Origin of the sequence: Psychrobacter sp. 1Y6, assembly GCF_052258385.2 — a bacterium.
In the GTDB taxonomy this organism is placed as follows: Bacteria; Pseudomonadota; Gammaproteobacteria; order Pseudomonadales; family Moraxellaceae; genus Psychrobacter.
Genome location: NZ_JBQQEW020000001.1, coordinates 1,095,756 through 1,153,426, shown reverse-complemented (window position 1 = coordinate 1,153,426; position 57,671 = coordinate 1,095,756). Strand labels below are relative to the sequence as shown.

Here is a 57,671-nt window from a genome sequence, read left to right as displayed (position 1 = left end):
GAAGTTATCGTCGATATCTTTAAAGATGCAGGCGTGCCTGAAGGCGTTTATAACAATATCTTTGCAACCAATGAGCAATCAGCGACCATTATTAATGACACACGCGTACAAGGTGTCTCGCTAACGGGTTCTGAACGCGCAGGACAAGCCGTTGCAAAAGAAGCTGGCGGCGCACTCAAAAAAGTCGTTTTAGAATTGGGCGGTTCAGATGCCTTTATCGTCGCAGCCGATGCCGATATCGAGCAAGCGATACAAGGCGCTATCTCTGGTCGTTTTGGTAATACTGGACAAGCCTGTAATGCAGCCAAGCGTTTGATCGTCATTGAATCAGTCTACGACAAATTCGTTGAAGGCTTTACCAATGCAGTCAGCAGCATGACTTTGGCCGACCCGCTTAAAGAAGATACGTTTATTGGCCCAATGTCATCAAAAGCCGCTGCGGTCAACTTACAAGCGCAGCTAGACAGCGCTATCCAAGCAGGGGCGACAGTATTGGTAGAAGGCGGCATGGACAAAGACAAGCCTGGCGCTTGGTTTAAGCCTGCAGTACTGACAGATGTGACTGAATCCATGGATGTGTATCGTGAGGAGCTGTTTGGTCCTGTAGCAGTCGTCTATAAAGCAAATGATATCGACCATGCTATCAAGATTGCCAACGATGTACCTTTCGGTTTGGGTGCGTCTATCCAAACGCAAGATGCGGCACTGGCTGCTGAAATTGCAGACAAACTAGAAGTGGGCATGGTCACTATCAATGCGCCTTCTGGTTCTGAGGCCAATACACCATTTGGCGGCGTCAAACGCTCAGGCTTTGGCCGTGAGCTTGGCACCCTTGGCATTACTGAGTTCTTAAACTATAAGCTGATTCGTGATAAGTCTTAATAGATTAAAACCTTAGTTAAATAAAAAAAGCCTAACGTTTGACGTTAGGCTTTTTTATGAAAGCTAATTAAAGTAATTCTACTTTTTATATGGGTTTTCTTTTAGCCATTGCTGGTTAGCCGTTTTTAGCTCACGCAGCTCATGATCCATAATGTCTTTACTCTTACCAGGATTCTTCATCGTAGCATAACCGTACAATACGCCACCAAGTACGATCCAGCCAAGGAAAATCCACCACTCAATAGCGACAAGTGCTGATGGCATACCTGGTAGATATAGCGCCAACATACCAAGACTCAAGATAATAGTGATAATACCAACCAATTTACCTGCTGGTACTCTAAACGGACGTACCATATCAGGCTCACGGTAGCGCAGCACTAAGAATGAAAGAGCCACACAAGTATAAGCAATAACAATACCGAACCCGCCAGCATCTACAATCCATACCAGCATTTTGCGACCAAATAATGGCGCAAGTGTCGCGAGACCACCGATTAATAAAATCGCATTGACGGGCGTATTATATTTCGGATGCAGCTTGCATAAAAACTGTGGCAACATATGCGTTTTGCCCATAGCATATAGCAGACGACTACCACCGATAAGAAACGCATTCCAGCTCGATAAAATACCTAGCACACCGCCAATAACCAGTAACGTACCAGCCCATTTACCATTCCAAGCATTGGTCATCGCATCAGCCGTTGCCAATGTTGAGTCTTGCGCCTGTAATAGCGGTAAAGTCTTGCCCACACTCCAAGCGACTGCTACGTACCACAGCACGGCAATAATAATAGAGACAATCAAAAACTTACCGATGTTCGGACGAGATAGATTGATTTCTTCTGCAGCTTGGGGAATGACATCGAAGCCAACGAATAAGAACGGTACCATCACCATCACCGTCATGATGCCACCCATACCACCAATAAAGTTAGGCGCTTGTACGGTATTAGAAGTTTCAGGACTAAATAGTAATGCACCTACGAACAGTAATATACCAACTAGAAAAATACCAACAACTGCTGTTTTTTGGAACCACGCGCTGACTTCCATACCGCGTATGTTCAGCCAAGTAACAATCACTGAACCGAGCATCCCGACGCCTACCCAAGTGGCGTAAACATCCCAGCCAGCAACATTCCAAAGATACCCTTGGCTATAATTGGGAATAATGTATTCGACGACGGTGGGCAGCGCCACGGCCTCAAACGCGACGACTGAGAAGTAACCGAACAAAATACTCCATGAACAAATAAAGGAGACATTAACCCCTAGTGCTCGGTGGGTATAAGTATGCTCACCACCAGTAATTGGCATAGAGGCCGCAAGTTCAGCATACGTCACACCAATCAATACAACTACCAGACCGCCTATCAAAAAGGCGCTAATTGCGCCCCATATACCTGCCGAGATGATCCAACTACCTGCCAGTACAACCCAGCCCCAACCGACCATTGCACCGAATGCCAGTGCAATGATATCGAACACCCCTAGCGACTTTTTTAATTCAGACATAACCTACTCCTTGTCTGTGTTTCATCCGTGTGAACCTGTTACAGTTACACTATTTTGTTTCATGGGATCATACCCATCATGTTTGTTGTGTCTGTCGCGTCGCCGAAAAACTTGTATTTGCCGTCGGTATAGTATTCAAACAGCAAATACAAAAACGGCGTCTTGACTTGCAAGGCGCCGTTAAAAAACTCACTCAAAGCGAGTGTCATAAGGGCAACCTTGCCGTTATCTTTCATACAATCTTTTAACCAATATCGGTACTTGAACTAGATGTACTTGGTTAAAAACGATCCATCGCTAAAGTAAATGACACTCAGTATTGCTTATGCCGTTAGAATACCTTTGATGATATCAAGGCCTTCTTGTAGCACTTCATCTTCAACCGTCAATGGCACCATCACACGAATGGCATTGCCATACATACCACAAGACGCTAATAGCAAGCCTTGCTCAAAAGATTTTGCTTTTAGATTGGCTGCTGCTGCTGCATCAGGTTTGCCTTCGCTATCAATCAATTCAAACGCTAGCATCGCGCCTTTATAACGGATATGACCGATACTGCTTAGGTTTAAGCCTTTTAAGAACGCGGCCATGGTGTCACCAATCACCACACTACGCTCAAGTAAGTTCTCTTCTTCGATCACTTCCATAACAGCAAGCGCCGCCACACAAGCAAGTGGGTTGCCAGAATAAGTGCCACCTAAGCCGCCTACTTGCGGCGCATCCATGATATCAGCGCGACCAACCACTGCTGATATAGGATAGCCGCCAGCCAAGCTCTTGGCAGTTGTCATCAAATCAGGCTCAACACCTAGCTGCTCACCTGCAAACAAGGTACCGGTTCTGGCGAAACCACACTGTACTTCGTCAAAAATAAGCACGATGCCATGCTCATCACAAATCTCGCGCAACGCTTTGGCAAATGATGGCGTTACCTGATGGAAACCACCCTCGCCTTGGACTGGCTCGATTATCATTGCTGCTACTTCACTAGGATCGATGTCTGCTTGGAAGATCATATCAAGGCTATGTAATGCTTGCGCTTCTGTTACGTTCAACTCTTCTGCAGGGAATAACGCATGGAATACTGGTCCTGGCATCGGGCCAAAGTTCTTTTTGTATGGCAATACTTTACCTGTCAGGCTCATACACATCATGGTACGACCATGCCAGCCACCAACAAAAGAAATCACGCCTGGACGACGGGTTTTAGCACGAGCAATCTTGATACAGTTTTCAACCGCTTCTGCGCCAGTGGTCAAAAAGAACGCTTTAGTATCGCCGCTGATTGGCGCTTTTTCGCACAGCTTTTCAGCCAGATCTACATAGCATTCGTAGTTAATCATTTGCGCCGCAGTGTGCGTAAATTTGTCTAGCTGCTCATGGACACGTTGGGTGATTTTTGGATGGCTATGACCCGTGTTCAATACTGAGATACCACCGACAAAGTCGATATAACGCTTGCCTTCGATGTCCCAGATTTCTGAGTTCTTTGCTTTTTCTGCAAAGATAGGAAAGGCAACCCCAAGTCCTGTTGGTAAAACAGCTTTGCGGCGCTCAAGTAATGATTGATTGGTAGTCATGGGAATGTCCTTTTCTTTGTTCGTAACATAAGTGCCATCTAGTGAACGGCGGTTTATTTGATGTCTGTTTTTTTACTCAGTAGATATCACATGGTGCTTGGTTGACCCAAAACACCATAGATATCTAAAAACTTTTGCTAGTTGATGCTTTGTTGATTGTTACTTTGCTAGTTATTAAGCCAACTCATTAGGTTATGGCTATTAGGTGATATCAGAGCACCAGTATTTGGTCGTGATATAGTCTTCGATACCATATTTTGAACCTTCACGGCCAAAGCCAGACTGCTTCACACCGCCAAACGGGGCAACTTCTGTAGAAATCAAACCAGTATTATGACCGATGATGCCGTACTCAAGACCTTCGGTAACGCGCCATGAACGTGCATAGTCGCTACTATAGAAGTAAGCGGCCAAGCCATAAATCGTATCGTTAGCAGCACGGATCACTTCTGCTTCGTCTTTAAAGGTAAAGATGGTCGCAATTGGTCCAAAGATCTCTTCAGAAGCGATGTCCATATCACTGCTAATATCTGTGATAACCGTTGGGTTATAAGTCAGTTCTGAGGCGTCATTGACACTACCACCAGTGACCAGTTTTGCACCTTTATCTAGCGCGTCTTTTAGCAAGGCTTGAACTTTATCTAACGCTTTTTTGTTGATAAGAGGACCGATATCTACGCCTTCTTCTAAGCCGTTACCTACTTTTAATTCAGCGACTTTTTTGACAAAGACATCTAAGAATTTATCTTTAATGCTGTCTTGAACGTATACGCGGTTGGCGCAGACACAGGTCTGGCCAGCATTACGATATTTAGAAGCGATTAAACCAGCAGCGGCTTTCTCTAGATCGGCATCATCAAAGACAATAAATGGCGCATTGCCACCCAACTCTAACGATAGCTTCTTAATAGTTGGCGCGCATTGTGCCATCAGCGTACGGCCTACTTCTGTAGAACCTGTAAATGACAGTTTATGAATGCGTGCATCGCCCGTTAGAATGTCGCCGATGACAGAAGACTTACCGGTTACAACCTGAATAACGCCAGCTGGAATACCCGCTTGTTCTGCCAATACACCCAGTGCCAATGCCGAATACGGTGTCTCGGTGGCTGGTTTGACAATAATCGTACAGCCTGCTGCTAGTGCAGGAGCAACTTTGCGCGTGATCATCGCAGCTGGAAAGTTCCAAGGCGTAATAGCGGCACAAACACCAACCGGCTGCTTAAGAACGACATGACGTAGCTGTGTGCTATTAGCAGGAATCACATCACCATAGACGCGTTTGCCTTCTTCAGCAAACCAGCGGATAAAGCTGTTGGCATAACCTACTTCACCACGTGATTCAGTCAGCGGCTTGCCTTGCTCAGCGGTCATAATGATGGCCAAATCTTCTTTATTGGCATCGATTAGATCAGCCCATTTTTGCAATAACTCTGCACGCTCTTTGGCTGTTTTTGCTGCCCAGTCTGCTTGGACATCATGAGCATAAGCAACGGCTTCGTTGACATCTTCTGTGGTGAGACTTGGTACAGTACCAATGAGCTCGCCATTAAAAGGGTTGTTGACATCAAGTACAGCTTCATCACTAGCAGCATGCCAGCCGTCTTTGATGAAGCAAGATTGTTTGAGTAAATCTGGATTTGATAACTGCAGCGCGTGTGACATGTTGACGCTCCTTGTCATATAGGGTGTATTTATAAGAATGGATACAATGGTAAGTCGTAAATAATTATTGATAATTCATTATTTGTTCAATATACTGAACACGTATTCTATATACGAGACGTCATTATAAGAACGATATGACGCGATTTGCAACCCTTAATCTCATTATTTTAAAAATTATCTTGTATCCCTTTCTTTTATTTCACTTTATAGGTTATTTATGAGCTCGACTGCCGTGCCTGCGCTAGACAAAACGTTTCAGATTTTGGACTTGATTACCGATAGCTCACAGCCTCTGACAGCAGCTCATATCGCAAAAGAGCTTGGGCTACCGCGTAGCTCCACTCACAACATTTTGCAGAGTCTATTGTCCAAACATGTCATTTATAAAGACCCTGAAAGCCGTTTCTATTTGGGTTCATATTTGATGTATTGGGCAGGCAAGTATGAGCAGCAGCAAGGCGTGGTGCAGTTGTTTAAAGATTTGATTGTGCAGTATCCGGTACTTCTTCAGCACACAGTTACCTTGTCAAAACTTGATTTGGGCGAAGTGGTATTTTTGGCTTGTCATGAGTCCCCTGCGCCGCTTGGATTTACTTTTCGAGCAGGCGTTCGCGTACCTGCCGTATTTTCTGCGACAGGCAAAGCCATGCTATCCACGTTGTCGATGGACAGTATCAAATCATTATATAAAGATACTTTTCCGATGCCGATGACCCAGCATGGGGTCGAGAATTTTACCGATTTGGCAACTGAGCTTGCGGCGATACAAGAAAGCCGAGTATCGCTCGATGACGGTCAACTACGAGATGGGATGTACTGCTTGGGCACTTATATCCGTAATGCGTCAGGCAATGCGGTCGCTGGTATGGCGGTGAGTTTTTTGCAAGGAGAGTATGAATCTAAACGGGCTGAGGTCAGTGCGGTATTGATTGAATTGGCGGAGCAAATTGAACAGCATTTAGGCTTTAATCCTAACGCTGAAAGGTAGTGTTAGGATTAAATACCAGTGCAGGTCTAAAACATATAATCTAAACAATTCCATCGGCTTTTAGCTTTGCGATCATCTCGCTGTCATAGCCCAGTTTAGCAAGTGTACTATCAGTATGCTCGCTTAACTGCGGTGGCGGCGTGCGATAGCTGACTGGTGATGCGGATAACTTGATAGGGTTACCAAGTGCGCGTACTGGACTGCCTTGCTCGGTGAAATTAACAACCATATTCCTTGCTTGCGCTTGCGGCATGGCCAGGGCTTCAGCCACGTTATGAATCGCGCCGCATGGAATACCTGCTTGATCTAAAACATCTAGCCAATAAGTACGTGGCTGCTTGGCAAATTGCTTAGTCAGGTCACCACACAGCAGTTCGCGGTTGGCAACGCGTTGTGGATTGGTCGCAAAGCGCTCATCGGTATGCCAATCGACTGCGAGCACGGTGCAAAGTTTGGCAAACTGGCTGTCATTGCCGCAAGCTAAAATAAAGTGCTGCTCGCCCTCGCCAGCAAACACTTGATACGGCACGATATTAGGATGCTGATTGCCCAACCTTGGCGGTATCTTATCGGATGCCAAATGATTCATGCCGACATTGGCCAGCATAGCGAGCGCACTATCAAGCAATGCCACATCGACATGTTGTCCAACACCCGTATTTTGACGTGCCAATAGTGCCGCTTGGATACCAATCGTTAGCTGCAAACCTGCAAACAAATCGACCACTGCCACACCAACTTTGTGCGGCTCGCCATCACTAGGACCCGTGATACTCATCAGACCTGACAACCCTTGGATAATATAATCATAACCGGGACGCTTGGCATCTGGTCCTGTCTGACCAAACCCTGTCAATGACGCATAAATCAGCCGCGGATTGGACTGTTTTAGACTGTTATAATCCAAGCCGTATTTTTTCAGACCACCGACTTTGAAGTTTTCGACCAAAATATCACTCTCAGCGATTAGCTGCTTAATGATTGTCTGCCCTGTCGGTGTAGTGATATCAACCGTCAGCGATTTTTTATTGCGGTTAATAGTAGCGTAATAAGCGGAGGTGTCATCGCTGAATGTTGGCGGTGCCCAATGACGCGTTTCATCACCAATATGCGGACGCTCGACCTTGATGACTTCGGCACCAAGATCAGCCAGTACTTGTGTACAGGAAGGGCCAGCCAGCACTCTCGATAAATCGAGCACCTTGATGCCATGCAATGCGCCCTTTGGCATATTAGCCATATCAATCATATCTGTCATGAGATTCCCTTACTCTGTCGCATATTTTTTAATCATAAAATTGTTCTTCATGATTTAGCGTTTAAATAGCTAAATCATGAAGAACAACTGAAAAACGTACGCTACTGTTAATGCTCTTTTGATAAAAAGCCAAGCAGTAACGTACGTCATAAAATACAGTTTTACTAAAAATTATTAGCTAAAAACGCTTAGAAGAACGCTTGAATGCCTGTCTGTGCACGGCCTAGGATAAGCGCATGAATATCATGTGTACCCTCGTAAGTATTGACGGCTTCCAAGTTCATCACGTGACGGATGATATGGAACTCATCAGAGATACCGTTGCCGCCATGCATATCACGAGCGATACGAGCGATATCAAGCGCCTTGCCACAGTTGTTACGCTTAATAAGTGATATCATTTCAGGCGCTGCGTTGTCTTCATCCATCAAACGACCAACCCGTAGCGCGGCTTGCAATCCTAATGTGATTTCTGTCTGCATATTGGCCAGCTTCAACTGCACGAGCTGTGTCGCGGCCAATGGACGACCAAACTGCTTACGATCAAGCGTGTATTGACGGGCGGCTTTCCAGCAGAATTCAGCCGCTCCCATCGAACCCCAAGCGATACCATAACGAGCCTTATTTAAGCAACCAAATGGCCCTTTTAGACCACGGATATCTGGGAAAGCATTGGCTTCAGGGACGAATACTTTGTCCATGACAATCTCACCAGTGACTGATGCACGTAGTGAAAACTTGCCTTCGATTTTCGGTGCAGATAACCCTTTCATACCTTTTTCTAAAACAAAACCGCGAATCTCGCCAGCGTCATCTTTTGCCCAGACGACAAATACGTCTGCGATAGGACTGTTGGTGATCCACATTTTATTACCCGTCAGCTCATAACCGCCATCTACAGCACGCGCACGAGTAGACATCGACGAAGGATCAGATCCTGAGTCTGGTTCAGTCAAACCAAAGCAGCCAACATACTCACCCGAAGCAAGCTTAGGCAAATAACGCTCTCTTTGCTCTTCAGTACCGTACGCCCAAATAGGATGCATAACCAAGCTTGATTGTACGCTCATCGCTGAACGGTAGCCCGAATCAACGGCTTCCACTTCCTTGGCAATCAGACCATAGGCGACACTTGATAGACCTGCACAACCATAGCCCTCAATCGTGACACCAAGCAGACCCATTTCACCCATTTGACGCATGATATTACGATCAAAATTCTCGTTGCGATTGGCCTCGATAATGCCAGGCATCAGCTCTTTTTGAAAAAACTGACGCGCGCTGTCGGTGACCATGCGCTCTTCTTCAGTGAGCTGATCACGTAGTAAAAAAGGATCTTCCCAATCAAAGCGTGGGCTAGTAGATGTTGCCATATGGATCTCCTTAGTATCAGTCATCCTGACTGAAGAATAGTGATTGATACATCATTTGGTCTAACAAGTCATTGACTTCGTTATTCCGCTGTGCGAAACTTAGTTTCATAATTTAAAACCATTTAACCAAACTTTCGCTGCGCTGTAAACCTTTATCAAAAAAATATGAGTATAAAATGACAAAACCCTTATCAACAGCTACTCCGCTACTCGAACGCATGCATGCAACAATGAGTCAAAACAAGGAAGAGAATGACCGACAGTTTGTGACGGCATTGGGACGGGGACTGATCATACTGGCGGCTTTTGAGCATAATGAGCGGCTCACCCATCAACAGCTATGTCAAATGACCGAACTACCGAAAGCAACCATTACTCGCCTGATTCATACTTTGACCATGCTCGGTTTTTTACGTGTCACTGAGCATGGACAGTATCAATTGGGCAGTAGTGCTGTACGTCTCAGTGCGACCGCATGGAGTCGCCACGATATGGTAGCAGCGGCTGAGCCTTTACTGCGACAGTTTGCTAGCGAAAATGAAGTATCGGTGAATCTAGCGACCGAAGTCGAAGGAGAAATGCGTTATCACGCATGCTGTCGTAGTCCTGCTCGTCTATCGGTCAACTTACAGGTTGGCTCCGCTGTACCTGTCGCACGCACTGCTATCGGACGTGCTTTTTATACGGTAAGTACGCAAGCGAGACAGGCTGTCATCATTAGCAATCTAAAAGAGAATTTATCTGTTGAGGAATTCAACCATGCACAAGATGCCATAGCTAGCGCAGCAGAGCATTATGAAAAATACGGCTATACCGTGTCTGATGGAGAGTTTTCTACTGACATATTGGCAGTCGCGGTTGGGGTATATGATGTCGCCACGGGGCAATACGCGTATTCGCTGAATGCCAGTGTGCCAAGTGCCAACTGGGAAGCGGATGAGTATGCTGCGATGATAGTGCCGAAATTGCAGGCGTTGGCGGAGCGGATTGGTGGTGGTACATAGAGCATATTAAAACGAATAAAATCAAGGTTTAGGCTGGATTAATTAAGATACCGTCTGCAACCCTGTTACCCATTGATACCGACGTAATGACATCATGCGTGTATGATGTACGCGACAAATGTAAGCATCTTATCTATATCAATCATTACTATTGAGCCTCGCTATGCCTGAATCTCGTACCAATCTAAACCCTGAACCAAAAACCAGCTCGCCGTATTTTATCGGATTATTACTTCGCTATAGTACGTTTGGCGCGGCGATTTTAATTCTATTGGCGGGTTTATTATTGGTAAGTTGGTGGCTGATTGTAATCGGTGGTTTGGCTGTGGCGCTTGGTATTTATGATTTAATTCAGTCCAAGCACGCGATATTGAGCAACTACCCTGTCGCTGGACATATTCGCTATGTGTTGGAAGATTTCCGTCCTGAGATTCGCCAGTACTTGCTCGAGGACGATAAAGAACAAGTACCGTTCTCACGTCAGCAGCGTGCGCTAGTCTATCAACGTGCTAAGAACGTCAGTGACACCAACGCCTTTGGTACGCTAGATAATTTATATACTCATGGTAAAGAGTGGTTTTTGCAATCCACCATCAGTGCACCACTAGAGAACAAAGACTTCCGTATCATGGTCGGCGGTGAGCGTTGTCAGCAGCCACACGATATGTCAGTATTTAATATCTCTGCGATGAGCTTTGGCAGTCTGTCAGCGAACGCTATCATGGCACTTAATCAAGGCGCAAAACTCGGCGGTTTTACCCATGACACGGGCGAAGGCGCGATCAGCCCTTATCATCGTAAGTTCGGTGGTGATTTGATTTGGGAATTGGGTACAGGCTACTTTGGTTGCCGTGATAATGATGGTAACTTTGATCCACAGTCTTTTGCTGAAAAAGCCGTCGATCCTCAAGTTAAAATGATTGAAATCAAGCTTTCACAGGGTGCCAAGCCTGGTAAAGGTGGCGTCCTTCCCTCTAGCAAAATCACCCAAGAGATTGCAGATACTCGTCAAGTGCCGACGGGTCAAGATTGTATCTCGCCCTCTTCGCATACCGCATTTAGCACACCACGCGAGCTGGTTGCCTTTTGGCAGCAGCTACGTGATTTATCAGGCGGCAAGCCAGTTGGCTTTAAGCTATGTATTGGTCAGCCATGGCAGTTTATGGCGATTGTTAAAGCGATGATAGAGACGGATAACTATCCTGATTTTATCGTTATCGATGGTGCAGAAGGCGGCACAGGTGCAGCGCCCGTCGAGTTTATGGACAACGTTGGCATGCCAATGGTAGAAGGGTTTTTGCTGGTACATAATACCTTAGTTGGTGCAGGTATTCGTGACAAAATTAAGCTTGGCGTCAGCGGCAAAATTGTATCAGGCTTTGATATTGCGCGCATGATTGCGCTAGGTGCAGATTGGTGCAACTCGGCACGTGGCTTTATGTTTGCGGTCGGCTGCATTCAGTCGCGCTCTTGTCATACCAACACTTGCCCGACGGGTGTGGCAACTCAAGATCCATATCGTCAAAAGGCGCTCGACGTCCCTAGTAAAGCTGAGCGTGTTGCAAGTTTCCACAAAAACACGCTAAAATCGCTTGCCAGTATCGTAGGCGCGGTCGGTTTACAGCATCCTAGCCAATTACAGCCGTATCATATCGCACGCCGTCTAGATGATGGGCAGATTAAGCTGTTATCCAAGTTTTTCTATTTTGCTGATAAAGGCGCACTGCTAGATCATAGCGCCCGTGCCGACGTATTTAACCAGATGTGGGTCATGGCAAGCCCTGATAGCTTCTTAGCCAATAATGACGCACTCATTGCTTATAACAAAGACTCACGCGATAAGGGCAAAGAAACTGGCGCGCCAACAGAACACAGCGCTGGGTATAATTCTGAGCCTTTGACCAACCTCACCGATGGTGGACGATTAATTGGGAATGTGAACAATACAATCCGTGACTTCCCGCCTACTAGCGATTGAATAAGCGCCTGAATTGTTGTACTTAAACTATAGTAATGAAGGTGTAATTAAGCAGTAGATAGCCACCAAACTTAAATAATTTGTACATTAAAAGACGCGTGATTGATGCCAAGTTCTATTTTTACCCTATCCCTATCAACGATAGTGCTCGCGCTAGGCCTTAGTGCCTGCCAGCAGACAAATACCAATGCGGCTAGCATCGACACCGATAGCTGGTCGTGCCAGACTGAAGACACGCCTTTTACTTATAGCGTTTGCCGTGTAGATGCTACCGCGTTAACGAGCGAGCGTTATTCATTACAACTGTTTTGGCAATCCTCTGATAACAATGAGCCTCTGCTAACCTTTGATGCGTTATTGGCCACATTACCGAACAATGAGAGTCTCAACTTTGCGATGAATGCAGGCATGTACAATGAAAACTATGCGCCGATTGGCTATACAGTCATCAAAGGCAAAGAACTCAAATCGCTAAATACAAAAGAAGGTGGCGGTAATTTTCATCTATTACCTAATGGCGTTATGTGGTGGGACAAAGCTGGCAACGTGCAAATCACCGAAAGTAATGCGTTAAATGAGCAGCTAAAAAATGGTGATGTGCAGCCTTGGTATGCGACGCAATCGGGTCCTATGCTGGTCATCAATAACGAGATACACCCACAGTTCAACCCTGATAGCAGCTCAATCAAACTGCGTAATGGTACAGGTGTTTGCCGTGACGGCAGTATACAGCTCGTTAATAGCGATGAGCCTGTGACCTTTTATCAGTTTGCAGAACTATTTAAGGATGAGCTGGGTTGTTCAAACGCGCTGTTTTTAGACGGTGGTATTGCCTCAGCATTGTATGCGCCTAGTATCGATAAGCAGGATAAAAAAGAGATGGGCGTGATGATTGGGTTGGTTGAAAATAAAGAGTAATGTACCCTGATACTCTTTATTTTCAACTAAGATTAAAAAAGCACTTAGCGTGATTATCTCATGCTAAGTGCTTTTTCATTACTGGCGACAGTCGGCTAGCAATAACAGTTAGTTGGCTAGCTAACTATTAACGAAACTAAGCTAAAAACTTAACCACCCAAGCTCATCTTAGGGCCAAACGGTTCGTAGTGGACACTATCGACACCATGATCTAATGCTACTAACCCATCAATCATGCTCTCCATAAACGGCATCGAGCCGCACACATAGATATCAGCAGGCTTAGGCAAGGTAGCAAGCCATGTCTCATCTAATATCTGCCCAGACTCAAAGTAAAATATATGCTTTTCTACAGTCTCAGCCTTAGCAAGTAATGCCTCTACCTGATCAGAAAAAGCATGATGAGCGATATTTTGACATGCGTAAACCCAGATAATAGGTCGTTTAGGATTGGCTAGTACTTGCGCCTCTAGCATAGCCAGTATAGGCGTCACCCCGACTCCTGCACTCATCAATACCAATGGAATTTCATTCTGCTGTACCAAATCTTGATTAAGCGCGAAGTCACCAGCTGGAGCCGATAATAAAACCGTATCACCGACTTCTAGTTGGTCATGCATATAGTTAGAGACCAGCCCATGATGCGCATTACGGTTGTCACGTCGAACCGCAAACTGAATGCCCGTATCGGTACTAGCAGAGTACACAGAATAATGGCGCAAGGCTATATGGTCGCTGTCTTTTGGGTCTGTTTTTACTGTGATATATTGACCAGCAGTTAAGGTTAACTTGCTTAAATCAATATCTTGAGCGTTTGCTAAATCATCACCTGTTTTGTTCTCACTCTTATCGACTGGTACCACGGTAAAGGCTGCGATATCTATAGCGACTGCTTCTTTTTTAGTGACCTTAAACGGTGCAAATCCCTGCCACATTGCTTCTTCATACATACTATGTTCAATTTGGATAAACACTGAGGCAATTTCATCATAAGCTTCTGTCCAAGCATCAATAATGTCATCGGTAGCCGCCTCACCCAATACTTCTTTTATCGCCCCAATTAGATGTTTGCCGACGATAGGATAATGCTCAGGCAATATCTGTAAGGCTCTATGCTTATGGCTAATCTGGGTCACTTGTGGCAACAACGTAGCCAACTTGTCCAAGTGCTTGGCAGCAGCCAATACCGTCATTGCTAGTGCCGTCTGCTGTCTTCCCAATTTTTGATTGGTCTCATTAAAAATATCTAACAGCTCAGGATGCTCATTAAACATATTTTTGTAAAACACAGTGGTAATCGCAACGCCATGCTCTTCGAGTACAGGAACAGTTGCGGTGACGGTTTCTAACGTTTTTGGTGAGGCCATGTTGTTTCTCTTAGTCATTAACTTCATTGATAAATTGAGATGTTAAAAATAATCCGTCTAAACTGGCAATAATGAGCAGACCTTTTTACAGTGGTCATCAAAATTTTTAGCCGCCCAATTCGGAAGATTTATAACATTCATTTTAAATGAATGTTAACACACTTTACTAGGCATACCAATATACAATCAATATCGATCTTATTTGCATCAACAAAAAAACAGCCGCCAAGTTGTCATAACGGCTGTTGTTATAAGAATTCACTCTGTGTTAACAGGCTTTATTTATTCATCAATCAGGCTAAATATCAAAATTACCGCGCCATATATTGAGTCATCTCTTCAACACCATGTAGCGTCATCGGATACATCTTATTCTCGAACAGCTTTTTAATTTCAACGATGGTTTGCGTATATTGCCAATACGACGGGTTTTCAGGATTGAGCCAAGTTACTTTGTCAAAATGCTCCAGTACGCGCTTCAGCCATACGATGCCCGCTTCATTATTCATATACTCTACGCTACCACCGACTGTCATCAACTCATAAGGTGACATAGACGCATCACCGACGAAGATAACGCGATACTCTCGGCCATATTTATTGAGTAGCTCAAAAGTTGGCATCGGCGCACTATGACGACGATTATTGTCCTTCCACACATAGTCATACAAACAGTTATGAAAATAAAAGAACTCTAAGGTTTTGAATTCATTTTTTGCCGCAGAAAATAGTTTTTCGAGCGCTTCGACATGGATATCCATACTGCCGCCCACATCAAACAACATCAGCACTTTGACTCGGTTTCGGCGCTCTGCTTGCATATGAATATCGAGCACACCCTTTTTTGCCGTACGCTTAATCGTCTCATGAATATCAAGCTCATCAGCACTGCCAGTCCGCGCAAACTGACGCAGATTGCGTAGCGCCATCTGAATTTGACGTGTACCCAGCTGATTGTCATCATCAAGATTGCGATATTTACGCTGCTCCCAGACTTTTGCCGCGCTACGTTTGCGAGACTCACCGCCGACACGCACGCCTTCTGGATGATCACCATAGGCACCAAATGGCGAAGTGCCGCCCGTCCCTACCCATTTACTACCACCTTGATGACGCTCTTTTTGCTCTTTTAACCGTTCCTCTAACGCCTTCATAAGTTCTTCAAGCGAGCCGTACTTTTTCAGTAATCGTCTTTGCTCTTCGGTCAGATTCTTTGGATCGAGCTTTAAATCTAGCCACTCTTTGGGCACATCTGTTAGCTTGGCCAACAGCTCATCCATATCGAGACTATCGACACCTTCAAAATAATCCGCCATGGCCCGATCGAACTTATCAAAATGGCGCTCGTCTTTGACCATGCACAGTCGAATCAGCCGATACATATCTTCGCGGCTAGCAAAAGTAGTCAGTGCTGGATCTTCAGGATGCGACTGCATCATCAGCCCTTTATCTAACGCGGCATTGAGATCGAGCAGCTCGCGCGTACTGACTGGCACGCCGTAAGTACGCAAGGTATAGAATAGTTTGATAAACATAAGAGTCGTATCACTTATTGGCTGATATTATTATCTGGTGATATTGCTGATATCATTAATTGGTACAGTTACAGATTGAGCGTTTGCATTGACCTTCATAGTAGACATCCGATGTCGGACATAAAATATTAAAGCCAACGCAAGCGGCAAACATTAGCGACGCATCATATTGGCAAAACGCTGTAATAAGCTCACATCTGCCTCGTTTTTGAGCAATGCGCCATATAGAGGTGGAATAGACTTTTCGCCGCGCAGATTTTCTTCTAGCTCGTCCTGAGCCATATCATCAGCAAGTAACAAGGTTAACCAATCGACCAACTCAGACGTTGAGGGCGGCTTTTTAAGACCTTGAATACCACGCAGCTTATAGAAAATATCCAATGCATCATTGACCAGTTTTTCCTGAATGTCTGGAAAATGCACTTCGATGATTTGGCGCATGGTTTCTTCTTCTGGGAAATCAATATAGTGGAAGAAGCAACGACGTAAAAACGCATCTGGCAGCTCTTTTTCATTGTTTGAAGTAATAATAACCACTGGACGCTGCGCTGCCGTGATGGTCTCGCCCGTCTCATAAACATAAAAAGACATTTTATCAAGCTCATGTAGCAAGTCATTTGGGAACTCGATATCGGCTTTATCAATCTCATCAATCAGCAGTACGCTACGCTCTGTACTGGTAAAAGCGTCCCACAGCTTGCCCGGCTTGATATAGTTGGCAATGTCATAGACCTTATCATCACCCAACTGTGAATCCCGCAGGCGTGATACTGCATCGTATTCGTACAGTCCTTGCTCAGCCTTAGTCGTCGATTTGACGTGCCAAGTAATCAATGGCATGCCCAAACTTTCAGCGACTTCTTCGGCAAGCAACGTCTTACCTGTGCCAGGCTCACCTTTGATCAGCAATGGCTTTTGTAAGGTCATAGCGGCATTTACGGCCAGTTGCAAATCATCGGTAGCAATATAACTACTGGTACCAGTAAAGTTTTTCTTAGTATTGTCAGCTGTGGTCATAATCAGATCTCGATTGTTGTTATAGATAAGTTGTTATAAATGGATAGCTCTAAAACATAAATGACTAATAAAGGATAAATTAGTAAAGAATAAATTAGATTAGCACAGCCTGATGCATTGCCAAAATACTCATGCGTTCGCATTTATTAACAATTGTTATGTACAATGCATAATGATCAATTATTTATTTGCCTAATAAACAGTCGGGCATAAAAAAAGACACGCAATGGTGTCTTTTTATTCGGGTATCAAATAACTTTTAAGACAATAATGTTGTCTCAACGCTTAGCCTATTTTTATCACTTATCAGACGTATCGCTATCTGTTTTTTTAGCCAATGTACTGTCTTTTTTTAAGTTTACATTAGTATCAGGCTGTTCGGTTACGGTAGCGCCTTCTGGCAAATAACTACCTGTGGTCATTTGCAATGTGGCCTGTGTATCTTCTGCGCTGCGGCTACGGGCTTTGTCCAAACTTGAAGCAAATGCGCTGCGTATCAGCTGCCATACAAAACCAACAAACAGCCCTGCGACCAGTATCACCAATATCGGCAACATATTGGCAACCGCGCCTGCGTAATCTTTCATCATCACAGCATAGACGACGCTAATACTGGCTGGTGCAAGCTCGCTCGGATCACCAAGCGCTGTGCCTGGTGCTAATAATACTGCAAACAGAACCATCCAGCTCATACCGCCCAATGGTTTTGGCAGTACACGAGCAACGAGTATCCATAGTACTAGTACCAAAACAGCACCGCCCAGATAAGCATACATCGGCAAATCAGCGGGCGGGACATCCTTTACCATTTGGCCCCACCAAATAGCAATCTCACCGAGAATGTCACTGATAGACTCTAGCGGTAAGCTATGTAAGATATTTTTTAACCAGTCCATGCGTGTTTATTTACCTGCGTTTATCGCCGGTGACACAATCTGTGTCTAGCGGTATATGTGCGTTCTGTAGAACCAGAATGAGGCCAACTACATAATGAACTTGTGCATTATGTAGGCTTATATATGCATTGCGTAGGGTGTCAGTTTATCACGACTTTCTACTCAAATGCATGTGAGCAAATGTGTCGTAGGTTTTTATCGACGCTATTTTCAAGGTAGCGTACTGATATGTCCTACCACACTTACTTGCTGACAAATCCATTAATTATAGATGCTGTCCTGCGATTCACGAGCACGCAGTTCTGCTTGGCGACGCATCACGTCTTGCGGCGGCAACTGCACAAAGTAGCCTTGAGACTGCAGTTTTGCCAGTACCTCTTCTTTGTCGGCGCGAGCGAGCTTATCTTTAGTTGATAAGTCCAAATGCATGACGAACTTACTACGGCCTAAACCTGCACGGAAATCTTTTGGTAATACACCAAGCCAGTCTTTGATTTCATCAGTATCATCAGGATAATCAGGACGCGCAATGTAGATATACATGTCGTCATGTTTGGGAAATTTATAAATATCGCAATGCATAAAAACCACCTATCAGAAACTATGGGCGTAGGTTAGCATATTTCAGGCAAATACCAGTAGTCGCTTTGCGTTTTGCTAACGTAATTTTTGTCAAAACACACAGATAAAACGCTGATATGAGCGATAAAAATATCGTTGTAAAACATAACCTATTTAACAGACTACCCTATCAAAACATCATTTTTGCCAAATTTATTTATTTTAATGGCTTTGATGACTTGTAAAAGCGCTTTGAACCTTTCATAATAAAAGCGTTTTTCAGGAGAGAGTTTATTAGCATCGTTTTTGTATTGAACCCTATTGGTTATACAACTATTGCAATTGCTAGATAACCACCGAAGGCGCATCCACCCTGCCAATCGCTCAGGTAAAAGGACTGAAAAACGCATGTCACTGTTGTTTGATAGTGTTTAGTAATATGACGCTAATAGCGCACTACTTTTTATCAAACATAAGGCATAACAAATCTGGAGAGTGGTAAGCACGGACGACGTCTTACCCACCGAAGGGGAGAAAATACGCTATCATCGACGATAGGGCTCATACAACTGCCCAAAAATGATGATTCGTGTTGAAAATCTCAGGTCACAGGACAGATAGGGCTTTAGCTTAAACTGACGTATAGCGTCTGTTTGGCTTACGTCTTCATCTTTGCTTTCTGTGTCACCCTTTGATGTGATATTTGCACCTTGCAATATTGCTTCTCGCTACTTTTACGTTGCGCATCACTCCCTACTCTGCCGAGTACGACTGATGTACACATAAGGATTTGTTATGACTGATACCCATTCTCAAGACTCTAGCAGCAACCAAGCTCCTCAGCGTACCCCTTTTTACCAGTCTCATATTGATAGTGAGGGCAAACTGGTCGATTTTTCTGGTTGGGAATTACCCATTCATTACGGTTCACAAATCGAAGAGCACGAAGCGGTACGTACAGATGCAGGTATGTTTGATGTCTCACATATGGTTGTGACTGATATCAAAGGCGCTGATACCAAAGCATGGCTGCAAAAGCTGCTCGCAAACGATGTCAACAAACTCACTACCGCTGGTAAAGCGTTGTACTCTGGCATGCTCAATGAGCAAGGCGGCGTCATCGATGATTTGATCGTCTACCTGATGAATGCAGAAGAAACTGAGTACCGCATCGTCTCTAACGCAGCCACTCGTGACAAAGACTTAGCACAGTTTAATAAAGTCGCTGAAGGCTTTGATATTACGATTACCGAGCGTCCTGAGCTTGCTATGCTCGCCGTGCAAGGTCCAAATGCTATTGCAAAACTGGCTCAAGCCAAACCAAATTGGGCAGATACCTTAGCAGGACTAAAACCTTTCGTTGGTGCTAACTTGACCGATATCGAAGGCACTGATTGGTTTGTGGCTCGTACTGGCTATACTGGTGAAGATGGCGTCGAAGTCATTATGCATGCCGATGATGCCCCTGCTTTTTTTGAACAACTAAAAGCAAATGGCATCAAACCTGCGGGTCTTGGCGCACGTGATACCTTGCGTATGGAAGCAGGCATGAACCTTTATGGCCATGACATGGACGAAACTATCAGTCCTTACGAGTGCAACATGGGCTGGACGCTAGCGCTAAAAGACGACCGCGCCTTTGTTGGCCGCGAAGCGTTGGTCAGCAAACGTAAGCAGTCAAAAGAAGACAACACCGCTATGAAGCAAGTGGGTCTACTATTGACTACGCGTGGCGTATTGCGTGAAGGCATGACGGTGACTATCAATCAAGGCACTGACAATGAGCAAACTGGCATTATCACCAGTGGTACATTCTCCCCTAGCCTAAAAAATTCAATCGCGATTGCCCGTGTGCCTGCCAGCTTATCAGAAGATGACAGTGTACAAGTCGATCTACGCGGTAAAGGTAAGTTCGTCGATGTACGCGTATTAAAGCTACCTTTTGTCCGTAACGGCAAGCAACAGTTTGACTCTTAGGTCTTATAAATTCTATCATTAGAGCGCGTTGTCATTTTACACACGATTATAAAAATGACGACACGCCTAGCCTCCATTATTTTTGTTAATTAACCTCTATCACTTAGGAGAGAGACCATGAGCAACATCCCAGCAGAGCTAAAATATATTGCTAGTCACGAATGGCTACGCTTAGAAGACGACGGTACGATCACTGTTGGTATCACTGACCATGCTCAAGATCTATTGGGTGATGTGGTATTCGTTGAGCTACCAGATGTGGGCGATATCATCGCTGTTGATGACGAAATCTCAGTTGTTGAATCAGTAAAAGCGGCTTCTGACGTTTATGCACCTATTTCAGGTGAAGTCATCGCTATCAACGAAGCACTAGAAGATGATCCTGAAATCATCAACTCTGACCCATACGGCGAAGGTTGGTTCTTCAGAATGAAGCCTGACAACATCGCTGACTACGAAGCACTAATGACTGCTGACGAGTACGAAAGCGACTTATAAGCTAAGCACGTAAGCTAAGCATGCTCTCACAAGACATTAGCATTTGTAAGACGTTAGCTTATACAAAGCATTAGCCCCGACTGAACATTATAGATACTGGCAGCAGCTGGTATCTATACTCTCTATTTAAACGATTTAAAAACCTTTCTCATGAAAAGTGTTCGCTCATTGACCATGCTTATTATTTGAAAGTAGCTTTATATGTAGATCTCCAACAATCATTATCGTCCGATGTTATTGCTACCAAGCGTTATCTCATTGACTCGTATTGATCACCTATTCGAATCCCAATGAATACGTGCTATCAATAACGACGCAAACTGATAACCCAATTCTCAGCATGGATCCTAATATGAATGCCAACACCGATAATAAAGACCCCATTGCCACGCCAAACCATACGCCGCAGCTACAAGCATTTCGCGATATCGTAGAGTCACGCCGTTCCGTGCGCCGTTTTACTGACACACCTATCCCTGACGATGTATTGGCAGACTGTCTGCGTTTGGCCATGCTAGCACCAAACTCTAGCAACCTACAGCCGTGGGAATTTTATGTTATCGATGATGCTGACAATCGCAAGCGCGCCGTCAAAAACTGCATGAATCAAAACGCCGCAAAAACATCAGCCCGTTTGATTGCCATCGTTGCTCGTACTGATGTTTGGCACGATCACGCTAAGCAAGTATTGCGCGAATACCCTGATCAGCCAGTGCCAAAGAAAGTGAAAGACTACTACAACAAAGTCGTCACGATGGACTTCTTGCGCGGCCCAGCCAACGTGGTTTCGGCTGCGAAATGGGGCGCTACACAAGTGGTCAGACGTGTAAAAGGCCCAATCAAGTCGCCTTATTATACGTTTGAAGATACCAAAAACTGGGCAACCAATAACACCGCACTTGCCGCCGAAAACCTCATGCTAGCATTACGCGCTCATGGGTTTGATAGCTGTGCTATGGGCGGCTTCGATGAGCCTGCTATGAAGCGATTACTAGGCCTAAGCGACGATCAGCATATCATTATGATGATTGGTGCTGGCGAACGCGCTGATAACGGTGTTTACAACAGCCAGTTCCGCTTTGATCAAACACAGTTTGTACATTACGTATAACGCACTCTATTATTTTATAGTCGGTTCAATATGATTTAGATACAAGGAAGCTGAGTGCAAGTACTACAAATAGTAGACTAAACGAGACTGACACCGTATCTAATTCATAGAGGATTGGCTATAGCTATTTTCTTTATTACTCCCCTAACCAAGGATTGTCATGACTATCTCTCAAAACCCATCGTTTGGTACCTTTCAAGGCTTATTCAACGAAGCTGAATTTGTCTATCGCCATTTAGGCTCGAACGAGACCAAGCAAGCTGACCTACTCAGTGCTGTTGGTTATAAAGACATGCAAAGCTTTATCAATGACACGGTACCTGAGCCAGTACGTTTGCACAAAGAATTGGATTTGCCATTGGCAATGAGTGAGCATGCAGCACTTGCCAAACTGCGTACGATGGCAGACGACATCACTGTTAATAAAAGCTATATCGGTCAAGGCTACTCGCCTGTGCGTATGCCTGCTGTCATTCAGCGCAACGTCCTTGAAAATCCAGGTTGGTATACTGCTTATACGCCTTATCAAGCTGAAATCGCGCAAGGTCGTCTAGAAGCCTTGCTTAACTTCCAACAAGTCTGTATCGACCTGACTGGTCTTGAGCTAGCGGGTGCGTCACTACTTGACGAAGCCACGGCAGCGGCAGAAGCCATGGCGATGTCAAAGCGTGTGAGCAAAAGCAAATCCGTACAGTATTTCGTTGATGAGCGTGTCTATCCGCAGACGCTAGATGTTATCAATACTCGTGCCAAGTACTTTGGTTGGGAGGTCATCGTTGGTGATTTTGAAATGGCTAAATCTGGCGACTATTTTGGTGCGCTATTCCAGTACGTTGGTGCTGAAGGTGACGTTAAAGACTTAACAGACGTCATCAGTGCAGTAAAAGAAAACAAAACTTACGTCAGTGTCGTCAGTGACATCATGAGCTTGGTGTTATTAAAATCACCAGCCGATATGGGTGCCGACGTAGCGCTAGGTAGTACTCAGCGTTTTGGTATTCCAATGGGCTTTGGTGGTCCACATGCCGCTTATTTTGCGTTCTCTGATAAAGCCAAGCGTTCAGCGCCTGGTCGTATCATTGGCGTATCAAAAGACGCACAAGGCAATACTGCGTTACGTATGGCTCTACAAACACGTGAGCAGCATATCCGCCGTGAAAAAGCCAACTCAAATATCTGTACGTCGCAAGTATTACTAGCCAACCTCGCTGGTATGTACGCGGTATATCATGGTCCAGGCGGCGTGAAGCGTATTGCTACTCGTATTCATGCATTTGCCACTGCGTTTGCTGACGCTATCACAGAATCTAACGACAGCAGCTTGAGTGTGGTACATGATCAATTCTTCGATACAGTCGTGGTTGATTGTGGTTCAGAGAAATTGGCTACTCAAATCTTTAAAAATGCAGACAACGTTGGCTACAACTTATGGCGTCTAAGCGACACCAAATTGAGCGTTGCCTTTAGTGAAACCAGCGATCAGCAAGATTTCAACACATTGACTCAGCTATTCGTCAATAAGTCACACGATCTACCTGAAACCGCTCGCGTCTCACTTGATAGCGCACACCTGCGTACGGATGACATCTTGACTCATCCAGTATTCAACTCGCATCACACCGAGCATGAAATGCTGCGCTATCTAAAGTCGCTTGAAGACAAAGATCTAGCGATGAACCGCAGCATGATTTCACTGGGTAGCTGTACCATGAAGCTAAACGCCACCAGTGAGATGCTACCGATTACTTGGCCTGAGTTTGCCAACGTGCATCCTTTTGCACCGCGTGACCAAGTCACTGGCTATATCGCAATGATCGATAGTCTGCAAGATCAATTAAAAGCCATTACTGGTTTTGATGATGTCTCTATGCAGCCAAACTCTGGCGCCTCTGGTGAATATGCTGGTCTGTTAGCGATTCGCCGTTATCATGAGTCATTGGGCGAAACCAATCGCGATGTTTGCTTGATTCCTATGTCAGCGCACGGTACCAACCCTGCTACTGCCATGATGATGGGTATGCAAGTAGTCGTGGTCAAAACTGATGAAAACGGCAACGTTGATATCGATGATCTAACTGCCAAATGTGAAGAATATAGCGATCGCCTAGGTGCGCTAATGATCACTTATCCATCGACGCATGGTGTGTTTGAAGAAGGCATCCGTCATATCTGTGATTTGACTCACAAACATGGCGGTCAGGTCTATATGGATGGCGCGAACATGAATGCTCAGGTAGGCATGATGCAGCCTGCAGACGTTGGTGCTGATGTACTACATATGAACCTGCACAAAACCTTCTGTATCCCGCATGGCGGCGGCGGTCCAGGCATGGGCCCTATCGGCATGAAGGCGCATTTGGCAACGTTTATGGCCAACCATACCTTGAGCCCTGTACACAATGCACAAAAAGACTGCTCAGCAGTATCAGCAGCACCTTATGGTTCAGCGAGCATCTTACCGATCTCATGGATGTATATTGCTATGATGGGTCGTGATGGTCTATTAAAAGCAACGGAGCTGGCATTACTGAACGCCAATTACGTAGCAGCTGAGCTAAAAGGTCACTACCCTGTCTTGTATGCTGGCAAAAACGGCCGCGTGGCTCACGAATGTATCATCGATATTCGTCCGTTAAAAGAAGAGACTGGCATCACAGAAAGCGATATCGCTAAGCGCTTGATGGATTATGGTTTCCATTCACCAACGATGAGCTTCCCAGTCGCTGGTACGCTTATGATTGAGCCAACAGAGTCTGAGTCAAAAGAAGAGTTGGATCGCTTTATCAGTGCGCTAAAATCTATCAAAGCTGAAGCCATGAAAGCAAAAGCTGGTGAAGATAACTGGACGCTAGAAGACAACCCATTAGTCAATGCACCGCATACGGCTGCTATGATTACTAGCGAAGAGTGGACGCATCCATACAGCCGTGAGACTGCTGCATTCCCACTGCCATACATCCGTGCAAACAAGTTCTGGCCAAGTGTCGCGCGTGTCGATGATGCTTATGGTGATAAGAACTTAATGTGCTCTTGCCCAAGTATCGAAAACTATATGTAATTATCATTTTTGTTAATAGCTCGTTTATTGTCAAAAAACCTCCAAGTCAGCTACTGACTTGGAGGTTTTTATTTGTCTGACTTTTTATCTATTACGTTAGCAGGTAATATTATAAATAAACGATAAGAACTCAATGCAATAAAAGCTTATATTTATAATAAGCTATTTATCTTGAATTTCTGAAGCAATCATTTGGACAATACTATGCAACATAAAGCGCCTAAACAAAAAACTCGCGTCATTCTAATCCATGGGTTGCATCAAACCCCATGGATTATGCGACCATTAGCCAAGCGCCTGCAAGCAGCAGGATTTGATACCCATCAGTATGGCTACCGTAGTATGCGTGATGGTATCAAAACCAATAGCGCCCGCCTAAATAGCTGGCTAGAAACAAATCATCACCCAGATCAACCTATAGACTTGGTTGGGCATAGCTTGGGTGGTTTAATCATTCGTGATTTTGTTGCTCAGTATCCAAAATGGAAAATTGGACGTTGCGTGACGCTAGGAACACCCCATATAGGCAGTGTTTGTGCAGATTATATTTGGCGATTGACTCCTGCTGTCGTAGGTCGCTCATATGTCGACGCACTCGACGGCACAGTCGCACCATTACCCAAACATGTGACGCTAGGCGTCATCGCTGGCAACCGACCTTATGGTCTAGGTCAGTTATTTTTGCAATATCACAATCACAAACTGCGCAAATCTGACAAGCCACCTCTTAACGAGCAGCTTGCACATGACGGGACAGTATATATAGAAGAAACGAAAATAGAGGCTGCAGCTGATCATATCGTCATGCCAGTCTCGCACACCGGCATGCTAGTGAATCCAGAGGTCGCCGAGCAGACTCGATACTTTTTAGAGCATGGACGATTTAAACGCTAAGAGCTGTATGAATACTTGAGTGTCAGTTTTCAGTCTTATCGAACGCTTCCTTATTAAACGGCGCATTATCGAACGATTCCTTATTGAACGCGAATACCCATGCCCTGCTGCAGTTCCGTTTTATGCTTTTTGATGACTGGAATTAAGGTTTTAACAACCCAATCGTTACGCCAACCTTTTAGCCCTTGCGGCAGTTCGCTGACATCTTTATCAAGAGCAACCACTTCATATAATTGTCCTAGCCATTTTTTACGCATCAATACACTGGCAGGTATACCGATCTCGCGCGCATGCTCATCAATCGCTTGCTGCACTGCTTTTGAGAGTACTTTATTTTTTGAGCGATATGGTGGCACTAGACAGTCTGGATGCTCTGTAGGCGGTAGACTCTTGGCATCTCTGATTACTTTCAGCAGTTCTTCGCCATATAGTCGCAGCATACTACGGTGCATGGTCGTTTTATGTGCCAGCTCGCGCATACTGTTTGGCTTTTCAGTGACTATCTCACGCACTGCTTGTTTTTTTATGACAAAGGTACGCGGTTGATTGGTCGCACGTGCCAGCTCTTCTCGCCATGTAGCCACCCCTTTGAGTATCGCCATTTGCTGCGAATTATAGCGATAATCTGCCATCGTTAGATACATCGCTTCATCTTCGACGTGCTGCGTGTCATACAAATCACTGGCATAAAGCTGACAGTCAGCCCAAACATAATCGTATAAATCTTGAGCCTTAAGCGCATGCTCGATACTGAGATACAGTGCTGGCAAATAACGCACATCATCGATGGCATACTGCTCTTGTTCATCTGTCAACGGGCGCTGGAGCCAATCAGACTGACTGTGTTCTTTATCGATATGCATATCTAGCTGATCAGCCAGTGCCTGCTGATACCCCATTTGCAATTGACCTGTTAGATAAGACAACGCTATTTGCGTATCAAAAATATTGGTCAACGGTGGGCAACCAGACAATAAATAAAAAATGCCCAAATCTTCGCCGCAGGCATGCCAGATAGCCACATCTACTTTGCGTAGCGCTTCCCAAAGATCAGCCAGTTGTAACTGGGGTGCATCCAGTAGATAAACATGATCGCCAGTATTCAACTGCACCAGTGCCAAGCGCGGATAATAAGTGTCACGCTTGATAAACTCAGTATCTAAGGCCACGCGTCCGCAAGTCGCTAAGGCATCAATAACCTCATCCAAACCGCTTTGCTTACGTACCCATGTAATAGCAACATCATCAGCAATATCCAATAGTGCATCAATATCTAGCACCTCAGCATCTGGAGTATTAGACACTGACTCAGATGAAGTGGCTGCTGACATTGGCTCAGTATTAGCGGCTTCTTGCAATGAGCCATCATTGATATCAGAAGCATTTGATTGAGCTAAGGCGTTTGAAACGTTATTGGACACGGGCAGATACCTGCATTAATAGGAGAAAGTAAAACGCTAAACCGCGCCTTAATAAAATTAAAAGATAAACAATAATAAAGTGATTATAGCAATTCCAAGAAATGAATTGGGTAAGACTTTGAAGCAATCAAAACATTATAAAAAAGAACGATTTTGCATGGCTTGACCAAGCGTCATACTATCTAAATATTCAAGCTCGCCGCCCATCGGGACGCCTTGTGCTAAACGCGTCACTTTGTTGACATGACGACTGACAGCCTCACTGATAAAGTGCGCAGTAGTCTGCCCTTCGACAGTCGTACCTGTTGCAAGTATTAGCTCTTCGACAGGTTCTTGCTTCACTCGCCATACTAGCTGATCAATATTTAAATCATCAGCGCTGACACCATCAATAGGCGATAGATGCCCGCCCAACACAAAATAACGACCACGGTAACCAGCTGTCTGCTCAATAGCCATCACATCTGCTGCTGTCTCGACCACGCATAGCAGACTGTCATCACGTCTAACATCTTGGCAAAGCGGACATACAGACTCATCACTAAAACTATGGCAACGCTGACATTCAACAATATCACGCATGGCTTCATCTAGTGCTTGGGCGAGTGCCATGCCTTGTGGGCGTTTTTTACTGAGTAGATGTAACGCCATTCGTTGGGCACTTTTTTGACCGACGCCTGGCAATATACGCAGCTGTTTGACCAGCTGATCAAATTTGGCTGTAAGCAAAGTAGCTTCCTTTAGTTGACTTTATCTAACTGAATTTATAAATCGTAGCTATAAAAATGGGGTCGTATCGTGTCGATAACAACCCCATTTTTGTCTTCAGTATGAAGTATTTAATGCTTAAAACATGCCTTGCATACCTGGTGGTAGACCCATGCCTGAAGTCGCGCCAGCCATCGTTTCTTCGTAGAGTGCATCTGCTTGACGAACCGCATCATTGATAGCAGCAGCGATAAGATCTTCAATCATATCTGGCTCATCTTCTAGCAGACTTGGATCAATAGTCAAACGCTTAACCACATGACGACCAGTCATCGTTACTTTAACTAGGCCACTGCCTGCTTCTGCTTGTACTTCTTTGTTAGCAAGCTCTTTTTTAGCGTTTTCAACGTTTGCTTCTACTTTCTTTTGCATCGTTTGTGCTTGTTGCATCAATGCTTGAATGTTCATAGTTGCCTCTTTTGTTATTTATGGTTTGTATTTTATGCTAGCGCGTATAGTAATTAATAACGTAAAGTTAATGCAATGCGTTAGTGCAGATTATACCGTTATCTTTACAAACTGTCTAAACCACGTGCCAAGTCTTTGATAATATCTTCCACATCTTCCAGACCTACCGATAGACGAATCAGACCGTCTTTAACGCCAGCTTCGGCACGAGCCTCAGCAGTTAGACGGAAATGCGTGGTGGTTGCAGGATGAGTAATCGTGGTTTTGGCATCGCCCAAGTTATTGGTGATAGAGACCATTTGGGTTGAATCAATCACATGCCACGCCGCTTCTTTGGTATCGCGGCTATCAGATGCCTTGACTTCGAAGCCCATGATAGCACCGTAGCCATCTTTCATATGATGCTGACGTGTGGCAAGCTCGTGTGCAGGATGATCAGTTAAGCCTGAGAAATGTACGGTACTAACATTAGGATGATTGACCAAAAATTCTGCCACTTGATTGGCATTTTGGCAATGCGCTTGCATGCGTAATTTGAGCGTCTCAAGCCCTTTGGTAAATACCCAAGCATTGAACGGACTCATGCTGATACCGCCTGAGCGCACTACGGTAAACGCTTCTTGCATCAGTTTATCACTACCGACCAACGCACCGCCTAATACACGACCCTGACCATCCAAATATTTGGTCGCAGAGTGAATCACCACATCCGCACCCAAATCTAACGGGCGCTGCAATGCTGGCGTTGCAAAGCAGTTATCAACGACAAGTAATATGTCATTGGCTTTACATAGCTGACTTAAATAACCGATATCGCAAATCTGCGCCAATGGATTACTTGGGCTTTCGCAATAGATCACCTTGGTATTTGATTGAACCGCATTGGCCCATGCCTCATTGTCGAAGCAATCCACGTAGCTGACTTCAACGCCAAACTTGGCCATATAGTTGTTAAACAGACCGATAGATGAGCCAAATAACTGGTTGGCCGCTAGCAGATGGTCACCCGCTTTTAGGTATGCCAAGCACATGGTCAAGATAGCGCCCATACCAGAGGCCGTCGCAACCGCGCGTTCACCGTTTTCTAATGCGGCTAAACGACGCTCAAAAGTACGTACGCTTGGATTGGTATGACGAGAGTAGACATTGCCTGTTTTTGTACCATCAAAATGAGCAGCGGCATCAGCGGCTGAACGATAAACGTAAGAGCTAGTGGTAAAAATAGGCTCTGAATGCTCGCCTTCGTCTGTACGATGTTGACCTGCCCGCACTGCGATGGTCTGCATGCCATAATCAAGCCCTAAATCTAAGGCATCGTTGCGCCAGTTTGGATCTAACTTGTTCAAACTGCTCTCATCATGGTTTTGCGACTGACTCATAAACGTTCCGTTACTTTGGTTAATATGTTATTGGTTGGTCTTTTAATTGAAATAAAATGACTGCTTATTCTTCTGATTATCGATCGAATTCATCAGCGTTATCATATCATGTCGACTTATTCCGCACAGCTGGTTTCAAATGGCCACTAAATATTATTTTCGAATACCAAAGACGTATCAATTTCAATGCTTAAAATCTGCCACATATATAGTTAAACACTACTTAAAAAACAATGATTTCGTGCGCTAAATCTAACAAAAATAACGTATTTATAATAGGCAGATATCACAACAGCTGCTAAGCTTAGCGACGATTTAGATTTTGCCACGCATAATACAACAACAGTTTGGTAATTCATCTAAAAAGAGTGACTTAAGCACTCTGAATCATTATTTATCAGTACATTTAGGCTCATTAAGGTAAATTTGTTATGTCGATGTTCAGTATAGAACCAAGCAGCTTATCGTTGAGTCTAACCCTAGGACTGACTTTAGGTCTTAGTGCTTGCCAGAGTTTGCCCAAGCAGCCACATTTACCAGAAAGCCAAGCACTATCAGCACGCGTAGAAGCTCTATATTCAGACGAACAAACGACGCAAGGTGAGACGATTAAGACCAGCAGCACTGATTTGGTATCTGCTATTAGTGCGCAGAACGATATTCATCCTGATTTGTCTGGCTATCACCCAATCGTGACCGGAGCAAATGCTTTTGCGGCACGCAGCATCTTGACAGATATGGCCACGCGCAATATTGATGCGCAGTATTATATTTGGCATAACGATCAGGCTGGGCAGCTTCTGTTAAAAGATTTATGGGACGCGGCTGAGCGCGGCGTGATCGTGCGCTTATTGTTAGATGATTTTAATAATAGTGCCAAGTTCGACCAGCATTTATTACGCTTTGCTAGCCATCCTAACATTGCGGTGCGCATCATCAATCCTTTGATGCATCGTAAGTTTCCAACACTGAACTATGTGACTGGTTTGCCACGTATCAATCGCCGTATGCATAATAAAAGCATGACCTTTGATAAGCAGATTACTATCATCGGTGGGCGTAATATCGGCAACGAATACCTTAGTAATGATCAAAGCAGCCAATTTGCAGATTTGGATGTCTTACTCATCGGTAAAGTCGTCGCAGATATTGATAACAGTTTTTATGACTATTGGTCATCGCCTTTATCATTTGATATCGAGACCTTAGCGAAATTTGATGATGACGTTACGCCTGATTTTTTAAAGGCCTTAGATAAGCTCGGTCTGGATGAAGAAAACAACGAAGGCAGCAGCTTGACGGTTTATAAAGCTGCGATCAAAGACTCTACGATCGATAGTGACTTGATTAATAAGCGTGTGCCTTTCCGTTGGACCGACATGCAGTTCTTAAGTGATGATGTTGGCAAACTAAGCAAAACGGTTCCTGCCGATACTAACTTGGTTCATCAGTTGCGTAACTTGCTTGGTAGCCCAACTAAGAAATTGACGATTATCTCTTCTTATTTTGTACCGACCAAAGATGGCGTTGATACATTGGTTAAGTTGGCTGAAGCTGGTGTCGATATCAAAATATTAACCAACTCATTTGATGCGACCGATGTGACTGCCGTTCATTCTGGTTATAGCCAGTGGCGACCTCGTCTGCTTCGTTCAGGCGTCAAAATATATGAGCTTAAATCAACCGCTGCTGAAGAAAAACGTGATAACAAACTGTGGCGAGCACGTAGCCAATCATCGACCAGTTTGCACGCAAAAACGTTTGCTGTAGATGACTATCAAGTCTTTATCGGTTCATACAACGTTGACCCACGCTCTGCCAATATCAATACCGAAATGGGCGTAATCATTAATGATGATGAACTCGCAAGGCAGCTACATGGCGCTTTGAGCGACGATCTATTAAATCAAGCGTATGAGGTTAAGCTACTAGAAAATGGCAACCTGCAATGGCACACCATGGAAAAAGGCGAAAAAGTAGTCTATGACTCCGAGCCACGAGTGGACATGGGTGACCATGTTTGGCTAACCATTATGTCTTGGTTACCCATTGACTGGCTATTGTAGATACATAACTTATTAATTTCGACAGTTCTAGAACATTTAGTTTTGCGATTCAGTTGTATTAAGTAAACAAAATACCATTCAAACACTTTTATTTTAAACACCCAACTTATTGTTTCGGCAAGTCATCTTTTATATATCTTGATTTGCCGTTTTTACCATGGCCGGTTATCCAAACGATGATCGTCTTAATGACCACTTTACTCTGTGGATATGTGATCTATTATGCCGTCTCGTTCTCAATACGCCCTAATGTCTACTAAAGACAAAAACATAGTGATGTTCATTAGCTTCATCAGCGCTGTGATATTTTTTGATTTTTTGATTTACTTGTATATCTCAGATATTGTTTCAGCGGCGATTTTTCCTGCTAATGCTGACCCTAGAGTTGCTAAACTGCAAGGAATGGGGCTTTTTGTTATCGGTTATTTAGCACGTCCAATCGGAGGTGTTCTCATCGGTCGTTATGGTGATATAAAAGGTAGAAAGCCCGTTTTATTGCTAAGTATCATAGTCACCGCATGTAGTCTCCTAGCAATGGCATTTTTGCCTACTTATGCACAATGGGGCATCTTTGCGCCTGCTTTATTCATTTTGTTAAGAATCGTACAGGGTATGGCATACGGACTTTATGTTCCCTTATCTTGGGTATTTGTGGCAGAGCATGTGCCCAGACAGTATTTGTCAGTAGCCTGTAGCTACGTGACTGCCAGCTTCTTTGTGGGTGTGTTATTCTCAAATGCATTTTTTATGTGGCTTTCTAGCTTTATGACTACCGCTGAATTAACTGAATATGGATGGCGCTTGCCGTTTTTAGTTGCCGCTGTACTAAGTGCTTTGCCGTTATTGGTGTGGCGAATGGTTGGAGAGACGCCTTTCTTCTTGGCACTCGTAAAGCCGAAGACAGGTAAAAATGTAGGCAAGCCGCTTACGTTACTTTTTAAACACTGCAAACATTCTATTTTTATCGGTATGGTGCTGACGTTAGTAATCTCTAGCATTTCTACTGTTATCGTTTTGCTCTTACCAGACTTGATAGAGATAAATTTTTCGTTGGACAGTGATTTGTTCGGGTTCTCCCATAGCCTGGGCATCATATTTATCATTTTTGGCTGTATATTCTATGGGATGATTTCTAATCATGAGAATTTTGGTAAAGTATTGGTAATCGGTTCAATTTTACTGATTGCCCAAATGCTGGCGTTCTTTTACCATTTGCAGGCGGGCGGTGATTATATACTGATCATGTATGCGATTTTGGGCTTCTGTGCTGGTGTGATTGGTATGGTCCCTGCTATCCTTGTAGAGCTGTTTCCGACCAATGTACGTCTGACTGGCGTTGCTTTTTGCAACAATGTCACACAGGGTATCGTGGGTGTACTGATACCTTTTGGTCTTGGATACGCCACGACTCTAGTCAGCTTTTCACCAGCACTGTACATTGCCTTTATTGGCTTTATCGGTATTATCATGGGGCTTTATTTTTATAATTTGCCCGAATTGAAAAAGATTGACCACGTTATTGTATAAGTAAACAGTCAATCGCCGCTTCGCATAACACTTGAAGCTCTATAAAATCTTGAAAATAAGGTGCAATGGGTTGTCTCATCCATTGCACCTTCTCCATTTATCTAAGACACAAATATTAAGGCTTGATGACCATGGTTGATATGACCAACAAACGCCTCTCAGTTGCGCCAATGATCGACTGGACTACGACAGATTATCGTTATTTTGCACGACTGTTTAATCCGCATACCTATCTGTATACCGAGATGATCAGTACTGGTGCATTGATACATGGCAATAGAGCACGGCATTTGCGCTTTGATACGCTTGAGCACCCTCTTGTATTGCAGCTCGGCGGTGCAGACATCGGTGAAATGACGCAATGCGCAGAGTTTGCTCAGCAATATGGCTATGACGAGGTCAATATCAATGTTGGCTGCCCCTCAGATCGCGTACAGCACAATAAGATAGGTGCCTGTTTGATGGCAGAACCTCAGACCGTTGCTGATTTGGTCAAGCATATGCAAGCCGCAGTCGATATTCCTGTGACGGTCAAACATCGTATTGGCATCGATGATTTTGATAGTTATGAGTTTATGGTGGACTTTGTGCAGACAGTGGCAGCGGCAGGTTGTACCCGCTTTATCGTACATGCGCGTACGGCATGGTTGCAGGGGCTCAGCCCTAAGCAAAACCGCGAGATACCACCGCTGCGTTACGATGATGTGTACCGTCTAAAGCAGGATTTTCCTGAGCTAGATATCGAAATCAATGGCGGTATCGATACAATTGAAGACATCCGAACGCATCTACAGCATATCGATGGCGTGATGATTGGTCGGGCGTTTTATCATAACCCGTATCTATTAGCAGAGGCCAATAGCTTATGGAACGAGGCAACTTCTGAGACAATACCTAAGCGCTCGGAGATTTTAGAGCAGCTTTATCCCTATCTCGAAGAACAACTTGCGAAAGGTGAAGCGCTGCCAACGATGACACGGCATTATTTGGGACTCTTCCAAGGTCTGATGGGCGCGCGTAAATGGCGCCAAGCATTGAGCGGCAAACCTCAGCTGACGATTGATGATATCAAGCGAGCTGCCGATGAAGTGCTACTATTAAATCCTGATGCATAATCCTAACGCGTAGCCAAATTTAAATATTTGACTGGCTCGATATAATTTACATGCTAGCCATCGTTGTGGTCAGCTTTTTATCTATGCCGCTTGCACAATATACTGCCACATCGCTGCACCATTATTGACAATGTGTAGTACGATTGGCAGTAATAGTGAGCCTGACTTAATCCGTGCATAGCAAAATATCAATGCCAACACTACGATGGTACTAATCTCATAGATGCCATACTGCACATGGATCACAGCAAATATAAAACTTGTCACAATGCTGGCGACAATCGCCCCATGATTCGCTGAATATGAAGGTGCTGTGAACTGTTCTGCGATGGCTGACCACAATATACCACGAAAGATAACCTCTTCATAAATTGGTGCGACGACCACCATAGCAAAGACCAACAGCCAAATCGAAATGACAGACTGATAGAGCGGATCAACAAACACCAACGGCATCATATCGAGTACATACGTCAGTGTCTGACTGGCAATCATAAATATCAGTAGTAGCCCAAGCATGCCTATACCCACCGACAGTGAGAACGGTTTTAAGGCTAAATATTGACGCAGACTGCCACCTTTTAAACGAATGATAAGCACGCTAATTGCCACTAGCAATACACAGCCGATAAGTATAGACAGGCTCACGACCGTTCCATCATTACTACCAAAATAGAATATACGCCCTATCGATGTCCTTTCATCAGCAGGTAATACCAGCTTGCCAGCGACATAAACACCTACCAACTGACTGACAAAAAACGCAAGCACCATTCCTACTGTTAGCACGAATGTACCCACGCGCGAAAATAGCGGCAGAGACTTAGCTGAGGCAGTCGTACTAGATGGCGCAGTTAGGTTCTTTGGCATAAAGGTATCACTTAAAAATACTCTGGCAGCTCATATCTATTATAAGCATGACTGATGATATGTTGCGTTTATTTTGACAGTTGCTGCTTGATCAATCCTAGCACTAGCTTTGAGACAGACTCTGGATGCTCAAGTGGGAACATGTGCCCTCCTTCGTGAGTCTCATAAGGAATACCCAAGCGCGATTTTATCTGCTGCGGAAAGCGACGTTTCAAAAAAATACTGTCTTGACCAATGATTAAAGTCACAGGTACTTTGGGGCCACGATTCGGTGCCAGCCAATACCAAGATGGATTGGTACGGAACACAGCGACTTCGCTGGCTTTAGGGATAGCCAATGTCACTTTGCCATCCGCGCGCTCATGCAAGCCGTGATCGATATATCCTTGAAAGCTACGCTCATCAAAATTCTTAAAAAACCCTTTATGCCGCATTTTCTCATATGCTTCATCCCGGCTATCCCACACATCACGGCGATGCTTGGACACGCCAGCTGGTGACAGTTTGTCCATCAGACGGTTATTCATGAGCGGTAATCTGTCAGCTGTCTTTGCCAAATGCCATAACAAGCTGACTTTGCCATAAATCCAAGGCGGATCCATAAGCACTGCTTGTGCAAACAATTCAGGCTGACGATACGTGGCCTGTAACGTACACATGGCCCCAAGCGAATGCCCTACTCCTACCACCTGTGCGACGCCATGCTTTTTACAGGCACTGTTTACGCTATCGATGATTTGCTGCGTCAGACTACGCCAATGATCATCCACTGGATAATCGGGCGTATCACCCAACATCGCAATATACTCAATCGTAAAAAATTCTGATAAACCTTTAAAAAATGGCTCATATACCGCGCTTGGCATTCCATTAGCATGAGCAAAATGCAGCACAGGTTTATTAGTTATTTTAGAGACAGGTAGTTTAGCAAAGGACTGCAAATTTATTTCATCACTCATGACAGACTCTCGTGGGATCGTTTATGTTATATATTATTGTTAATGATTGAACCTTGTACCCTTATTAAAACCAACAGCATTAAAAATAACTTCTTCAAAACCAACCATGTTTATATGGCAAGTTTGACAACTGTGTTTGATGGTTATAGCTAGTTCAATCAGGCTATCACTCAGACCAAGGTTTTTTATTTGATATTGCATACAATTAAGGCTGAGCACAATTATATGCTCAGCCTTAACAATCATACACATTATATCTAAAACATAAAACGCTTAACGCATCTGCCCAGTGTTGCTTTCTTGTGGCAATACGTCGAGACTAACGCTAGAGCCAATACCTGCACCTAACTTCACTGCAAAACGGTCCATAAACATTTGGAACGGATCGGTTGGGCTATAGCTAATGATCGTATCAAGGTCTAGTTGCTTACTTAGACTTGTGATACTACCTGTTTTGTCTGCCAAACCTAGCTCAATAGACTGCTCACCTGTCCAGAATAACCCTGAGAACAGTTTGTTTTGCTCAGGATTTTTCAGACGGTCGCCGCGACCTTCTTTGACAGCGTTGATGAAATGCTTATGCGTGTTTGCTAGTACTTTTTCGACATGATTTTCTTCATAATCAGTCAACGGACGAGATAAGCTTAAGATATCTTTATACTCACCAGCCGTAATCGTACGATCTTCTACACCAACTTTATCCATCAAACCTTTGACGTTATAGCTTGGCATAATGACACCGATAGAGCCGACCAAACTTGACGGATTGACATAAATCTCATCGGCGGCAGACGCAATATAATAAGCACCTGAAGCACCGATATCACCAATCACCGCATATAGCTTTTTGTCTGGGTACTCTTGGCGTAAGTCCATCATGGTCTGCCAAATCTCGTCAGACTGTACCGGTGAACCGCCAGGTGAATTGATATCCAATGCTACTGCTTTTGAGTTACTGTTTGCAAAAGCATCTCTCAAGGCTTCATTGACATCATACGCATTGGCCACATCGTCATTACTGATGACACCTTGCAGCTCAACCACTGCCAAATGTGGATCGCTAGTATCGACTGCGTCCATACCTGTTGGCGCACTGCTGCAACCACGACCAAGGGTCAAAAATATCAATAAGATATAACCAAAGGTCAGTAGTTTAAAAAAGATACTCCAACGACGAGCGCGGCGCTGCTCAACCACACTCGCTAATAACGTGTTTTCCAGCACCTTCCATTCTTGTCCACTTGGCGGGCTTGGTTGCTGCGGTTGCGTTGGCTGATTTGCCGAGTTATCAGGACGTTTGTTAGGGTCTGGTGGCCAGTTGGGCATATAACTTCCTAAGTTAGAAACAATCTAAAACAATAAAATGAGGTTGTTGAGAAATACAGCTAGAACGGTGGTATATACCTGATACTGTCTCACCATATCTGTGACCTATGTTAATAGTCAGTGACCTGTATTAATAGGCTGCTAAGTATGGTGGTATTTCGATAATGGTTCAATAGTATAACTGTGAAATATCACTATATTGTAACGCTGATAATATAAGCCTTATTTTTAAGGATTAGTAGTCTCGGCATTGGGAATACTATCAATGTTATTTAGCGATTTAGTTGTTTAGCGATAATGCCGCGTCTAACGGCTTGTTATCATAGGTTATAACTTCATCGATTCCCTGACGATTTATGACATCGCCTGTAATTTGCGAAGCACTATGACCAAGCCAACGTGTATTTTCGAATAGTATGTCATCATTATTCGATTCAACTGAACACAGTAATGACCACAGTTGCCAAACGCGTTGATGAGTATCAGCATTCAAAATCAGACGTGACTGGGACTCTGACTGTTTGCCAGTTAACTGGTTAGATGCTACTTGTGCTTGACGATTGACAGGTGAATTGACAGGTAACGAATTGAGTGGGTCTGCCGCATTGTATTTTAGAACGCGTATTGGCAATTTAGTATCAAGAGCAATCGTACAATCCCAAACGCTGGCATCACCTATCTTGGTCCAACCAGTAATGGCCTGTACTGACAATTCATCGTTGGCCGACTGCCATGTTTTGCCTTGCTCACAACGCTGAGTGCTGATAGTAGGCGTATCTTCAGACTGCCTAATTGTTTTATAGGCTTGCTGAAATGTATACCAACGATCAGAGCGCCCTGCTTGCCAATATTGGCTAATAGCTAAACGATTATTTAATTGAGCAACGGTCATTGGTAGTAATTCAGAAATTTTGGTACTAGCAATATTCTTATCGTCAGGAATTAACGTATCAGTCAGGCCGACACTGCTACTCTGTACGACAATACTCTCTAAATTGTTGACAGATAAACTGCCCAGTTGCTGCTCTAAATTTTTAGATAATTTTTCTGCTGTCAGGCTGCTTGGCATCGTTCGTGTAGAGGTTGGTCTATGATCAGCTAAGAACAACCAATTGGTACTGTCTTCATTGGCGGTAGGATATTGCAGCAATGCCGCCGTTATATACGAATCACCCGTTGGCAAAATATATAGGGTCGGCATCGTGACAAATGACTGCTGATTGGCATACACCGTCATCATCAGTAACGTTAATGGTGGTAACATCAACCAACGACTGAGTAAACCTCGTGGTAACAGCCAAGGCAATGCACTTAGCAAAGCCATCGATAGTATCGCGATATTAACTGGTGTATATAGCCATGCATCCGATAGCGCTGGCAATGACGTCAGCCAACTCATCAAATCGTGAAGGTTACCAACTATCGTACTAATAATTACCCAAAGAATATCAGCAATATTTGGCACCAGAAGGTAACATAGTCCTGCTAATAGATTGAGCGGTACAATTACCCAACCAAATAGCCCAATGGCAAATAAATTAATAAAAAGTCCCCATAACGACGCCTTACCAAATAAAAGCAACGTAACGGGTAATAAAGTAAGAAACAGCCAAAACTGTAATTTAAACACTCGCTTGAACGTTTGCCAAACACGGTTAGATAGCGCGTTATTGATATGAGTACGTGGCTTATCATCGTATAAATTCGTTACAGCAGTAGTCTGATGCTGATACGACTTATCGTCATACTTGAGTAATAACGCCACTGCAATAAAAGATAGCCAGTATCCCGCCTGCCATAATACGTAAGGGTCACGCCAAGCCATCAATATAGCCAATGCCAATAGCACGCGCATCGTACTGATAGGAAGCAATATCAATCTGACGAATCCAATCGCTAATAACATCCAAGCCGTACGAGCAGCAGGCACGTCAAAACCAGTAAATAGCGCGTAAATAAAAGCGGCACCAATCATTACCCACCAGCGCACTTGCCAACGCGGGATACGACGATAAATAGCCGAATAATTACGATCAAACAGCAGTACAACTATGCCTGCCAATACAATAGCTAAAAACAGTACATGCGTGCCTGAAATAGCGAGCAGATGTGAGATACCCGCCAGTTGATATAAGTCCTTAGTATCACGATTAATCAAGCTACGATCACCCGTGAGCAGACTTAATGTAACGGCTTTTGCTTGTTGCTCTGCTGTCGTTTGTGCTGACCAGTCTTGATAGAAATGCTGTCGTAATTGCCAACGCCCCTGATCGATACGGGTACGAAAGCGCTGAAGATATGAGTCAGAATCTAGCGACTGCTTCGAATATTTTTCATCGCTGATTTTATTGCTAATTTCGTTACTGTTTACCAATATAGGACTAACGGCCAAAATGTTTGCAACGCCATCAATATGCCGACCTCGCAACCAGCGATAACTGTCAAAACCAGTAGGGTTATTGACTGCTTGCTCAGAAGTAGCTAACGGCGCCAGTGCTAGGCTCATGAATATCTCATCACCGGGCTGCAAATCGTTTAAGAATGCAAACTGGCTATCATTTGCAGATTTTCTTGGATAGGCGTTAAGTAGGACTCGGTGTTCGCTAACTTTGAGACTAATTTCATTGGAATTAATATCGTGATTAGTGCTTAGGCTATTTTTATTTGCATCTAAGTAGTCGGATGTTTTAGTTGCTAATTCTATCGGCGTCAGCTCAGCGACCAATGGAGTGATGTTCGTTATCACTGCTACTTGGCGATACCCGCTGTCTGTAGTAGCATCATAAACACTGTCGCTCAACCCTTCGATACGCACGAGTGCTTGTACTCGTATCGGTGCAGTTATTTCAGTGGTTTCTGCTTGTTGATGAGTAACCAAAGCTTGCAGTGCGCTACCTATCACTAACGCAGTCGCTAACAAAGCCCAGAACAAGTGTCTAATAATTCGGAAAGGAAGTTTAGTATGGCGAGATACGTTGTTAGAGGTATTGTTATCAGCGCTGTGGCTGTCTATTGAGGGTATGTTGAATTGAGCATAAGCCAACAGAAACGTAGCAAATACAATCAGTGCCAAAGGCAGATTAGATGTACCAACTGTCTCTAGCAAGGATAAGTCAGTTGGCAATATCACATTATCTGCGACTGCCAATACGCCCATCATAACTATAATTATGAGGCTACCAATCAACCAGTACACCAGCACTCCTTGCTTGATGACTTAAATATTATTCGGCCAAATATGGTGACTTACTATAGCAAATGACACGTGATGCAATAGCATTTATATTTATATTACCCTATACTGAGGCAACGTATTAGGTGGTAACTATCTGACACCACCATTCTGTGTGTTCTAACCTTTATCCTACTCACCATATATTACTTTATACCAGCTTCTCAATACCATTGAGTAGACTGTAGTTAATGATTAAAGGCGATCCTGTGCCCCAAAAACGTCTAAAAGACCTACTTCCTACACCAGAGAAAATCTTAGAAAGTCGCACTTTAAAGCTGTTTGCACCGCACTTAGCTGATCCAAGGTTATGGCATTTCAATCGACACAGCCTAAATAAGGCCGTCTATATCGGTGTACTAAGTGCATTTTTTCCGCTGCCAGGACAGATGTTACTGGCACTTATTGGCTCGCTTATTTTTCGTGCCAATGTCCCTATGGCGCTTGGTTTAACATGGATTACCAACCCCGTCACTAGCTTGCCAATATTTTATGCTGGATATTATATCGGTGCAAAGATCATTGATGCACCTGTGATCAGCTTGCGATTCATCGGTAGAATGATTGCTGATTTTAGCTTATGGGCATTATCAAACGGCGCCAATCCGTTCATTACTTATCGCGGTACAGTATCGCTTGCTGCATTTTGTATCGGGCTAACGATTCTAGCCGTGGTCACCAGTCTTATTTGCGGATTGGCATTTAAGGCCATTTGGCGTTATAAGACCGTGGCGAGCTGGCAGAAACGTCAGCAAAAACCTTCTGACGAATCTGACAAGTTATAAGGTTCTCTATCGTTATTACACTGCTATAACGCTTATGCCCTAGCTAAGCAAGCAGAGCTCATTCTTCTTTACTGTTCTCTATAGCGTTCAAAACTTTATCAGTGAAATTGCTATCCATCGGTACGATCTCAATGACTTCATCATTTTTGCAGAGCGTATAACGCTTACCTGTCGCGCTATCTTGGACTTTTAGGTCGTAATCAACCCCGGCCAAAGTGATGGCGTCAAACACAGGAGTCAGTAGCTCGGTTTGCGTCTGTCTATCGAGCGTTTCAAACAAAGTTGGATCGATGTAAGGCTTTAACGGCTCATCACCCTCTTCCGCACTGCCAAAAGCCGCAATTGGATTATCATCTACACGCATTCTACGCATCCTTATAAAATAGATAAGGCGGCTGGCTCACAACCGCTTAATCGCTAGTTTCTATGATATATTTTCTTAATAATACAACAATAACTTTTCAATATGATAGCTATAACAAACGCCAATAGATGGCGTTTCGGTCAGTTTTTCGACCTAATATAAAAAATTATTAATACTGTTCCCAATGCCCATTGCGTAGCAACAACTGACGGTCAGCAAGCGCCGCCAAATTGCGATCATGCGTCACCATAAGTAGCGCGGTTTGCATGGTGCTTTGTAGCTCTGACAACAGGCCAAAGACGCTTTGTGCATTGTCGTAGTCCAAGTTACCTGTTGGCTCATCTGCCAAAATAAGCGATGGCTTAGTCACTAGCGCGCGTGCAATTGCTACACGTTGACGTTCGCCACCTGATAGCTCACCTGGTCTATGCATCAGACGATGCTCAAGACCGACATTTTCCAAAATCTCAACCGCTTGCTTACGAGCATCAGTCGTTGATACTTCTGGACGCATCAGCAATGGCATAGCTACATTTTCGATTGCTGTAAACTCTGCCAACAGGTGGTGAAACTGGTAAATAAAGCCCAAATGCTTGTTACGCATTGCTCCGCGCTCAGTTTCATTCATGCTATTTAATAGCTGACCATGCAACCAAACCTCACCACTGGTTGGCGTATCTAGACCACCAAGCAAATGTAGCAGTGTACTTTTACCTGAACCACTGGTTCCAACGATAGCGATGCGCTCACCCGCATGAACAGTCAGATCAAGACCAGTCAATACTTGTGTACTGACCGCGCCTTCATCATATATCTTATTGATATTGGTCGCCTCTAAAATGGCAGACATAGCGCTTCCTTTATTTTATTTATTTCGGTATTTATTACGATACTTCGGCGTTTGCGATTACTCATAGCGTAGCGTTTGAGCAGGCTGAATCTTGGCCGCTCGGCGTGCTGGATAAATCGTTGCCAAAAAGCTAAGTACAAACGATGCACCTGTGATTAATACCACATCTAACAAACGCAACTGCGATGGCAAATAATTGACAAAATACGCATCAAATAGGTTCAGACCAAAAGCTTGGTTAATAAAGCCTAAAATATCGCTGACTGTAAGCGCAAATATCACACCCAGTATCGTACCAGCGATAGTACCAATGACCCCGATAACTACGCCTTGGACCATAAAGACTTGCGTAATCAAGCGAGGAGACGCACCAAAGGTTTTTAAGATTGCGATATCTGCTTTTTTATCGGTCACTAGCATGACCAGACTTGAGACAATATTAAAAGCAGCAACTAAGATAATCAAAAATAGTAATAGGCCGACCATGGCTTTTTCCATTTGAATTGCCCCAAACAGATTGCCATGAGTTTGTGTCCAGTCATTTGGGTATAGCTTTTCAGGTGCGATAGCAGCCGCTTTTTCCGCAGCTATCGGCGCAGTAAAGATATCGTTAAGCTTCATGCGTACGCCCTGCGCACCTTCTGGCAGACGCAGTAATTTTGCCGCATCACCCATCGGGATAAACGCCATAAGACTGTCTACTTCTGGGCTAATCGTAAAAATGCCTGTCAGAGTAAATCGCTTAAACCGCGGTATCACGCCTGCTGGTGATGGTGACGCTTCTGGCAATACTAGCGTCACTTTATCCCCTATTTGCAGACCCAAAGACTGCACCATCTCCTCGCCCAACACAATACTGAAGTCACCACTTTTCAGGGTATCAATACTACCTTCAATCATGTGCTCATTGATAATGGAGACGTTTTTTTCGTATTCAGGCTCGACGCCTGTCACCATGATACCTGCGACCTGACCATTTGATGTCAGCATCCCTTGCAGTTGAATGAATGGTGCCACAGCTGCCACTTCTGGGTCTTCTTTGATCTGATCGGCTAGCTGTTCCCAGTCGCCAATAATTTCTGATGAGACCACAGTAGCCTGCGGTACCATTCCCAAAATACGGGTTTTCAGTTCACGGTCAAAGCCGTTCATCACTGATAGCACCGTAATCAATACGGCAACCCCAAGCGTCAGACCAATCATCGAGATGAGTGATATAAAGGAGATAAAGCCATTACTACGTTCTGCTCGGGTATATCGTAAGCCGATAAATAACGCTAAAGGACGAAACATATTCAAACTCTTTATCTTATCTACGTGCGACTTTATATAGGTTGCATAACGAGCAGTAGTAAATGCATCATACAGTTGCTACTACTCACATATAAATCAAACACAAAAACAGGGTGTCAGACGAGCCAATAACAGCTGTCAAAAGGGAGCTAGTTTGACACAAACTAGCTGATATGTGCCAGTCATTAGCAACAACTGAGAGTATTTTTTACCAAAAAACTGGGTTTTGTTATTATTTTTTATAGGGGGCTTGCTATTAGCTGTACCAATACCTATATATTATATGCTAAAGACAATTGTCATTAACCCCTCATTGAGGTTTACTCGCTATTTACTGATAATATCGCTGACCATCATAAACCAATCATTTAAAATGTTGGATGGTACACAAGCAAATATAGTATTAGATATAAACCTCACGCTGACTTAATTTTGAGTATTTTCATGACCATAAATTATCAATACAAAAACATTCAATCTCCTACCAAGATCACGTTGACCGATGAGCAGTCTGCAGGTCACGCCGATCACTGGCGTATTCTGACCGATGATATGAGTCATGATGTGCCTGAATGGCTACAAAAAATGATCGAAGTCGCCGCGATGCCTAAAGGCCTGAACAACAACGTCAGTGCAAAAGACAGCTGCCTGCTCTTATCAGAAGATCAGCCATGTCATATTAATCAAGTGCTCGCGATGAAAGACGGTAAGCCAGAATGCTTTATTAATGCTTATCCTTGTGTTGATAGTCCTTACGGATTGAACTGCAAAATTGAGCGTGTCATCGCCAATGACAACTCACATGATGCAGTGTTACGTTTACGTACTGCTGATGGCAGCATTATTTATGCGTTTGATCAACTCTATACGACCAACCGCCATCTCTATCAACGCGACACATCTTACTATGTCAATTTTAGTGCTTGGGCGCATGAAATTAAGCTAAGCGAGCAAAGCGAAGTCATCATGGTCGAAGACCAAGAGTCTATCCGTTATCACCGTGCCTTTAACGACATCGTGGCAGCAAATGACGGAAAAATCCCTGATGACCTGCAAGAGCAAATCAGTGAATGGAAGCCTGAAACCAAAGAGCAAATGGCACCTGTCGAGATTAACTTGGGCCATATGTGCGCTTACTTGTTTGGCGATACGCTAGGACAAGAAGATGAAGCCTGGTGTCAGGGTCAAGTACTTGGCAAGCAAGAAACCGTCTTCAATGGTAAATCTATCATATTGTTTGATGTAGTGACGCTACGTGAGCAGGATGCAGATCCGTTTGTAGTGCGTATTGGTGCGCTCAACACTGCTGAAACCAATAGCATTAAGGTGCATGACTACGTCCAAGCAAACGTATGGCTACAAGCAGCAATATACAAAGAAAACCAATCAAATGCGACGCAGCAATCAAAAGCTAGCTAGACTGTTTGAAAGACTTTTTATGCCTATTTGATTGCGCAATAAAAAGCCCCTAATATGAATTAGGGGCTTTTTTATGTCTTACTGACTTACAACGCAAAAACGTAACGTAAAAATCGTGTAAATATGCGATTAAGCCATCGTCGTCATTGATTTGATGCGAGTGTATAACTCTTTTTGCTCTGCGCTTGGACGTGCAGTCTGTACGGCCATTAGCTGTGACATATCGCCTTCAACACGGATTTTGCCACTCATAAATGCACCCATGATTTGATTGGTATCAAAATCAGTGATGATAGACTGTAGGATATCGCGATCTAATAGCAGCGTCGTCGTTGCATTATCGTTTAAGCCGCGATGCAGCAAACCATTTGCAAAATTGGCTTCGATAGTTTTATCAGCTTCAGCCACTTTTAAGTTGACGACCATATTGGCAAGTACTGGTGGTAAATTTAACTCACCTGCTTCGTTGCCCATTTTTTCTACTTGCTCAAACCATTCATCTGTCAAAAAAACTGCCATATTATATTATCCTTAATTGATATTTTGTCAGACCAATACCCTTGAGGCAATATTGGCCTAACTATTAGAATTATTAAAATGATTGCTATCAATAGACCTATGCAATACATAGCCATTAATGACGTTCAGCCTCATTATAAAGGGCGACTTGATAAGAAGTAAAACCTATTTATCGGCTCAGCAATGTTATTGTTACAAAACTTCTTTCCAAGCCTACGCTTATATCTAGCGAGCGCTTCCCCTATTCAATTAAAACGAGCATCTAGAATAGTGACAAAATTGTGTATAAAATAGAGGAGTAGCACAGCAATAATAAGTTGCTCGCTAACATTTATACCAAAGAGTTTGTATTTTGGCGCATAGTTCTGATGATATTTAATTAGGATTGCGTTACAATACCCTTAAACAGAGTCGGGAGTTTTAACCAAACATTACATAATCGTGTTTTTTGTCAGCCGCCGCTAGCATACATCTATGGTCAATGCGTTTTAATAGCCCTATAGATATGGGTATCTATCTTCATTAGTACAGATTTTTTCGTAATAATTAAGATACATATTTAGCCTTATGAGATGTTTGATGCTCAAAAACGGCGCGTCTTCTTATTTACCTTGATGATCTATTAACAATCCTACTATCGAGCGACCTTGAGCAAGGTACATAACGTGCCTATTTTTATTTATTAGTATCAACTGATATAAAACAAGGACCTAAATCGATAGTTAATGACATCATTGCGCTAAGTAAGTCAAAAAACAATAGGTGCCGTCACTATGATAAGTATAGATTTATAAGTACTTATGATACAGATAGCACGGATTGTTGGTTAATTCTGTTGATAATTCGGGCTGTAAAGGAATCATCCAATGAGTTTACAAAACACAGCAGTCGCCCCAGTTGACCGTGAGTACGAAATTACTGTCGTAAGATTTTTTACGATCATGGCTGTCGTTTGGGGCATCGTCGGCATGAGTCTTGGTGTGTTCATTGCTTCACAGTTAGCATGGCCAGCACTCAACTTTGACATTCCATGGCTGACCTTTAGTCGTTTAAGACCGCTACATACCAATGCGGTCATTTTTGCGTTCGGTGGCTCTGCCCTGTTCGCAACGTCGTATTACATCGTTCAGCGTACCTGTAAAACGCGCTTATTTGCGCCATACTTGGCTTGGTTTACCTTTTGGGGTTGGCAAGCGGTTATCGTATCCGCCGTTATTACCCTTCCTCTAGGTTTGACCTCGACTAAAGAATACGCTGAGCTTGAGTGGCCTATCGATATCTTAATTGCCTTGGTATGGATTTCTTATGCCATCGTATTTTTCGGTACACTCATCAAACGTAAAACCTCACATATTTATGTGGCTAACTGGTTCTTTGCCGCCTTCATCATTACGATTGCACTACTACACATCGTAAACAGCATGGCGATTCCTGTTAGTGCGTTCAAATCTTACTCGCTATTTGGCGGTGCAACTGATGCGATGGTGCAGTGGTGGTACGGGCATAACGCGGTAGGTTTTTACTTAACGGCAGCCTTCCTTGGAATGATGTATTATTTCGTTCCTGTACAGATTGGCCGTCCTATCTATTCTTATCGTTTGTCTATCGTTCACTTTTGGGCATTGATTGCTTCATATATGTGGGCTGGTGGTCACCATTTGCATTATTCAGCGCTTCCTGATTGGACGCAGTCTCTTGCTATGGTCTTCTCAATCATCCTATTCGCACCATCTTGGGGTGGTATGATTAACGGTGTACTAACGCTATCAGGTAGTTGGGATAAGCTGCGTACCGATCCGATCATTCGCTTTATGATTGTTGCATTGTCGTTCTACGCGATGTCGACGTTCGAAGGCCCAATGATGTCTATCAAAACAGTGAATGCGCTATCGCATAACACTGACTGGACAGTTGGTCACGTACACTCAGGCGCACTTGGCTGGGTTGGTATGATTACAATTGGTTCGCTATACGTACTGCTACCACGTATTTATAACAAACCGAAGATGTACTCTATCAGCTTAATCACCACGCATTTCTGGCTAGCGACTGCAGGAACGATCTTCTATATCGTGTCTATGTGGATCTCAGGTATTGGCCAAGGCATGATGTGGCTTGCTACTAACCCAGACGGTACTTTGGTATATAGCTTCGTTGATACTGTTGAATTCTCGCATTTCCCATATATTGGCCGTGCATTTGGTGGCTTCTTATATGTATCGGGTATGTTTGTAATGGCTTATAACTGCTATAAAACACTCAAAATGCCAGAAGGTAAGCCTGTAGATGTCGCTGATCCAACGGATCATGAACCTAGTGTCGAAAAACCTTCGACAGCTAACGTATAAGGAGCGATCATGGCTGGTACACCGCATGAAATTATTGAAAAAAATACAGGCTTGTTAGTCATTGGTATCGTGATTGCTATTAGTTTTGCAACGCTAGTTGAAATCGTGCCATTGATCTATGACAACAAGGGTCCTGAAGAAGGTGGGGTGAACGCTCCCCTTCCCGCTATGGAGCCTTGGACAGCGCTTGAATTTGAAGGTCGTGATATTTATATCCGTGAAGGATGTCACGTTTGTCATACTCAAATGGTTCGCCCATTACGTGCAGAAGTTGAACGTTATGGACCATATTCACGTGCCGCTGAGTCGACGTGGGATCATCCATTCTTATGGGGATCGAAACGTACTGGACCAGATTTAGCACGTGTTGGTGGCCGTTATTCTGAAGATTGGCAAAAGCAACATTTGATCAATCCACGTTCGCTAGTGCCTGAGTCAGTTATGCCAGGTTTCCCTTGGTTGGCGACTAACGAAGTAGATGGCGAAAACATTCAAGCTAAAATGCGTCTATTCCGCGATCGCTTCGGTGTTCCTTATACTGAAGAAGACATTGAAGGCGCTCCAGATGCAGTGCTTGGCGCTACTGAGCTTGACGCTTTGGTCGCCTATCTACAGCAGTTAGGTACCGCAATGGAAGGACAGCGCTAATGGGTATTGGTGAATTACAAACAATTGCGACCGTTTCTGCCTTTATTGCCTTCGTAGGCGTTGCATGGTGGGCGTATTCGCCAAAAAACAAAAAACGCTTCGAAGAAGATGCACAACTTGCGCTTGATGACGAGGATATAAAATCTCTGTCTGAAGAGCAGCGCAATAAGGATAAATGATGACATTTTTTTGGAGTTCTTGGATCACGCTAATCAGTTTCGGTTGCTGGCTTTTTATTCTTGGCGTTCTGCTGTTTGTACTAAAATACAAACCAGATGTTGAGGAAGACGGTACTACTGGTCATGAATACGATGGTATCCGAGAATACGACAAAGCACTTCCTAAATGGTGGTTGGTGATATTTTTTGGTTCAATCGTTTGGGGTGTGGCGTACTGGGTATTCTTTCCAGCTATGTTCCCAGCACATTGGAAAGGTATCGCCACCGTAGAAGTTGACGGTGAGACTGTACCGTGGACCTCTAAAAACGAGTTGTTCAGTGAGCTTGAAAGTAACAACAAAGTATTTACTGATAACTTTGAAAAAAGCATTTTGGTAAAAGCAGATGCTGCAGGCGCGACTGCGACATTAGGGTCGTTGAATGAGTTACAAGCGACCATGCGTCGTAGCGAAAACCCACCAGCAGATCTACAGACTAAAATTGACGAAAAAGTTGCAGAACTTGCTCCTTATGTCGAAAAACTGTCTGAAAATCCAAATGCTTTAAAAGTTGGTAGCCGCTTGTTCTTACAGAACTGTTCTGTATGTCATGGCTCTAACGCTAAAGGTGCGACAGGCTACCCTAACCTAACCGATAATGATTGGTTATACGGCGGCGAAGCTAGCAACATTCTGACCACGCTACACAATGGTCGTATCGGCGGTATGCCTGCTTGGCGCGATCAGATCGGCGAAGACGGTGTACGTGCAGCTTCTGAGTATGTATTGTCACTATCTCCAAACAACGGTAGTAAGAGTAACGGTGAACTTGACCAAACTTTGGTTAATCAAGGCGAAGCTATCTTTAAGCAACAGTGTGCACTATGTCACTCTGAAAGCGGTAAAGGTATGATTTCAGCAGGTGCACCGAACTTGACTGACAATATCTGGTTATATGGCGGTGAGCGTGAGACTGTACGTAATACATTACGTTATGGCCGTGCTGGCGTTATGCCTCAGTGGGAAACTAAGCTAGGTAATGAGCGTATCATGCTACTTGCTGCTTATATCTACTCACTATCAGATAAAACAGGCAAATCACCTGAAGCAGCACCTGTGACTGCAGCTACTCAGCCTGTAGCAACTGAAGAAGCAACTGCTAACTAAGACGTTGTTACTGTACTGAATATGGACGAGATTTAATGAAGGGAGAACTGTTATTGCAGTTCTCCCTTTTGCGTATAGCGGTATTGATTTTCATTTAGAAATGACAATGATGAGCGGCTATAAATACTAGAAATCGTTCTCATATACTCATTGCTTTTTACGATTATTACCCCATTATTAGTAGGGAGAATGTTAGAATAGCTATTTTTTAAAATAGTCTATTGGTCACGGCTTTATATCGCTCTGACTCAATCACATAACACGATAATCAATTTCGCATAAATCAGATACAGGCTTGTTTAGCCTACTACTTGTAGTACCTTTGCTTGTATCAAGATTATGTTGAACCAATTATATTTACAATCGATCATTTGGTAAGCAGATTAGAAAGTTTTTTATCGAATTTTTTATCCGCTATTTACTGACATTGATAACATCATACACTCATATACCTCGACGCTAGAGGTGTTTGTTCATCATGCCAGCAGACTGATTCTTTTTTTAAAGAGGCACGTTTATGTCAGCACAACAACCCAATAAAATTCCTGTACAACAAGTCGATCTTGATGCAACCAAGCATCGTGTGCATCCGAGGTTTGTCACAGGTTTTTATCAAAATATTCGTGTCATCACGATGTATGCTCTTTTGGCGGCTTTTTTACTTTTGCCATGGCTGCGCTATAATGATAGACAAGCGATATGGTTTGATGTGCCATCTCAGCATTATTATATTTTTGGCATGACGTTTTTGACGCAAGATTTTTATTTTATTGCTGCATTTGCCATTATCGCCGCGTTTACGCTGTTTATGGTGACGGTATATGCAGGGCGCGTTTGGTGTGGTTATGCTTGTCCTCAAACGATATGGACGCATCTATACCAATATGTTGAAAAATGGGTGATTGGCGATCGTAATAAACGCATCAAGTTTGATAAAGCACCGTTAAGTGCGAGCAAAGTGTTCAAGCGCACGGTGGTATATTCAATTTGGTTTTTGCTTTCTGTGATTACAGCAGCGACCTTTGTTAGTTATGTGGCGGGAACAGACTCTCTATATCATAGCTGGCAGTCAATAGGAGTAATTCCATTCCCTGACTGGCCAACGTGGGTATGGGTCTCAATGTTTATTTTCACCTTTGCTACTTATGCCAACGCAGGCTACATGCGTGAGCAAATGTGTGTACAGATTTGCCCCTATGGCCGCTTTCAAAGTGTGATGTTTGATAAAGACACATTAATCGTATCTTATGATTATGAACGCGGTGAGCCGCGCGGTGCCCGTAAAAAAGGTACAAACCCAGAGCACTTAGGCGACTGCATTGAATGCACCATGTGTGTGCAGGTCTGCCCTACTGGTATCGATATTCGTGATGGTCTGCAAGTTGCCTGTATTCAGTGTGCGGCTTGTATCGATGCCTGTAACGAAGTGATGGACAAGGTCGGCTATCCGCGTGGCCTGATTCGTTATACGACCGAACGTCAGCTGGCAGAAAAAGAGCCCAGCCGCGTACTGCGCCCACGACTATTTGCTTATTTGACATTATTAGCCGTACTATGTGGCGGTGTGATATATGCGTTAACCGATCGCGTGCCCTTGGAAATTGATATCCGCCGTGACCGCAATCAGTTATCGTCTATCAACAATCAAGGCATGATCGAAAACAGCTATATCGTCAAGCTAACCAATAAGACACAGGATGCTCATACCTACACAATAACACTGGCACCGCAAAAAGGGCTAAGCTTAGAGCTGCGCTTTAATGATGTACCATTAGAAGCGGGCGAAAGCTTTGATATGCCAGTCAGTATTTATGGTGATCCTGATGTGATAGAGTTTGGCCAAACGCCTGTCACGCTAAATGTGAGCAGCGAAAACGGTAAGTACAAGGTAAGCAAACAAAATATCTTTACGACCCAAGGTCAGTAAATGATTAGCAGACCTATTGTTTAATTTCATGTATATCATTCGGTAGTCTATAGCTAGTGCAAGTAGTTAAATAACTAATTGTTCTAGCGAAAGGCTATTGGATACACGTTTTATCATTAAACTGGTAGCACTTAGCCGCCAAATTATCCGTTGATACCATTTGTAGATGTCTAATGAACATCTATCTATTAAATGCGTATCTGATGCATAGGTATTTTATGTCTACTCCAGCACCGAACTTTAAACATCAAGACAAGCAGCCATGGTATAAAAATTACATGGTCGTTATCTTTGTGATTGGCATGCCTGCTGCGGTCGTGATCGCTTGTATTTGGTTTGTTTATTACTCTTACCAGATCCGTGATAGCGTGGTACGTGACGACTGGTATATGGATGGCAAAACGCTCTATCATGATGTCTCTCGTGACAAGCTCACGTATGATTTAGACTTGCATGGACAAATGAAGTTTGCAGAAAATGGCGATATTGTGTTTTATCTTAACTACCCTGAGCAAAGCGTCCAGTCAGGCAAGCTGCTAAACGGCACACCACTTACCTATCCTGATACGTTGGAGCTGTCTATTTCTCATGCAACGGATATCAAAAAAGACCGCGATGTTGTCCTTAAGCATGTTGAGGGCAATAGATACAGTGCACAAGTCGATATTGATCCTGTAAAAGCCAAGTATTACCTACAGGTTAGCAACGACGGTAAAGATGATTGGCGTATGCAAGATGTCGCAAAATTGCCTCGTTCAAAGGTCAGCTTTGACCCATTACCAGTTTTTGCTAAGAGTTAATGCTGTTAGTAGCATCCAGACATAAAAAAACCAGCCACTCGTCAGAGATTGGCTGGTTTTTTTTGAGCTATTTAATATCGTGTTAATTAGTAAGCGTTATTTAATATCATACTAATTTTTCAATTACTAAATCACAGGGTTAATCGTTGGAATTTTCTGTGCTTTACGCTCGTTTTGCGCGGCTTTATCCGTCTCTGTCGAATAAGGCTTGTCACTAGCAAACTTAGGATTGAACGTTTGCGTCCTTGGCGATACAGGTAAACCAATCTCAGCCAAACTATCCGTCTGCCCAGCTTGAATATTGTCGCCTTCAAATAAACGCTCATCATTATCACGATCAAGACTGAGTGTTTCAAAGTCAAATAGCTCACGATCAGCTAATTGTGATGGCGCGACGTTTTGCATTGCCTTAAAGATAGAAGCCAGACGCTGCGGGTGAGCGTCATCCCATTCACGCAGCATATCGTTGATGATGGCACGCTGTAGATTGGTTTGACTGCCACATAGGTTACAAGGAATGATTGGAAATTCCTTTAATTTGGCATATTCGATGATGTCTTTTTCTTCGACATAAGCCAATGGGCGAATCAGCATATTTTGCTTGTCATCGCTCAGCAGTTTGGGCGGCATTGATTTGAGCGCACCACCATGGAATAAGTTCAGAAAGAAGGTCGCCAGCATATCGTCACGATGATGGCCAAGGGCAATCTTAGTCGCGCCAATTTGTTTAGCAAAGCCATATAATGAACCGCGGCGCAGACGAGAGCACGCCGAGCAGTAAGTCTTGCCTTCTGGCACCACGCTTTTGACGATGCTATATGTGTCTTTTTCTAAAATATAGTGGGCGATGCCCTGCTCGTTTAGATACGCAGGTAAGATGTCTTCCGGATAGCCTGGCTGCTTTTGATCAAGATTCACCGCGACGATATCAAAATGAATCGGTGCAATGCGTTTTAGCAGCAATAAAATATCAAGTAAGGTATAGCTGTCTTTACCACCCGAAACACAGACCATCACCACATCGCCATCTTCGATCATATTAAAATCGCGGATTGCCCAAGAGACTTGACGACGCAGCTTCTTTTGTAGTTTACGAAAGTACGCTGACTCAGTAGGTGCTTGCGCATCGGCAAACTGCTCGTCAATCATGTCCTCATCATTGCCATCTTCAGAGACGTCATCGTACTCTCTGCTATCAGTATCGGTGTCCAAAGCCTGACTATCAAAGCTCATTGCATCAGATACATCATCAGCTTGAGAAGGAATATTTGGCGTAAATAAGGTTGCTGCGGTCATAAGTTACTCAATATCTTTATAAGGGTGATTTTACTATAAAGCGATTTGCGATAAGGCTTTTAAAGCATTATCACCAATGTCATGTGACTGATACTTTAAAAGCTGCGATTATAACAAATATTGCTAACAGATTGAAAAGATGACAGTAATACCGACTTTATTTTATTGCAGTACTATGTAAACTAGCTTTGGCAGCTTAGTGACGGGTGATTGGACGCTTCGTGGTTCTGTAGTAGGCGTATTTTTGCTAAAATAGCCGTTTTCGTAAACCAATAATAGATATCACTATGACTAACGTTACTTTGCAAAACACTTCTAATCAAGTATCAGATGCTGACTTAGCTGCTCTTACCAAAAGCCAAAATGCGGTTGTCCTTTTATCAGGCGGTCTCGATTCGGTGACTTGCTTATATTGGGCAAAAGCGCGCTATGCATCAGTGACAGCAGTCAGCTTTAACTATGGTCAACGTCATAATAGTGAACTTGTGGCCGCAAAGACCATCGCTGAGACAGCAGGCGTCAATCATAGAATCATCGATATTGATATCGCACAACTGGGCGGTTCATCGCTAACAGATCACAGTATGATCGTGCCAGACGGTGATTCGGATAAATTCCCTAGCAAAAAGCGCAACGAAATCGATAACGACGCTATCCCAAATACCTATGTGCCTGCGCGCAATACTATTTTCTTATCATACGCGTTAGCAGTCGCCGAAGTCGCTGATGCCAACCATATCGTCATCGGTGTCAGCTCAGTTGATTACTCGGGCTACCCTGACTGTCGCCCAGAGTATATAGCTGCCTTTGAACATATGGCCAATCTCGCGACAAAAGCAGGCGTCACTGGTCATCGCTTATCGATTCAAACACCATTGCAGCAATTATCAAAAGCCCAAACCATTGAGCTTGGTCTGTCATTAGGTGTCGATTACGGACAGACGATTTCTTGTTATCGTGCAGATGCCAATGGCCTTGCTTGCGGTGTTTGTGATAGCTGCGCATTGCGTCGTCAAGGCTTTGCCCAAGCTGGCGTAACCGACCCTACTCATTATCAGTCTTAATTAATTTTAGTCAGTCCTATATAAGTTGGATACGGTATCAGACGCGCTTATTCCGCTATCCTTCCTTATGCTCAAATCATATCGAACTGACTATGCATTAATGCTAAATATTGAGTGAAATGGTGATACCCATCAACATTCGCGCAACATTCGCTTGCATTAACACAGCACGTCGTTCTTGTATTCTAATCGACATACTTGCTATCGTATGAACGATTATATTTATCGAAAGATGTACATGACGATATCGGTCACTCATATATTGATGAGTTGACTTTGCATTGAGCAAAAGATAAAAAATTGACGCTACCCGTAAGAGGAAATTTATGAAGTTGTTGCCAGTACTACCCCTAGCCTTAGCGGCCCTGTTTGCCATGCCACAAGCCAACGCTGCTGACATCAAGCAAGATAATATCAATTCATGTGTCAATGGCGCAGTCAAATACAAAGTCGCTGACAAAAGCAACGCAACTAAACTATGTAACTGTACTATTGGTGTGCGCAGCAACATGACTATCGGTCAAATGTGGGAAATCGAAAGCTACGCACAAGATAAGAAAGACCCTTCTAATCTGCCATATGTGAAAGCGATGCAAAAAGATTTGCAACAGTGCACCGTTGGTTTAGATTTGAAGAAGCCGCAAAAACCTGCGTAACCTCTAATCGTTTGATATACAAAAGACTGGCTATTGCCAGTCTTTTTTGTTGCCAATGAATGGGCAAAGTGTAAAACTGATTATTTATTTCTACTAATCTGCCTATAATAAGAACACTATAAATAGAACCATCATTAAGCCGATACACATAACTAAAACTAATAAGGATTTTATAATGGCTAAGCCAACAACAGAAACCATTCACCTACCTGATTTTCCAGTAACCATAGTACGCAAGCTTGCTGGTAACTTTATCCATGATGAAATCAATTTAAAAGAAATGGTCGCCAATACCGATAAAGGCCTTATCCTTTATTTTTATCCCAAAGACAACACACCAGGCTGCACCACACAGGCAACAGAGTTTACCTCGCACCTTCATGACTTCGATGAATTGGGCTATGATATCATCGGCGTCTCTCGTGATAGTGTTGAATCTCATGAAAAGTTTATCGACAAATATGACTTACAGATTCCACTCATCAGTGACGCTGATGAAAAGCTATGCCAGTATTTTGATGTTATCAAAGAAAAAAATATGTACGGCAAAGTTACGCTAGGCCTTGTACGTTCGGCATTTGTATTCAATAAAAACAGTGAACTGACTCATGCCCAGCGTAACCTACGTGCCAAAGACTACACCAGCCGCTTACTGACTATATTGGCGCCGTAATTATTGGTTCTGTAATTAAGTCAGTATTATTGACGTTATAGTTAAATCAGTATTGATCATAAAAACCAAATAAAAAATATAAGCTAATAATTCAGTCTATTACTGAATATAACCTTGCCCCTATTAGAGAATAATATGAATAAACAATCTGGTACGACCACCGACGATACGTCGAAAGAAGTTACGCGCAAAGTATCTGTCGCTATTATTGGCGCGGGTACCGCAGGTCAAAATGCTTTTCGCCAAGCGAGTAAAATCAAAGATGACGTAGTTATTATTAATGAAGGATTTTGGACCACAACCTGTATTGCGGTCGGCTGTATGCCTAGTAAGCTGTTAATTGCAGCGGCGGATCGCGCACATGATGCCAACCATTCTGCTGAATTTGGTATCCATTCGACCGCGCAAATCGATGGCAAACGAGTCATGGAACGTGTACGTGACGAACGCAGTCATTTTGCCAGCTATATTAAAAAACAAGTAGACAGCTGGCCTGATCATAAGAAAATCGACGGTCGTGCTCTTATCAATGAACAAGGGCTAATCG

General features: G+C 43.7%; 49 protein-coding genes and 2 riboswitches (2 of these 51 cut by a window edge). Of the genes, 25 read left to right on the top strand and 24 right to left on the bottom strand.

All coding sequences use genetic code 11. From position 1 onward, the window contains the following. Positions 1 to 882 carry the 3' portion of an NAD-dependent succinate-semialdehyde dehydrogenase gene (locus ACTXGF_RS18610; RefSeq protein WP_443533743.1) on the top strand. 492 nt of this gene lie to the left of the window's left edge, so the window shows 882 of its 1,374 coding nt (coding positions 493–1,374); its start codon lies beyond the left edge, outside the window; it ends in the stop codon at positions 880 to 882. 78 nt (positions 883 to 960) lie between these two features. On the opposite strand, the gene ACTXGF_RS18605 is transcribed toward ACTXGF_RS18610, so the two are convergent. The 4 genes from ACTXGF_RS18605 to ACTXGF_RS18590 all read right to left on the bottom strand — a co-directional run bounded on the left by ACTXGF_RS18605 (position 961) and on the right by ACTXGF_RS18590 (position 5,651). Next, entirely contained in the window at positions 961 to 2,403 is a 1,443-nt protein-coding gene (locus ACTXGF_RS18605) for an APC family permease (RefSeq protein WP_101205684.1), read from the bottom strand. A 59-nt stretch (positions 2,404 to 2,462) separates the two neighbouring features. Continuing rightward, complete coding sequence (locus ACTXGF_RS18600; RefSeq protein WP_394123721.1) at positions 2,463 to 2,612, bottom strand: hypothetical protein; 150 nt, start codon at positions 2,610 to 2,612, stop codon at positions 2,463 to 2,465. Positions 2,613 to 2,726: 114 nt separating this feature from the next. Then, complete coding sequence (gene gabT / locus ACTXGF_RS18595) at positions 2,727 to 3,986, bottom strand: 4-aminobutyrate--2-oxoglutarate transaminase (protein ID WP_443533745.1); 1,260 nt, start codon at positions 3,984 to 3,986, stop codon at positions 2,727 to 2,729. Positions 3,987 to 4,187: 201 nt separating this feature from the next. Continuing rightward, positions 4,188 to 5,651, bottom strand: coding sequence for an NAD-dependent succinate-semialdehyde dehydrogenase (locus tag ACTXGF_RS18590; RefSeq protein ID WP_156410706.1), 1,464 nt, complete (start codon positions 5,649 to 5,651; stop codon positions 4,188 to 4,190). 220 nt (positions 5,652 to 5,871) lie between these two features. Between ACTXGF_RS18590 and ACTXGF_RS18585 the strand changes: the two genes are divergently transcribed. Next, on the top strand, positions 5,872 to 6,642 hold the full coding sequence (locus ACTXGF_RS18585) for an IclR family transcriptional regulator (RefSeq protein WP_443533747.1): 771 nt from the start codon (positions 5,872 to 5,874) through the stop codon (positions 6,640 to 6,642). Positions 6,643 to 6,682: 40 nt separating this feature from the next. On the opposite strand, the gene ACTXGF_RS18580 is transcribed toward ACTXGF_RS18585, so the two are convergent. Both ACTXGF_RS18580 and ACTXGF_RS18575 read right to left on the bottom strand, forming a co-directional pair. Then, a complete protein-coding gene (locus ACTXGF_RS18580; protein WP_443534043.1) occupies positions 6,683 to 7,891 on the bottom strand; it encodes a CaiB/BaiF CoA transferase family protein in 1,209 nt (402 codons plus the stop codon). Between the two features lie 197 nt (positions 7,892 to 8,088). Beyond that, positions 8,089 to 9,273, bottom strand: coding sequence for an acyl-CoA dehydrogenase (locus ACTXGF_RS18575; RefSeq protein ID WP_443533749.1), 1,185 nt, complete (start codon positions 9,271 to 9,273; stop codon positions 8,089 to 8,091). A gap of 176 nt (positions 9,274 to 9,449) precedes the next feature. Here ACTXGF_RS18575 and ACTXGF_RS18570 point away from each other — a divergent pair, with 176 nt between their 5' ends. From ACTXGF_RS18570 to ACTXGF_RS18560, 3 genes are all read left to right on the top strand, one after another. Further along, complete coding sequence (locus ACTXGF_RS18570; RefSeq protein ID WP_443533751.1) at positions 9,450 to 10,277, top strand: IclR family transcriptional regulator; 828 nt, start codon at positions 9,450 to 9,452, stop codon at positions 10,275 to 10,277. Between the two features lie 163 nt (positions 10,278 to 10,440). Next, positions 10,441 to 12,255, top strand: a complete 1,815-nt coding sequence (locus ACTXGF_RS18565; RefSeq protein WP_443533753.1) for an FMN-binding glutamate synthase family protein — start codon at positions 10,441 to 10,443, stop codon at positions 12,253 to 12,255. Positions 12,256 to 12,360: 105 nt separating this feature from the next. Continuing rightward, positions 12,361 to 13,173, top strand: a complete 813-nt coding sequence (locus ACTXGF_RS18560; RefSeq protein ID WP_443533755.1) for a phosphodiester glycosidase family protein — start codon at positions 12,361 to 12,363, stop codon at positions 13,171 to 13,173. 149 nt (positions 13,174 to 13,322) lie between these two features. On the opposite strand, the gene ACTXGF_RS18555 is transcribed toward ACTXGF_RS18560, so the two are convergent. The 5 genes from ACTXGF_RS18555 to ACTXGF_RS18535 all read right to left on the bottom strand — a co-directional run bounded on the left by ACTXGF_RS18555 (position 13,323) and on the right by ACTXGF_RS18535 (position 18,570). After that, the gene (locus tag ACTXGF_RS18555) at positions 13,323 to 14,540 is read right to left on the bottom strand and encodes a globin domain-containing protein (protein ID WP_443533757.1); all 1,218 of its coding nucleotides are present in this window, start codon (positions 14,538 to 14,540) and stop codon (positions 13,323 to 13,325) included. Positions 14,541 to 14,851: 311 nt separating this feature from the next. Continuing rightward, positions 14,852 to 16,075, bottom strand: coding sequence for a vWA domain-containing protein (locus tag ACTXGF_RS18550; protein WP_101205694.1), 1,224 nt, complete (start codon positions 16,073 to 16,075; stop codon positions 14,852 to 14,854). Between the two features lie 153 nt (positions 16,076 to 16,228). Then, positions 16,229 to 17,092, bottom strand: a complete 864-nt coding sequence (locus ACTXGF_RS18545; protein ID WP_101205695.1) for an AAA family ATPase — start codon at positions 17,090 to 17,092, stop codon at positions 16,229 to 16,231. A gap of 299 nt (positions 17,093 to 17,391) precedes the next feature. Further along, on the bottom strand, positions 17,392 to 17,988 hold the full coding sequence (locus ACTXGF_RS18540; protein WP_201570019.1) for a hypothetical protein: 597 nt from the start codon (positions 17,986 to 17,988) through the stop codon (positions 17,392 to 17,394). Positions 17,989 to 18,249: 261 nt separating this feature from the next. Continuing rightward, entirely contained in the window at positions 18,250 to 18,570 is a 321-nt protein-coding gene (locus ACTXGF_RS18535; RefSeq protein ID WP_443533760.1) for a YcgL domain-containing protein, read from the bottom strand. 249 nt (positions 18,571 to 18,819) lie between these two features. Continuing rightward, positions 18,820 to 18,959, top strand: a riboswitch (glycine riboswitch). Positions 18,960 to 19,027: 68 nt separating this feature from the next. Then, positions 19,028 to 19,176, top strand: a riboswitch (glycine riboswitch). 168 nt (positions 19,177 to 19,344) lie between these two features. Between ACTXGF_RS18535 and gcvT the strand changes: the two genes are divergently transcribed. From gcvT to ACTXGF_RS18510, 5 genes are all read left to right on the top strand, one after another. After that, positions 19,345 to 20,526: a glycine cleavage system aminomethyltransferase GcvT gene (gene gcvT / locus ACTXGF_RS18530; protein ID WP_443533761.1), complete on the top strand. Its 1,182-nt coding sequence runs from the start codon at positions 19,345 to 19,347 to the stop codon at positions 20,524 to 20,526. 117 nt (positions 20,527 to 20,643) lie between these two features. Beyond that, the gene (gene gcvH, locus ACTXGF_RS18525) at positions 20,644 to 21,024 is read left to right on the top strand and encodes a glycine cleavage system protein GcvH (RefSeq protein WP_057760766.1); all 381 of its coding nucleotides are present in this window, start codon (positions 20,644 to 20,646) and stop codon (positions 21,022 to 21,024) included. A 352-nt stretch (positions 21,025 to 21,376) separates the two neighbouring features. Beyond that, entirely contained in the window at positions 21,377 to 22,135 is a 759-nt protein-coding gene (locus tag ACTXGF_RS18520) for a nitroreductase family protein (RefSeq protein ID WP_443533763.1), read from the top strand. 160 nt (positions 22,136 to 22,295) lie between these two features. Continuing rightward, the gene (gcvP, locus tag ACTXGF_RS18515; RefSeq protein ID WP_443533765.1) at positions 22,296 to 25,193 is read left to right on the top strand and encodes an aminomethyl-transferring glycine dehydrogenase; all 2,898 of its coding nucleotides are present in this window, start codon (positions 22,296 to 22,298) and stop codon (positions 25,191 to 25,193) included. Between the two features lie 204 nt (positions 25,194 to 25,397). Continuing rightward, positions 25,398 to 26,087, top strand: a complete 690-nt coding sequence (locus tag ACTXGF_RS18510; protein WP_443533767.1) for an esterase/lipase family protein — start codon at positions 25,398 to 25,400, stop codon at positions 26,085 to 26,087. Positions 26,088 to 26,167: 80 nt separating this feature from the next. Here the strand turns inward: ACTXGF_RS18510 and ACTXGF_RS18505 are convergent, their stop codons facing one another. The 4 genes from ACTXGF_RS18505 to ACTXGF_RS18490 all read right to left on the bottom strand — a co-directional run bounded on the left by ACTXGF_RS18505 (position 26,168) and on the right by ACTXGF_RS18490 (position 30,063). Then, positions 26,168 to 27,508: a ribonuclease D gene (locus ACTXGF_RS18505; RefSeq protein WP_443533769.1), complete on the bottom strand. Its 1,341-nt coding sequence runs from the start codon at positions 27,506 to 27,508 to the stop codon at positions 26,168 to 26,170. Positions 27,509 to 27,643: 135 nt separating this feature from the next. Then, complete coding sequence (gene recR, locus ACTXGF_RS18500) at positions 27,644 to 28,237, bottom strand: recombination mediator RecR (RefSeq protein WP_443533770.1); 594 nt, start codon at positions 28,235 to 28,237, stop codon at positions 27,644 to 27,646. 117 nt (positions 28,238 to 28,354) lie between these two features. Then, positions 28,355 to 28,684, bottom strand: a complete 330-nt coding sequence (locus ACTXGF_RS18495; RefSeq protein WP_045445429.1) for a YbaB/EbfC family nucleoid-associated protein — start codon at positions 28,682 to 28,684, stop codon at positions 28,355 to 28,357. 104 nt (positions 28,685 to 28,788) lie between these two features. Further along, positions 28,789 to 30,063 carry an O-succinylhomoserine sulfhydrylase gene (locus tag ACTXGF_RS18490; protein ID WP_443533772.1) on the bottom strand — a complete coding sequence of 425 codons (1,275 nt, stop codon included), beginning with the start codon at positions 30,061 to 30,063 and terminating at the stop codon, positions 28,789 to 28,791. A 431-nt stretch (positions 30,064 to 30,494) separates the two neighbouring features. Between ACTXGF_RS18490 and ACTXGF_RS18485 the strand changes: the two genes are divergently transcribed. The 3 genes from ACTXGF_RS18485 to dusA all read left to right on the top strand — a co-directional run bounded on the left by ACTXGF_RS18485 (position 30,495) and on the right by dusA (position 34,771). Then, positions 30,495 to 32,129 carry a phospholipase D family protein gene (locus tag ACTXGF_RS18485; protein ID WP_191113877.1) on the top strand — a complete coding sequence of 545 codons (1,635 nt, stop codon included), beginning with the start codon at positions 30,495 to 30,497 and terminating at the stop codon, positions 32,127 to 32,129. A 222-nt stretch (positions 32,130 to 32,351) separates the two neighbouring features. Continuing rightward, positions 32,352 to 33,656 (top strand): MFS transporter, encoded by a 1,305-nt coding sequence (locus tag ACTXGF_RS18480; protein WP_443533774.1) that lies wholly within the window; start codon positions 32,352 to 32,354, stop codon positions 33,654 to 33,656. A 131-nt stretch (positions 33,657 to 33,787) separates the two neighbouring features. After that, complete coding sequence (dusA, locus tag ACTXGF_RS18475) at positions 33,788 to 34,771, top strand: tRNA dihydrouridine(20/20a) synthase DusA (protein WP_443533776.1); 984 nt, start codon at positions 33,788 to 33,790, stop codon at positions 34,769 to 34,771. Positions 34,772 to 34,852: 81 nt separating this feature from the next. Here the strand turns inward: dusA and ACTXGF_RS18470 are convergent, their stop codons facing one another. From ACTXGF_RS18470 to ACTXGF_RS18455, 4 genes are all read right to left on the bottom strand, one after another. Then, positions 34,853 to 35,641: a CPBP family intramembrane glutamic endopeptidase gene (locus ACTXGF_RS18470; RefSeq protein ID WP_443533778.1), complete on the bottom strand. Its 789-nt coding sequence runs from the start codon at positions 35,639 to 35,641 to the stop codon at positions 34,853 to 34,855. 68 nt (positions 35,642 to 35,709) lie between these two features. Beyond that, entirely contained in the window at positions 35,710 to 36,600 is an 891-nt protein-coding gene (locus ACTXGF_RS18465; protein ID WP_443533780.1) for an alpha/beta fold hydrolase, read from the bottom strand. 273 nt (positions 36,601 to 36,873) lie between these two features. Beyond that, positions 36,874 to 37,926 carry a signal peptide peptidase SppA gene (sppA, locus tag ACTXGF_RS18460; protein WP_290175450.1) on the bottom strand — a complete coding sequence of 351 codons (1,053 nt, stop codon included), beginning with the start codon at positions 37,924 to 37,926 and terminating at the stop codon, positions 36,874 to 36,876. Positions 37,927 to 38,206: 280 nt separating this feature from the next. Beyond that, positions 38,207 to 41,122, bottom strand: a complete 2,916-nt coding sequence (locus tag ACTXGF_RS18455; RefSeq protein ID WP_443533782.1) for a ComEC/Rec2 family competence protein — start codon at positions 41,120 to 41,122, stop codon at positions 38,207 to 38,209. Between the two features lie 245 nt (positions 41,123 to 41,367). Between ACTXGF_RS18455 and ACTXGF_RS18450 the strand changes: the two genes are divergently transcribed. Continuing rightward, a complete protein-coding gene (locus tag ACTXGF_RS18450; protein ID WP_227522947.1) occupies positions 41,368 to 41,943 on the top strand; it encodes a DUF2062 domain-containing protein in 576 nt (191 codons plus the stop codon). A gap of 58 nt (positions 41,944 to 42,001) precedes the next feature. Here the strand turns inward: ACTXGF_RS18450 and ACTXGF_RS18445 are convergent, their stop codons facing one another. The 3 genes from ACTXGF_RS18445 to ACTXGF_RS18435 form a co-directional block, all read right to left on the bottom strand. Further along, entirely contained in the window at positions 42,002 to 42,307 is a 306-nt protein-coding gene (locus ACTXGF_RS18445; RefSeq protein ID WP_443533784.1) for a hypothetical protein, read from the bottom strand. A gap of 169 nt (positions 42,308 to 42,476) precedes the next feature. Beyond that, positions 42,477 to 43,157 carry a lipoprotein-releasing ABC transporter ATP-binding protein LolD gene (gene lolD, locus ACTXGF_RS18440; protein WP_057760792.1) on the bottom strand — a complete coding sequence of 227 codons (681 nt, stop codon included), beginning with the start codon at positions 43,155 to 43,157 and terminating at the stop codon, positions 42,477 to 42,479. A 57-nt stretch (positions 43,158 to 43,214) separates the two neighbouring features. Next, positions 43,215 to 44,450 carry a lipoprotein-releasing ABC transporter permease subunit gene (locus tag ACTXGF_RS18435; RefSeq protein ID WP_102092330.1) on the bottom strand — a complete coding sequence of 412 codons (1,236 nt, stop codon included), beginning with the start codon at positions 44,448 to 44,450 and terminating at the stop codon, positions 43,215 to 43,217. 444 nt (positions 44,451 to 44,894) lie between these two features. On the opposite strand from ACTXGF_RS18435, the gene ACTXGF_RS18430 reads away from it, so the two are divergent. Continuing rightward, on the top strand, positions 44,895 to 45,869 hold the full coding sequence (locus ACTXGF_RS18430) for a hypothetical protein (protein WP_443533787.1): 975 nt from the start codon (positions 44,895 to 44,897) through the stop codon (positions 45,867 to 45,869). A 129-nt stretch (positions 45,870 to 45,998) separates the two neighbouring features. On the opposite strand, the gene ACTXGF_RS18425 is transcribed toward ACTXGF_RS18430, so the two are convergent. Then, complete coding sequence (locus ACTXGF_RS18425; RefSeq protein WP_057760797.1) at positions 45,999 to 46,388, bottom strand: SCP2 sterol-binding domain-containing protein; 390 nt, start codon at positions 46,386 to 46,388, stop codon at positions 45,999 to 46,001. A gap of 866 nt (positions 46,389 to 47,254) precedes the next feature. On the opposite strand from ACTXGF_RS18425, the gene ccoN reads away from it, so the two are divergent. The 6 genes from ccoN (at position 47,255) to ACTXGF_RS18395 (ending at position 53,435) form a co-directional block, all read left to right on the top strand. Further along, a complete protein-coding gene (gene ccoN / locus ACTXGF_RS18420; RefSeq protein WP_058024766.1) occupies positions 47,255 to 48,736 on the top strand; it encodes a cytochrome-c oxidase, cbb3-type subunit I in 1,482 nt (493 codons plus the stop codon). Between the two features lie 9 nt (positions 48,737 to 48,745). Further along, on the top strand, positions 48,746 to 49,384 hold the full coding sequence (ccoO, locus tag ACTXGF_RS18415; protein ID WP_057760802.1) for a cytochrome-c oxidase, cbb3-type subunit II: 639 nt from the start codon (positions 48,746 to 48,748) through the stop codon (positions 49,382 to 49,384). Continuing rightward, positions 49,384 to 49,563, top strand: coding sequence for a CcoQ/FixQ family Cbb3-type cytochrome c oxidase assembly chaperone (locus ACTXGF_RS18410; RefSeq protein WP_057760804.1), 180 nt, complete (start codon positions 49,384 to 49,386; stop codon positions 49,561 to 49,563). Before ccoO ends, ACTXGF_RS18410 begins: the two co-directional genes overlap by 1 nt. Next, complete coding sequence (locus tag ACTXGF_RS18405; RefSeq protein ID WP_201568027.1) at positions 49,563 to 50,708, top strand: c-type cytochrome; 1,146 nt, start codon at positions 49,563 to 49,565, stop codon at positions 50,706 to 50,708. Before ACTXGF_RS18410 ends, ACTXGF_RS18405 begins: the two co-directional genes overlap by 1 nt. A gap of 517 nt (positions 50,709 to 51,225) precedes the next feature. Next, positions 51,226 to 52,635 (top strand): cytochrome c oxidase accessory protein CcoG, encoded by a 1,410-nt coding sequence (ccoG, locus tag ACTXGF_RS18400; protein ID WP_057760808.1) that lies wholly within the window; start codon positions 51,226 to 51,228, stop codon positions 52,633 to 52,635. A 218-nt stretch (positions 52,636 to 52,853) separates the two neighbouring features. Further along, on the top strand, positions 52,854 to 53,435 hold the full coding sequence (locus ACTXGF_RS18395) for a FixH family protein (RefSeq protein ID WP_443533789.1): 582 nt from the start codon (positions 52,854 to 52,856) through the stop codon (positions 53,433 to 53,435). Between the two features lie 126 nt (positions 53,436 to 53,561). Here the strand turns inward: ACTXGF_RS18395 and ttcA are convergent, their stop codons facing one another. Then, the gene (ttcA, locus tag ACTXGF_RS18390; RefSeq protein ID WP_443534045.1) at positions 53,562 to 54,668 is read right to left on the bottom strand and encodes a tRNA 2-thiocytidine(32) synthetase TtcA; all 1,107 of its coding nucleotides are present in this window, start codon (positions 54,666 to 54,668) and stop codon (positions 53,562 to 53,564) included. Between the two features lie 350 nt (positions 54,669 to 55,018). Here ttcA and queC point away from each other — a divergent pair, with 350 nt between their 5' ends. The 4 genes from queC to ACTXGF_RS18370 form a co-directional block, all read left to right on the top strand. Next, positions 55,019 to 55,795 (top strand): 7-cyano-7-deazaguanine synthase QueC, encoded by a 777-nt coding sequence (gene queC, locus ACTXGF_RS18385; protein WP_443533791.1) that lies wholly within the window; start codon positions 55,019 to 55,021, stop codon positions 55,793 to 55,795. Positions 55,796 to 56,121: 326 nt separating this feature from the next. Continuing rightward, complete coding sequence (locus ACTXGF_RS18380) at positions 56,122 to 56,451, top strand: hypothetical protein (RefSeq protein WP_057760815.1); 330 nt, start codon at positions 56,122 to 56,124, stop codon at positions 56,449 to 56,451. A 175-nt stretch (positions 56,452 to 56,626) separates the two neighbouring features. Further along, the gene (locus ACTXGF_RS18375; protein ID WP_160020998.1) at positions 56,627 to 57,124 is read left to right on the top strand and encodes a peroxiredoxin; all 498 of its coding nucleotides are present in this window, start codon (positions 56,627 to 56,629) and stop codon (positions 57,122 to 57,124) included. A 135-nt stretch (positions 57,125 to 57,259) separates the two neighbouring features. Next, positions 57,260 to 57,671: the start of a dihydrolipoyl dehydrogenase gene (locus ACTXGF_RS18370; protein ID WP_443533793.1), read on the top strand. The gene runs 1,079 nt beyond the window's last position; only the first 412 of its 1,491 coding nucleotides appear in the window; it begins with the start codon at positions 57,260 to 57,262; its stop codon lies beyond the right edge, outside the window.

What these genes read in the sequence shown, in the direction of transcription:
- ACTXGF_RS18605 (WP_101205684.1), bottom strand. Translation starts at nt 2,403, where the DNA reads ATGTCTGAATTAAAAAAGTCGCTAGGGGTGTTCGATATCATTGCACTG.
- ACTXGF_RS18600 (WP_394123721.1), bottom strand. Translation starts at nt 2,612, where the DNA reads ATGACACTCGCTTTGAGTGAGTTTTTTAACGGCGCCTTGCAAGTCAAG.
- gabT (WP_443533745.1), bottom strand. Translation starts at nt 3,986, where the DNA reads ATGACTACCAATCAATCATTACTTGAGCGCCGCAAAGCTGTTTTACCA.
- ACTXGF_RS18590 (WP_156410706.1), bottom strand. Translation starts at nt 5,651, where the DNA reads ATGTCACACGCGCTGCAGTTATCAAATCCAGATTTACTCAAACAATCT.
- ACTXGF_RS18585 (WP_443533747.1), top strand. Translation starts at nt 5,872, where the DNA reads ATGAGCTCGACTGCCGTGCCTGCGCTAGACAAAACGTTTCAGATTTTG.
- ACTXGF_RS18580 (WP_443534043.1), bottom strand. Translation starts at nt 7,891, where the DNA reads ATGATTGATATGGCTAATATGCCAAAGGGCGCATTGCATGGCATCAAG.
- ACTXGF_RS18575 (WP_443533749.1), bottom strand. Translation starts at nt 9,273, where the DNA reads ATGGCAACATCTACTAGCCCACGCTTTGATTGGGAAGATCCTTTTTTA.
- ACTXGF_RS18570 (WP_443533751.1), top strand. Translation starts at nt 9,450, where the DNA reads ATGACAAAACCCTTATCAACAGCTACTCCGCTACTCGAACGCATGCAT.
- ACTXGF_RS18565 (WP_443533753.1), top strand. Translation starts at nt 10,441, where the DNA reads ATGCCTGAATCTCGTACCAATCTAAACCCTGAACCAAAAACCAGCTCG.
- ACTXGF_RS18560 (WP_443533755.1), top strand. Translation starts at nt 12,361, where the DNA reads ATGCCAAGTTCTATTTTTACCCTATCCCTATCAACGATAGTGCTCGCG.
- ACTXGF_RS18555 (WP_443533757.1), bottom strand. Translation starts at nt 14,540, where the DNA reads ATGGCCTCACCAAAAACGTTAGAAACCGTCACCGCAACTGTTCCTGTA.
- ACTXGF_RS18550 (WP_101205694.1), bottom strand. Translation starts at nt 16,075, where the DNA reads ATGTTTATCAAACTATTCTATACCTTGCGTACTTACGGCGTGCCAGTC.
- ACTXGF_RS18545 (WP_101205695.1), bottom strand. Translation starts at nt 17,092, where the DNA reads ATGACCACAGCTGACAATACTAAGAAAAACTTTACTGGTACCAGTAGT.
- ACTXGF_RS18540 (WP_201570019.1), bottom strand. Translation starts at nt 17,988, where the DNA reads ATGGACTGGTTAAAAAATATCTTACATAGCTTACCGCTAGAGTCTATC.
- ACTXGF_RS18535 (WP_443533760.1), bottom strand. Translation starts at nt 18,570, where the DNA reads ATGCATTGCGATATTTATAAATTTCCCAAACATGACGACATGTATATC.
- gcvT (WP_443533761.1), top strand. Translation starts at nt 19,345, where the DNA reads ATGACTGATACCCATTCTCAAGACTCTAGCAGCAACCAAGCTCCTCAG.
- gcvH (WP_057760766.1), top strand. Translation starts at nt 20,644, where the DNA reads ATGAGCAACATCCCAGCAGAGCTAAAATATATTGCTAGTCACGAATGG.
- ACTXGF_RS18520 (WP_443533763.1), top strand. Translation starts at nt 21,377, where the DNA reads ATGAATGCCAACACCGATAATAAAGACCCCATTGCCACGCCAAACCAT.
- gcvP (WP_443533765.1), top strand. Translation starts at nt 22,296, where the DNA reads ATGACTATCTCTCAAAACCCATCGTTTGGTACCTTTCAAGGCTTATTC.
- ACTXGF_RS18510 (WP_443533767.1), top strand. Translation starts at nt 25,398, where the DNA reads ATGCAACATAAAGCGCCTAAACAAAAAACTCGCGTCATTCTAATCCAT.
- ACTXGF_RS18495 (WP_045445429.1), bottom strand. Translation starts at nt 28,684, where the DNA reads ATGAACATTCAAGCATTGATGCAACAAGCACAAACGATGCAAAAGAAA.
- ACTXGF_RS18490 (WP_443533772.1), bottom strand. Translation starts at nt 30,063, where the DNA reads ATGAGTCAGTCGCAAAACCATGATGAGAGCAGTTTGAACAAGTTAGAT.
- ACTXGF_RS18485 (WP_191113877.1), top strand. Translation starts at nt 30,495, where the DNA reads ATGTCGATGTTCAGTATAGAACCAAGCAGCTTATCGTTGAGTCTAACC.
- ACTXGF_RS18480 (WP_443533774.1), top strand. Translation starts at nt 32,352, where the DNA reads ATGCCGTCTCGTTCTCAATACGCCCTAATGTCTACTAAAGACAAAAAC.
- dusA (WP_443533776.1), top strand. Translation starts at nt 33,788, where the DNA reads ATGGTTGATATGACCAACAAACGCCTCTCAGTTGCGCCAATGATCGAC.
- ACTXGF_RS18470 (WP_443533778.1), bottom strand. Translation starts at nt 35,641, where the DNA reads ATGCCAAAGAACCTAACTGCGCCATCTAGTACGACTGCCTCAGCTAAG.
- ACTXGF_RS18465 (WP_443533780.1), bottom strand. Translation starts at nt 36,600, where the DNA reads ATGAGTGATGAAATAAATTTGCAGTCCTTTGCTAAACTACCTGTCTCT.
- sppA (WP_290175450.1), bottom strand. Translation starts at nt 37,926, where the DNA reads ATGCCCAACTGGCCACCAGACCCTAACAAACGTCCTGATAACTCGGCA.
- ACTXGF_RS18445 (WP_443533784.1), bottom strand. Translation starts at nt 42,307, where the DNA reads ATGCGTGTAGATGATAATCCAATTGCGGCTTTTGGCAGTGCGGAAGAG.
- lolD (WP_057760792.1), bottom strand. Translation starts at nt 43,157, where the DNA reads ATGTCTGCCATTTTAGAGGCGACCAATATCAATAAGATATATGATGAA.
- ACTXGF_RS18435 (WP_102092330.1), bottom strand. Translation starts at nt 44,450, where the DNA reads ATGTTTCGTCCTTTAGCGTTATTTATCGGCTTACGATATACCCGAGCA.
- ACTXGF_RS18430 (WP_443533787.1), top strand. Translation starts at nt 44,895, where the DNA reads ATGACCATAAATTATCAATACAAAAACATTCAATCTCCTACCAAGATC.
- ACTXGF_RS18425 (WP_057760797.1), bottom strand. Translation starts at nt 46,388, where the DNA reads ATGGCAGTTTTTTTGACAGATGAATGGTTTGAGCAAGTAGAAAAAATG.
- ccoN (WP_058024766.1), top strand. Translation starts at nt 47,255, where the DNA reads ATGAGTTTACAAAACACAGCAGTCGCCCCAGTTGACCGTGAGTACGAA.
- ccoO (WP_057760802.1), top strand. Translation starts at nt 48,746, where the DNA reads ATGGCTGGTACACCGCATGAAATTATTGAAAAAAATACAGGCTTGTTA.
- ACTXGF_RS18410 (WP_057760804.1), top strand. Translation starts at nt 49,384, where the DNA reads ATGGGTATTGGTGAATTACAAACAATTGCGACCGTTTCTGCCTTTATT.
- ACTXGF_RS18405 (WP_201568027.1), top strand. Translation starts at nt 49,563, where the DNA reads ATGACATTTTTTTGGAGTTCTTGGATCACGCTAATCAGTTTCGGTTGC.
- ccoG (WP_057760808.1), top strand. Translation starts at nt 51,226, where the DNA reads ATGTCAGCACAACAACCCAATAAAATTCCTGTACAACAAGTCGATCTT.
- ACTXGF_RS18395 (WP_443533789.1), top strand. Translation starts at nt 52,854, where the DNA reads ATGTCTACTCCAGCACCGAACTTTAAACATCAAGACAAGCAGCCATGG.
- ttcA (WP_443534045.1), bottom strand. Translation starts at nt 54,668, where the DNA reads ATGAGCTTTGATAGTCAGGCTTTGGACACCGATACTGATAGCAGAGAG.
- queC (WP_443533791.1), top strand. Translation starts at nt 55,019, where the DNA reads ATGACTAACGTTACTTTGCAAAACACTTCTAATCAAGTATCAGATGCT.
- ACTXGF_RS18380 (WP_057760815.1), top strand. Translation starts at nt 56,122, where the DNA reads ATGAAGTTGTTGCCAGTACTACCCCTAGCCTTAGCGGCCCTGTTTGCC.
- ACTXGF_RS18375 (WP_160020998.1), top strand. Translation starts at nt 56,627, where the DNA reads ATGGCTAAGCCAACAACAGAAACCATTCACCTACCTGATTTTCCAGTA.